This window comes from Paenibacillus sp. J22R56, assembly GCF_056269375.1.
In genome coordinates, this window is sequence record NZ_JBWDNV010000007.1 from 1 (window position 1) to 57,671 (window position 57,671).

A 57,671-nucleotide genomic window follows, 5' to 3' on the forward strand; every position below is an offset into this window, starting at 1 on the left:
ATTCGGCCATGCGACCAATTCGCGTATCCGGTATTAGCATTCGTTTCCGAATGTTATCCCAGTCTTATGGGCAGGTTACCCACGTGTTACTCACCCGTCCGCCGCTAACTTCGCCCGAAGGCAAAGTCCGCTCGACTTGCATGTATTAGGCACGCCGCCAGCGTTCGTCCTGAGCCAGGATCAAACTCTCCATGAAATGGATTTTTCATCGCTCGACCGAAACCGATCGACGAAAACTCCTTGGTGTTTGACTTGCTCAAACTTTTATACCGATTGGAAAACAAGTTTTCCAATCGGCGTTTTGATCAACCTCTAATCGCGGTCGCTCATCGCTGAGTTACTTCGATAAAGATCAATACATCGCTTTTTCCGTTATTTCTAACGGGGCAGTTTTGCTCGTTGTTCAGTTTTCAAAGAACAATTTTTTCAACAACGCGGCTTAATATATCACGTTATCATTTCCAGAGTCAAGCTTTATTTTTCATCGATCATAGTTTCTATTAATCAATTATATTCAGCTTTTTCTGCCCAACCGCTTGTCTCTCTAGGCCGGAAGTAGAATATACCATGATTCATCTAGTAAGTTCAACAGGTAATAATTTACTTTCCTTAGTGTCACGCCTATCCTAAACTATTCTATTACCCTTGCTCGATAACCAAGAACCTTTGCCTCTTCTATAGAAAAGCAACCCCGAGCATAATTGATCGGGGTTGCTTTTTAACTATCCTCAAATCCCCATACGCTGGATGATTTGCGCATCATTTTCATATCTTGCAGAGGAGGTTGGCCAAACAGTCTTCGGTATTCACGATTGAATTGAGAGGGACTTTCATAACCCACTGTCATTGCGGCCATCGTTGCCCCTACTGGACCACTCAACATCAGGCGTCTGGCTTCTTGAAGCCGAAGCTGCTTCTGATATTGTAAAGGTCCCATTGTTGTGATCGCTTTGAATTTATGATGCAGGCCGGAGGTACTCAAGTTACAGGACTTTGCCAGCTCTTCAATGGTAAAAGAACGTGTGTAGTTTTCTTGGATCCATTGAATTGCCTTTCCAACTCCATCTGCCCTTTGATCAAATAAAACCTTTTGCATAAATAAGTGTCCATAATCACCTGACAGCAAATTAAAAATCATTTCCTTTTTGAGCAGCTCGGACATATATCGAACCTGATTGGGCTTATCCATTAGCTTCAATAAACGGTAAAAGATATCGAGCAGATCAGCATCGGATTTACCAATGAAGGCTCCGGCACTCGGATTTTTCTCCTTTGGCTCCGTGAGGATCTCTGCCTCCATTACGACAGAGGCAATTTCCTGCGTTGTAAAATCGATGCGCAGCCCAATATAAGGTGATTGTTCTGCAGCCCCAACGACCTGGCCCGAAGCCGGAATATCAATCAGGGATGCTAAGTAATCACCCGCTCCATAATGAAAAACTTCTTGGCCAAGATAAAGCTTCTTCGCCCCTTGAAGGATTAGACAAAAGGAAGGCGTTAATACACCTGGACTACGCAGGGTATCGTGACAGCGTCTGACTATAGAAAGAAACGGCACGATGGTTGGCGTTCGTCCTTCTTCCGAGGTAAAGCGATTCGTCATGGCAATAAGTTGATTAAGCTTCTCCGACATTCCTTTTATCCCCTTCCGTCTTGTTTCTTGATTATATACATCATTTTGCAGCTTTAGGCAACTTTTAAGCAGGAACGATCTACTTCTTTACGCTGATTCCATCCATAATGTTTCTCAGAACCACTATCTTTCAATATGGAAAGGAACATGTAAATGCATCAGTCCAAATGGATTATTCTAACCATTATTATTGCATGCCAACTAATTGTTGTGCTTGATGCTTCTATTATGGTGACAGCAATTCCTCAAATCGGCCGCTCACTTCATATGTCGACAACCAGCTTGACCTGGGTTCAAAACAGCTACATTTTAGCGTTTGGCGGTTTCTTGCTGCTTGGTGCTCGGGCTGGAGATCTATTAGGGCGGAGAAGAATGCTTGGTATAGGCATTGGGTTATTTTCGCTGACCTCTCTACTGGCTGGGCTTGCTCCAACAGCTGAATTTCTGCTAATCTCCCGCGCCTTCCAAGGCTTTGCGGCTGCATTAGCAACACCTGCTGCACTGGCTTTACTCTCAGCAAGCTTTGTTGAAGCCAAGGAACGTGCCAGAGCAATTGCGATGTATAGTGCCGTTTCAGCTGCCGGCGGCAGTATTGGTCTTATTCTTGGTGGATTTTTCACCGATTTTATATCGTGGCGTCTCGGGATGTTTATTAATGTTCCTATTGGGATCGCTCTGCTGTATTTGGTACAGAAGTTTATCCAGAAAACAACTATTCGAACAGGGCGGTTTGATCTATGGGGTGCGCTCACATCTGTCATTGGCATGACGGGGTTAGTATATGGCTTTGTTCAAGCTGCAGATTACGGTTGGGGGAAGCCTGAAACATGGATTCCACTTACAGCAGGTATTGTTCTATTAACAGCATTCGTTCTTATTGAAGCTCGAGCTGCTGAGCCAATCATCCCGCTCCGGTTGTTTGCAAGCCGCCAGCGGTCGGGAGCTTATCTAGGACGATTTCTGATGGTAGGCGGGAATTTTTCACTCTTTTTCTTTATCCCTCAATATTTGCAAAACTCCGCCCACTTCAGCTCATTTGAAGCAGGTCTCGCCTTCCTGCCATTTACGGTCGCCCAATTCGGGATGATGTACCTGATGCATGGGCTCGTGCACCGTTTTGGAAATATTAGAGTTCTGATGGCTGGTTTAATAATCGCGATCATTGGTACACTATGGCTCAGTCGAATCATTTCCATACAAGGTCATTTCTTCCCTGAAATGTTCATCCTTCTCGCAATTATGGGTATTGGCGCCGGAATGGTATTTCAGCCGCTCACAGCAATGGGACTTACCGATGTCGAGCCTCGAGATACGGGTGCGGCTTCGGGTCTCATTAATGTCGCACATCAAAGTGGTGCATCGTTAGGTTTGGCTGTTCTCATAACTGTATTTAATCAATCAAGTCATACAGATCAACCTTCCAGCTTACAATTTGCCCATGCTATATCAAATTCCTTGTTAGGGTCCGTTGTATTTATTATTGCCGCACTTGCTGCGACTCTTCTCTGCTTACTTCCAGCACGGCAAACTAGTCGAAAACAAGCATTACAAGTGGATAAATAAAACTGAAAATCATCAGTGAGCACGAAAAAAGCCCCAAATTGGGGCTTTCTTCTGTTAGTTATATGTCATCCAAACCGTGTTCCCAACAACCTCGAACTGCTGTTTAAACCAAAAGTTTTGTGATTTATCCAGCGAGTATACATACATCCGTTTATTCGGATATTTAGCTTTCAGCCAATTCATGAAAAACGCTGCATACCCTTTTCCTTCATGCTCCTTCAGCACATCTAATACTTCAATAAATACAAAGTTGGTTTCATTCTTAATCTCAATATAGAAATCCCTCTGCAGATACCTTTCATCCTGGTGAAAATAATCCTTCTCTGCCTTCTGAATTAACTGGTTCCCTTGTGCGTATTCTCGGATGATGCCATATCCAACCATTTCATCATCATTCTCGATGATATAGATTTCTTCGGTCAATTCCGACGGATCTTTCTGGCTCAATTCTCCTGCATGATATCCTGAGCTTAATTCACCTAACAGGTTTTGCATTTCTTTATCAAATGGTTTGGCAATAATTGAAGGCATTGGTATCTCCCTTTGGCTGTTTCGAAAGTCTGTTCCTCTTTGCAGAGTATAGTACTACATGACTGTAGTCAAATCTTTATATTAAAAAAAGCTGCCGTAACCGGCAGCCCTTCATCATGAAACTTATTGCTTCTTCTCAAAAACAGTCTGAGTCTGATCGACGAAAGTCTCGACATCCTTCAGCGCAGCTTGCTTCTTCTGGTCCGCTTGCTCTTGCGTAATGTCGCCATTAGCTTGAACCTCAGTGATTTTGTCGTTCACATCGGTCATCAGTGCGTCAATTAACTGCTGGCGCGTTACATCATGATCCTTAGCAATGTCTGCTAATGTTTTACCCGCTTGGACTTCCTTAGCGAACTCTGCTTTGTCGATACCAATCAGTTCAAAAGCGGCCTGGATATTCATTTCTCCGGTACGATCCTGCTTGTCCTGCTCCTTATTAAGCGGCATTGTGAAGACACGCTCCGCTTCCATCGAAGCCTTCTTCTTCACATTCTCCTGCTCCTCAGAAGTAAACTCTTCAGAACCTCGCTTGAGGGTAATGGCTTCAATTATTTCCTGCGTTAGCTCATCAATCAGCGGTTGAAGCTCAAGTCCTTTCTCTTGTGCAATATCAGCAAGTGATTTGCCATCTTTCATGGCTTGTTCCAAAGCTGTTTGATCCAAACCAAGCTTCGAAGCTGCCATGTCCTGGACATCCAGCTTAATCCCTTTCTCTTGAGCCCGCTTTTCGTCTTGACCGCCAACCGGAGTTGTCTTCTGTACAGCGGAGCTCTCTTTCTTAAGATCGGCTGGCGATTTGCCGTTCATGTTGTCCGCCGCATAGGCGGTTACCGGTACAGCGATCGCAATCAGTAAGGCTGCGCTTGCGATTTTCCAGTTTTTCTTCATCGTTAGATCCCATCCTTAGTCATATTACCGTCCGTATTCCGGAGGCTGCATGTATTAAGATAAGCTAACATTCTGAAAAGAATCTGAAAGGTTTGGCAGCGTGACGCGAAATGTAGTCCCCGACTGCGGCGTACTCCACACTTCGATCTTAGCACGATGAGCATTCACAATTTGTTTGGCAATCGCAAGTCCAAGGCCAGTGCCCTCCGATCGACGAGTACGGGCTTTATCCATTCTATAAAATCGTTCAAAGATTCGAGGCAAGTGCCCCTCCTCAATGCCAATTCCCGTATCGCTCACGGTAAAGGACGTCTTATGAGGATTCACATCCAGCGACACCGTAACTTTGCCTCCATCCCGATTGTATTGAATCGCATTCTCGATCAAGATAAGAAGAAGCTGCCGTATACGTACTTCATCTGCTTGAATCATTGTTTCGTCCATGCCAACAGTGCCTTGTCCACCATTCCATACTAGCTTCACATTCTTCGAGGCTGCAATCGGCTCAACCTGCTCAATCACTTGATTAATTGTGTTCCTCAATGAGAAGCTAGATACAGCCAGTTCAATGCGGCCGCTGTCACTTCGAGCGAGTACAAGCAAATTATCGACCAAGCGGCTCATATGATGAATTTCACGTCCCGACTTCATAAGTACATTACGGTGAAAGTCGGGGAGCTTATTGCTTTCCTCATCCAACACTTCATATGCGGATTTCAAAATGCTAAGAGGTGTCCGAAGCTCATGCGACGCATCAGAAGTGAACTGTTCCTGCCTGCGGAAAGCTTGAACAATCGGACCCATTGCTCGTCCAGCCAGAACATAACCAGCAGCCCCACCGGCTGCAAGCAAGAGAAGGGCGAAACCTGCGAACGCCCATCGCAGCTGAGTCAATAGCGCGGTATCACTTGTCACTTCCTGTGCGACGAGGATCCGATAGTCTTTGATCTTCCCTGTAGCAATGACTGTCCCTCCAATACGAAAGGTCCGGCCATAAGCTCGAACATTATGAAAGTCGTTGTCCGGTTTCGATAGAAGGCTCGGCAATAAGGCTGCCGTAGGAAACTCCTCAACTGATACACCAAGCTTGCTAGTTGAAGGAGATTCGAAAATAATCTGCCCGTTAGGATCGATGAACCACGCCATTTGGTTCAATTGCAAACCGCTTGGAGCAAAAGAAGCGTTGACCTTCCCTTGGCCAACTGAAGAGTCGAACAGGACTTCCCCCTTAGGCGAAGCGAGAAGCTTCTGCAGTTCTGTCTCATATTGACTGCTTAACGCCTTAAGCTGATTATCCTCTGTTCTCGTCAGCATATGCTGCACCATCCACAAGGAGAAGAGCGCAGATATCATCAGAATAATACCAACGGTTAGCGAGAATTCGCGCGTTAGCCGGGTTCGCGTACGTTTGAACATGACTTCTCCCCATCCATCAGCAGCCGATAGCCTGCACCATAGACACTTTGGATACATTTTGACTCGTAAGGCCCGTCCACTTTTTTGCGAAGTAATTTAATCGTCACGTCTACAACGTTCAAAGTCACATCCGATCCGATTCCCCATACATGATCAAGCAATTGCTCCCGTGACAACACTTGGCCTGCATGTCGCATCAAGCAGATAAGTAATTGAAACTCTCGCCGCGTAAGCGCAATGGCTAAACCTCCCCGTGTTACTTCAAACCGGTTTAAATGTGCTGTTATATCCCCCATGCTTAACGTATCCGACTGATAACCCCGCTCCTGCCTCCTGAATAAAGCAATCAAGCGCGCTTCCAGTTCCTCGAATGCAAAAGGTTTTATCATGTAATCATCTGCACCTGTACGCAGCCCTTCCACCCGGTCTTGAACGGCATCTCTTGCCGTCAATAACAGAATCGGGGTATGATCTCCCTTGCTGCGGATCTCCCGCACGAGTTCCAAGCCGGTCATCTCAGGGAGCATCCAATCAAGCACATATACGTCATAACGGCTAGCTGCAATAGCATCCCTCGCCTGTTGACCATCCTTCATCCAATCGACAGTGTGATATTGCCGCTTTAGTTGATGCTCGATTAACTCACCCAGCGTTTCATCGTCCTCCGCCAGCAAGATGCGCATGATTCTTACCTCCTGTAACTTCATAGAACTTTAATATACCAATAAACTATGAAATTAGCATGAAATGATAAGAGTAGAGTTATGGATTGGTTAAAGAATGTTGATGTTCCTCTATCTTAGCCGGAGCGCCACCTCGAGTGAAAACAAGAAGTACGATAATAACGAATAAGATTAAACTTACAATACCTTTGCCATAGCCTGCTCCCCCGTCTGCATGCGAAGCAGATAACCAGTCTGCAAACGATGCACCAACAGGCCGTGTCATAATATAGGCAAACCAGAAAGCAGCTACTTCTTTCATATTAAACAGCCAATAACCTAGGGCAGGTATTACGAGAACAACACTAAACATAATCCCTGATGATAAATATCCTAAATGCATATAGGAAGCGGTCATGTCACCTGCCGCTGTACCAAGCGCAAACGTGGTCGAAACAGTCAGCCAATAAAAAATTTCTCTTCGGCGGGTATTTATATGATGCACGGATAAAGTTCCCTCTTTGATATACCAGGTAATGAGTACTGCAGCGAGCATCACAGCAAAAAAGATCGTAGATGCCACATAAGGTATTCCTAAGCCAACACGAACAACATCTGCTGCCGTTGTACCGAAAATGCTCACCATGATAACAACAAGCCAGTATAGACTAGGCACATATCGTTTTGCTTTGAACTGAAGAATCATTGCAGCAATAAAAATCGCTACACTGAGCGGCAGGGAAATTAGAGGATTTAGACGCTCAAATAAATAATCAGAAGCAACTTCCCCCATACCAGTAGTAAGGAGCTTCGTAATCCAGAAGTACAAGGTGATCTCTGGCACTTTAACTAACAAATTCGCTACTTTAGAATGGTTTTCAGCTTTATAAATATACATAAATGTCTCCTTACTATTAATCGAATTGATTACGGCTTTTCTCGAAACAGTTTAACTAAAGCCCCTGTAATTATGAATAGGCTAACAATAGTTATCGACTTATATTTCAGGAGCTGCGAACGATGGCTGTTACCGCCATGAGGTTGGAAAGCTTCCCGCCCCATCTGACTTATATCTGTTTGGGTAATCGTGAAATCAATTTGAGCCTGTTTGGATTCCTTTAAACGTTGAAACTGAATATTCGCTCTATAATCACCTGACTTCAGCGCAGGAGCATTCTGAATTTCAAGAGTTTGATTCCTTCCTGGTTCGAGAGTAACATCATGTACGGCGATGGCATTTCCTACATGTTTATAACCCCATTCATCTTGACTGGTATTAAAAGCACGGTCCAATTGGACCAAAAGATCACCTGTTAATACTTCCGGACTGTTATTGAGATGAATAACCGGCTCACCCTCAGACGTAAAGCTGTAATCATAATGTTCGATTATCAGATTAGAGACTGATGCATGAATAGCTGCTGGCTGTATCATACCCGAGACCTTTTTTTTCTGAATAGCGAGTATACAAGCAATCCGACCAGAAGAACGGCAATGGCATAACTGATAGGATGCATGTAGCTCTCTAATCGATCAGCACTTTCTCCCCACTTATACCCCGCATACGCTAATGCCATATTCCACGGAATGCAGCCTAGAAAGGTATATATGATAAAAGTAGAGAACTTCATCTTCGCAATACCTGCCGGCAGCGAAATAAAAGTTCGGATAAATGGCAGATTCCTTGTAAAAAACACACTTCCCTTACCATAGCGTTCAAACCAACGCTCAGCCTGATCAAGATGCGAGCTTCTGAACAACACATATTTTCCGTAGCGGTTTAACAGCTTTCTCCCGCCTAGCACTCCGACATAGTAGGCGATTACTGAACCTGCAACATTGCCGAGTACCCCCGCAATGGCAACATCCTGCCATGACATCGAGCCGCTCGCTGCCGCCAATCCACCGCTTAACATAATAACTTCACTTGGAATTGGGATACATGCACTTTCCAACAACATTCCAATAAATATTCCGTAAAGACCAATTGCATCAACTAATTGAACTCCTATACTTGAGATATACTCGATGATATTTTGCATATTATACCCCCGTTACCAGAAGATAAATGAGAAATACAGCAGCGAGTATAAATCTGTAATAGGCAAATGGGGCAAGCTTGAATCGTTCCAGGAGCTTCAAGAATGTAATAACGGCAAGCAATGCAACGACAAACGCAACAATAAATCCTGTGATGAAAAATGCAGCATCAGAAGCTGTTAATGTGTCATAGCTCTTTAACAGCTCATACCCGCTTGCAGCTACCATCATTGGGATTGCGATTAAGAATGAAAAGTTTGTAGCTGCTTTGTATTCAACGCCTGCTAATAATCCTCCCGCAATCGTTGCTCCAGAGCGCGAGAAGCCCGGCCATAACGCCAAGCATTGAAACAATCCGATATATATCGCCTGTCTATAGGTAATCTGATCAACACCACTCGATTGAACGGAAGCTTGGCTGCGCTCGCCAATCAGCATAAATATACCTCCCAGCACCAATCCTGCTAGTACGGTGTATGCAGAAAATAAATAAGATGTAATAACGGAGTGCAGAGCTAGTCCAAGTACCATCGCCGGCAGGCAAGCAAGAATAACATGGATCAAATTTAGTCTGCTTGATGATTCCGTTGCCGTTCCGGCTTCTTGCTCAGGTTGCAGCTTCCCCATTCCAAGCAAATTCAATATCCTGCGCCAGTAAATAACAGCAACTGCCAGTATCGCGCCAAGCTGAATAATCACTTCAAAGGTATCCGCTTTGTCACCAGTAAAGTTTAGTAATTTACCGGTTAAAATCAAATGTCCCGTCGAAGACACGGGAAGAAATTCAGTTAGTCCTTCTACAATTCCCTGTATGACGGCTGTCAATATATTTTGCATAATGCCAAACAACTTCCCTTCTCGCTATCGCTTGTTATCCTCATGTGGACCTCCCCTACTTTATAGCCAAGACCTCAACGAGCCGTAAATATCTCATTAAATTTTTATTAACTATTATGAAGTAAAAATAAAAAAGCCTGATCGATGATCAGACTTCTTCTCTAGCTTCTGCAGCGGTAACCCGCTCCCCATAATGTCTCGATATAGACGGGATTAGCCGAATCTTTTTCAATTTTCTCGCGAATTTTCCGAATATGTACAGTTACGGTTTGGATATCACCAAGGGCATCAATGCCCCAGATCCGTTCAAACAGATGCTCCTTGCTGAAAACTTTATTGGGATGACTGGCGAGGAAATACAGCAAGTCGAATTCTTTTGTCGTAAGAATGGTTTCCTCATCATTAACAAATACTTTGCGTGTATCCGGATCGATACTTAAACCACGAATTGAGATAATATTCCTCGCGTCTTTAATACCTAACAACCGTTCGTATCTTGCCAGATGAGCCTTCACCCTTGCGACCAACTCTGCTGGTTTGAACGGCTTTGTAATGTAATCATCCGCACCAAGACCTAAACCCCGGATTACATCAATATCTTCGTGGCGGGATGTTACGATTAGAATAGGAATGTCCTGCTTCTCCCGGATTTTCTTGCACACTTCGAATCCGTTCATCTTGGGAAGCATCAAATCCAGAATCACCAGGTCATACATACCAGAAAGACTCATAGTAAGACCTGCTTCGCCATCGGCAGCTACCTTCACTTCAAAACCATTAATCTCCAAATAATCTCTTTGAAGCTCTGAAATCGTTGTATCGTCTTCAATGACCAGAATACTTTTCATCGCTCATCCTCATTCCCTGAATTGGACAGGCATGGAAATGGTGATCGTTGTACCCAATGTCAATTGACTGGAAGCTGATATCATCCCGTTATGCCCCTCCATAATTTGTTTCGCAATAGCAAGGCCTAGCCCACTCCCGCCTGTCTTTGCACTTCGCGATTCATCTACGCGATAGAAGCGATCGAAAATATGTTTAACCACGTCTGCCTCCATACCAATTCCATTATCCGTTATCGCAATTACAACTTTATTCCCTTGCAGATAAGCTTTCATTTGTATGGCAGGTAAAGGTTTATCCATATACCTGACGCTGTTTTGAATAATATTATTTAGCACGCGTTTAAATTGATCCCTGTCCATTAAGACAGATGGCCCAGCGCCCATTCGGATATCTGGTTCGAATATTATCGACTTTTTCTCAAGCTCGAATTGAAGTTCTTCAGATAAATCATTGAGAAAAGGCAGCAATTCCACGGATTCAAACTGGAAGAGTTGACGGTTCAGGTCCAACTTAGAGTACAAGAAGAGCTCATTAATCAGATGCTCCAGCTCACCTGCTTTGGCTGCAATCGTCTTCATGTATTTCATGCTCTTCTCAGGAGTATCCGCCACTCCTTCGATAACCCCGTCAATATAACCTCGGATGGCCGTAAGAGGTGTTCTTAAATCATGGGAGATACTTGCAATCAGCTCCTTGCGGTTCTCTTCATATTGCGTCTGAACCTGAATAGACTCCTGCATGCGGGAGCGCATATCTTCGAACGCCATACCTAATTGGCTAATCTCGTCTTTTCCTTGCACATTAAGCTGAAAGTCCAAATTCCCGTTTTTCATCTCTCTTGCTGCTTTACGTAGTGCTTCAATGCGGCGGATAATGCTTTTGGACATATAAGTCGTCAGCAGCAGATGTGTGACAATCAAAATTAATAGTAAACAAACAAATAAGGTAGGGAAATACTTGCGTATGAAATAGGTAAGCGGGTCCTCCTTAGAAATTATAAATAGGCTTACCTGCTTGCTTTGAAAGTCGAAATCAAACTGTTGGAACACATAATTCGTGTTCCCTTCTTTCCTTTCGGTATAGCCGTTAACGACATCTGCATGTTGAAAGAGCGGCAAATCTGTTACAAGTTGATTATTTTGTTGAATGCTGGACGAGCGGTAGTAGATAGAATTCCCGGTTCTTACTATTATGCCTGAATCATTACTTTCCAGATCTTCCGACAATTCATCAAGATAAGAAGAATCAAGTAATAATTCAGGATGACGTAAGGACGAGCGTTTAATCTCTTTTGCAGCATGTTCAACAGCCTCGTGTCCAAACCGGTTTTCTGTCGTTTCATAAACACTTTTCAAATTTTGGATATCACCTTGGTAAAAAACGACCAGCAGAAGTGAAATAAGCAGAATCGATATGAGCGGAATGATAAGCATAGCTGCATAAGATAACAGCAATTTTAATCGTATGGACATGCCCTGTAAATCTCCTTAGGGGAAATAAGTTCTTTTTAATAACATACGGGAGGTACATCATAAATACAAGTTCCAGGTTTTTCGATCTATTTTTCTAAGTTTTGGTTCAGACTTATCCCAATTATGCTCTCATACCCCCATTCAGTTGTTATTGAGGCAGAATATCGTACAAAAATAAATATTTTATTAACTTGATATTAAGATCCTAGTGGTGAACGAAAAAAGCTGCCGAAGTCGGCAGCTCTTTAGTAAGTATTTCTATTTAATCCTCTGTGACATGATAGTCAAACCAGTCAAAATAAGCAGGAGAAATGGAGCGTACTCCGTTACCCGTCGCATACATAGCGATAAACACACCTGTGAATCCGCCTGCTAATTCTGTGGCCAGCATTTTGCATTCCCCTTGTCCAAACCGAATAGGTTCTTCTTCCTCCCTTTCGGCATACTCAAAGACATAGTTAGTTTTGTCCGCACGGACACTTAGTATAACCGAGTCAGCCGACCAAGGCCGTTCGTTTTCTATCTTCCAGAGTGAACCAATTTTTCTGCGGAAGATAAGCTTACGCTCTCCGGTAATCTGCTTAATCGCTATTTCGTAGTGAAACCGTTCATTCATAAATACCGTCATACCTGCTTCTTCACCATCCTGCTGTGGTGCAAACGTAAGGTGAGCAGATGTACGACATAAAAAATGCTGCTGTCTTCGACCAATAAAAGACGGTACGCCAATTTCATTCAAGGTGGCCTCAGAGCCGTATAGCGTCAAGCAGCTTTTCTTCTCGGAAAGCGACCAATTCTGCGAATCTGATGAACGAAGGAAGTTCCAGTATGGAGCTAACTCAGTCTGTTCGAAGTCATCTCTCTCTTGGCTATTTGGCTTAGGCTGCAAAGGAAGATTACCCGCCGGCATCGTCTCACCAACCGTTCCGTTATCCCCAATAATTGGCCAGCCATCTTCTGTCCAAGTCACTGGCGCTAAGAAGGTCTCCCGTCCCAAGTAGTGATGATTAGGATAACCAGCAGGGCGAATACCAAGGAACACCGCCCACCAGCTGCTATCTGATGCTTGAACGAAATCGGCGTGTCCCGTTGCTTGAATCGTATTTAGTGTGCTTCGATGGGTTAGAACAGGGTTGTACGGACAACCCTCGAATGGACCATCTGGTCTCCTGCTCCTCGCTATCGTTACCATGTGCCCGTACTCCGTTCCTCCCTCAGAAATCATGAGGTAATACCATTCGCCAATTCGATAGATATGCGGAGCCTCCGGGTATTGGCCGCCGGTTCCTTTCCATAACAGGATTACATCCGACAGACGTTTGCCTGTCTTAATGTCAATTCTGCTTTGATAAGCGCCTTGCCCCTTAGCATCATGAGAGGTTGTATAATACACGGAGCCGTCCTCATCAAAGAAGAGATCAGGATCAATACCCGGCTGGTCTACATAGACTGGATCAGACCAACCAACTCTAGGATCATCCGTAAATACATAAAAATTGCCCCCACCTGACACGTTTGTCGTAGTCATGTAGAATGTTCCGTTATTAAACCGTATGGTTGGCGCAAAAATCCCGCCGGAGCTCCAGGCTTTTCGCAGATCCAGCTGTTCCGTCCGCGTCAAAACATGGCCAATCTGCTCCCAATTCACAAGATCTTTACTATGAAATAGGGGAACACCTGGAAAATATTCAAACGAACTTGTGACCAAATAATAATCTTCCCCTACTCGGCAGACGCTAGGGTCTGGATGGAAGCCACTGATGACGGGATTACTATAATTCATATCTCTGCTCTCCTAATCTATTGTCTCTATTCATTCCATAGTTTTACGCGATCCTGAACATATTTGGTAAAGCCCTTTTCCATTTTCTCAACACCAGCGTCGAGCAGCTCTTTCTGATAGCTGTCCCACTTCTGATCGAAGTCTTCCGGCTTCGCCATAATGGCCTGCGGGATTAACTTCCAAGTAATGTCCTTCATTTTGTTCCCCAGGATTGTTACATCGTCATCACCTGGTACGGCTATATTCCAAGCAGCACCCCAATCTTTAACGGGGAACGCTTCCTCTTGTGGGAACAGGTCTTTCCAGGTTGTCGCGTTATAGGCTTTAAGTGTTTCCTTATCGGCACTTGTATAGGTGTCAATAATGAGCTCTGGGAAATTCTTCGTATAATAGTTACCCGTAGAATCCTGTACGCCGTCTCCGTAATGTGCACCCAGGTTGGAATAGAAACCAATACCCGATTCCTGACTGAATGCCGTATTATCATTTATAATTCGATCCTGAACATCATCCGGAACGACACGTTTGCCGTCCTGCAGCGTATAATGCTTCCCTTCAATACCCCAATTATTAAGAACCTGGGCTTGCTCGGATGCTAAATAATCCAGAAATTTAATTGCTCTTACCGGATCCTTGCAATCTGTTGTTATGCCTACTCCCCAACCTGCCATAAAGCCTGTTGATTGGAAGCGGTTGTCTTTGTAAGCGTCAGATAACATAACCGAGTAATGCCCGTAGGTTTGGTCTAACTTGTTATCTGCTTTAAGTGACTTCTCTCCATCTGCGTAACCCCAATCTGCATCAATCAAGCCAATGACCCGTCCCGATGCAACCTTAGCCAAGTACTGATCATTCTTCTGAACGAAGCTTTCTGTATCTACCAAACCGCTATTGTACATATGATTCAACCATTTAAAGTACTCTTTCTCACCTTCTGTACGATAATGATAGGTAGCTTCATACGTTTTTGGATCGATAAAATACTCACCGTCACCTGACTTACCGGTTGTTTCTGCTGCCGGGTTCGTAACGGAAATATACGTATGCCAGTCATCTGCGTTAAGGAGCAGTCCAATATTTTTGTTCCCGTTCTCATCTGTTGGATGCTTATCCAGATAGGATTTAATGACATTCTCGTAATCTTGAAGGGTCTTGATCGCCGGGTAACCCGCTTCCTTCACCGCACGGTGCTGGAGCTCGAACCCGCCTCCTGCAACAAAAGATTTGCCGCCCACCGCTGAGTAGGTTGGAACGACATAGATGGACTGGTCGTCGTTACTATAACGTAGACGATTCATTTGGTCACCGAACAGCTTTTTCAAATTTGGAGCATACTTCTCAATCAAATCAGTAAGATCAAGCATGGCTCCAGCATCGACTAATTTGTTCAAATCCCCTTTCGGGCTGATGAGATCCGGATAGTCACCGCTGGTTGCGATGAGTGCTACCTTCTGTGAAGGATCACCAACGGCGAATTCGGCATTAAGGGTTACACCTGTTGCCTTTGTGATTTCTTTCCCTACATCATCCTGCATTTTTCTCCAGTTCGGATTTGGGTCCTCACTAAAGAAAGAGAAGGTGACTGGTGATGTATCATTTTCAAGCCCGTCACTTTTGTTACCGCTTACAACACTGTTATTGCTGTTGTTCCCAGAGCATCCAGCCAGTACACCTACTGCAAGCGTAAAGACGATGCCCAGCTTTGACATTTCTCTTACTTTTTCCATCTGTATCCCCCATTTATGATTATTATTGTGTTCATCTAGCATTATAATGGAACCGATTATCCTTAATCCTTGATTTTAGGGTCCTAAAATAGCATGATTAGGACATCAATCAATTGCGAGCCATAATTAGAGGTGAATCTTAATGAGAAGTGTCCATTTGAATTGGTTTACATCCGACGAGCAATTTTTATTTTATATTGGGTATGGTGGGCATGACGAAGACATGTATCTTCATGATCATGTAGATTTTTCTGAACTTGTCATCGTTTTGAATGGTCATGCTACCCATATCGTAAATACAGAAGCATCTTTCATTAAAAAGGGGGACGTATTTGTTATTGACGGTGCAACCTCACATGCTTATAAAGATCCACATGATTTTCGAATTTGTAACATTATGTATCGCCCTGAAATTCTAGCTTCAGCCGGACCAGACCTTAGAACGTCTATTGGCTACCAAGCCCTTTTTGTGTTGGAACCGTTTTATCGCAATATACAACCTTTTAACAGTAAACTCAGCTTACCGATCTCGAGTCTGGAATACGTTTCTTCCCACGTTGCCTTCATGATTAATGAGTATTCGGACAAGCTTCAGGGCTATCAGACCATGCTTCGCTCACGTTTCATGGAACTCGTCGTCTATCTGTCCAGACAATATCAGAATCAGGATCGACAAGGAATTCAGAGCAACTTCATGCACTTGGCGAATGCCATTTCTTTTATGGAAGATCACTATCTTGAACCACTTACGCGAGAACAGATCGCTGACAAATCGGATATATCAGTGAGACATTTAAATCGGATTTTCCAATCTTATTATCAAACGACCCCCTTCGCTTATCTATTGCGACTACGCTTGGAGCACGCATGCCATTTGCTGAAAACAACAAATAGTCCGATCACAGAGGTTTCTTATAAAAGCGGCTTTAATGACAGCAACTACTTCACCCGTCAGTTCAACAGAGTTTACGGGATGTCTCCCAAGGTGTACCGTCGAGAGCATTAGAATTTCAAAACGAGAAAAGCCCCACCAATAGGCGGGGCTTTCACTACGTTTAAGACTCTTATATTACCCAATTCCCGATCAAAGTGACGAAGCCGGTAATTACATTAAACCAGCCAATAAATCGGGATACTTTCCATTCTTTTTTTTGGTTCGATTTTTGAAAGTCTTTGACATCGATATAAAGAATCAGCAAGCCGCTTACAATAAACAATGCAATTGCATAATAAAGATAGCCGATTGTGTAACCACCGAGCATCTCTATGTCACCTCCAAGCCAGGATATTATTTGCCCTTCATTCCGATGCGGCGGATCATCATCGTTACTTTGACATCGAAGGTACAGTCCTTGTACATGTTGCGCCATCCCTCTGCCGTCTTGATTCGTTTATTCCAATACTGCGGCTTTTTAGCTCTTACATATTCGCCAAATCCGAAATAATCCGATCCTTTCTCTTGCGATTTCTTAATAATATCGGAATAAAATTTAACGGAAACCTCTGTTTGTTTGTCTTCGATCATTTTCAGGACGGCCGGATTATCAATCTGGACCTCTTCGCTAATCTTTCCTTCCACATTAAGCTCGATCGCGATATTTATCGTGAAATGCGGCACATCGTCCTTTATTTGGACACTAATCTTGGACCGGCGATGTGTTGCGTTCGTCATGATGGCTTCTTCTGCTCCGTCCAATTGGATGAACACCCTGTAGCCTGCAGGGTTTATCCCTTTTACAGCTAAATAGCCTGCGATTTCTAACGGCTTGGTCACACCAACCATCCGGTCTTCGACAAAATAGGCAAGACCCTTTATTTCCACATTTTGTTTCTTTTTTATTTCAACGTAAGGTAGAAAGCCTTCCTGCCCTTTTTTAGAGACGTTGCTCCAAAACGTACCGATATAGTCTTTGGGAAACTTCCCCATGCGAATGCCTTCATCCAGCGTAGACATCAAATAAAGCGTAGGCACTCGCTCAAGAGGCGGAGCTGCCGTCATCAGCTTGCGTGCCTGGCCTTTTGATATCATCAACCAGGCCATGCGGCGAACATCAGGATTACGGCGGAAATAATCATTAATGTTTTCCAGCCCTTTTCTAGCTACCGCTTCAGACACGACAATAACGCGCAGATGACCGAAAAAAAGCTTACTGGATACCTGCTGCTGCAAATTCATGAACGCGTCATTTATGCTGTGACCCACAACGTCTATTACCCAGACCGTTTGTCCAACGGAGCCTTTGGCTCCTCCTCCGCTTTCGCCTGGTCCGAGCGGTATTCTGCCGGGGAGAGCAATTTGCACGGCAACGCGTATCATTCCTTTAACGGGTGCAGGAATCGTCCCACGTACATGGGATATTTCATCTTCCTCCTCTTCCGCTTCTTCCGTGTCTACCGTATCTATAGATACCCCTAGCACAACTGCCCTCTCCTCAATCTCAAGACGATCCCAACAGCCAGCAAGAAAAGGCGTGGCAATAACAACCGCGCATAGCATTCTAATTGCTTTGATCCACTTTCTTGTCTGCAACGCGATTACCTCTCTTCTTGCGAAGGATTGAAACGACAAGCAATAATCCAGGATATACAATCGTGATGATTAACCCGATGCGGCCGACATTTTCAATAATTTCATACATTTGTATGATGTTTTGAGGCAGCATGGCCATGACAAATACAAAAGGTAAAATAAAATAAGAGAAGAGTTTGTGCTCTTGTAACCGAAAAAGATGACTTAATGCATAGATGGTAAAGAAGTAACTGGAGAAAAGCGTCGTAAACACGGCTGTCACCCATACAGCCAGAAAAGCAGCATCCAGACGCTCCAATATGTTGGCTGGTAACGTTGTCGCTTTGGCTAATTCTAACGTTGGCCAGAGCAGCTGCTTGATTTCCTCCGAGCCGAACACGCTAATTGTAGCCGCCACGATAACGATGTACAGCCCGCCAGCAATAACCATGCCCCAGAAACTTGCCTTCATCGCCTTATCCGGGTGTTTCATTGCCGGAATGACCGCGGTCAGAATGAATGCTCCTTGAAAAAGAGCGGCTATCGTTAACATGCCTTTCAGCATTCCGCCCTGTTCATTCCCCCAAATCGGCAGCAAGTTAATCGCCTCCGCATTTTTAAGCGATAATGCGACGATAACCAGAACGGGTATTAACAGAAACGGAACGTAAAAAGTATGAATATGTGCAAAAGTAGTTATGCCATTACGGGTAGAAATAGCTGCAAGCAGCAGCATGACAATAACCGTCACCTCAACAGGAGTTGATTTCAAAACCGAGGTGACGACCACTTCACCGAATTCCCGCGCAGTCAGCGAGGTTAACACGGCAAAGAAGAGAATGATGAACATGCTCCCTATCCACGCTAGCCATTTTCCAATAATGACTTCGCTGTAACGAATAATCGTTTGATCGGGAAACCGTATACCAAGCCATGTGATCAGAGCTAATCCAACAAACGCAAGCAACACAGCAAGAAGAGTAACAAGCGGCCCTCCAGAATCCGCCGCGCGTACAGCAAACAGCGGAAGGGCAAGCACACCAACTCCAATAATGGTGCTGACTAAAACGGCGGATGCCTGTATGACGGTAACCTGGCGGGACTCCATATAGCAATCTCCTCCTACTTATTCTTGTCGTTCAAGGGATCTAGTACGTTAGTTGACGTTTTTTCCAGTTCATCGAACATGGTTTCCGAAACTTTTGTTTCATCGACTGTCTTTAGAAAAGCCGGTCTCTTATTCATTATCCATAGCGGCCCTCTAATAAGCAGATCCTTCAAACCCTGAAAGTCTTCGGGGATAAGAGGGCTTAGGTATGGAACGCCAAAAGACTTGAGCGATAAGAGATGGTTGGCGATCAGGATTAATCCGATCATAACCCCATAAAGACCAAAGATTCCCGCCAATATGATAAGCGGAAAACGAAGCAGCCGAAGCGCAAGCGCTGCATTATAAGCCGGTGTGGCAAATGATCCGATTGTCGTTAATGCAATAATGACAACCGTAATTGGACTGGCAAATCCGGCGGCCACGGCTGCTTGTCCAATGACAAGCACTCCGACAATCGAAAGAGCGCCGCCGACTTGCTGCGGCAATCGGATCGTGGCTTCCCTTAAAACTTCCATCGCTATTTCGATAATGATCACTTCAATGACAGCCGGAAAAGGAACTCCTGCGCGGCCTCCTGCTACGGCAACTGCAAATTCAGTTGGAATCAGCTCCGGATTGTAGGAAATAATCGAGACGTATATCGCCGGAAAGACCAGCGAAAAGACTAATGCGATCAACCTGGCGAGCCGGATCGAACTCATTAGCACGAAGCGCTCCGTATAATCTTCTACTGTCTGATAGAACTGGTTAAACACCGTTGGAACAACTAAAGCAAGTGGCGATCCATCTACAAGAATGGACACCCTTCCTTCAGCTAAATTCGCAACGACTTTATCAGGACGTTCCGTATATTGAACCTGCGGAAATGGCGAATAATGATTATCTTCAATAAACTGCTCCAGGTAGCCGGAGTCCATCACCGTATCGATATCAATTTTGGAAAGACGATTATTGACCTCTTTAACTAGCTCCGGGTTGGTAATTCCTTCCATATAGCAAACAGCTACCTTTGATTTGGTTCTGCGGCCAATCTCCATCGTCTCAATTCGAAGATCCGGAGATTGAAGCCGATACCGGATAAGAGAGATATTCGTGCCTAATGGTTCGATAAAACCTTCACGAGGACCCCGAATAACCTGCTCAGTCGCAGGTTGTTCAATCGAACGTTTATCTATGTATCGTGTATTAATAATCAGGGAATGACTCAGGCCTTCAACTGTCACGACTGTCTCCCCTCGCAGAAGACTATCGACTAGAACCGTTAATCCGCCTTCCAATCTGCTCTCGCTATGATAAAGTGCGTCATTCATCAATACATCAGTTAACTGATTAACTTCTATGGTTCTTCCTATAAGATGTGGAGGAACATACATAAGTGCTTTCACAATATCCACATTGACGGTAGACTGATTCACCATATTAGAGTAGTACATGATAACGGCTTGATGCTGCCCAAACACATGAAATCTTCTGATCGTTAAATCTTCATTCATCCCCAGAATACCGCTAATAAAAGCAATCGTACTCTCGAGATGGGTACTAATTTTCTCCCCTTTATGCTTATCCAGAACTTTACTTGGTCCTATTACAATCGGCTTCGTAACCATCCGTTTAATTTTTCTTGTAGGCATTACATCACCAGCCAATCACCTTAGTCTGACTTTTACCAGAAGTATGTTATTTCTTATTTCCATCTTTTACAAATGACGTCGAAGTTAATCATTAATAACCTGTTCCCGCAGGTAAAAAGAAAAAGCCTAGTCAGAGTGAGTCTGACCAGGCTTTGAAAGCAGGCAGGATTCCGTCAATGCTGGTTTCAGCAGATCCGAATCATATTCAAACGAAGTTAGATCAATCTGAAGATTTTGAAGCTCCTTTAGATGCACATCAGATATACGATGCAGGAGCTCGATCCCTTTATCCGTTAATGCAATAAGAACGCTTCTTGCGTCGTCCGGATTGGGCCGTCGTTTAATCAAATCTGATTTTTCGCATCGGGATACCAACCCAACACAAGCATGATGTGTGATATGAAGCTTTTCAGCCACTTCGGAGATGGTAGCATAATCACGTCCTGGATATCCTTGAATAACAAGCATTAATTGGTGTTGTTGTGGGGTTAGTCCTTCCTCTTTGGCGGCGTTTTCACTGAAGTGCATAAATACGCGCAGCTTATACCTAAAACTCGCTAACTGCTCATATACGGATTTCGTTAAGCTTTGATTTGGCATTTATACATGCTCCTCTACATATTTATATCGTATTGCGATACAAATGAAAGAATTTCACAAAATCCAACTTAGATTTGGAGATGAGTATGATGACAGTAGGTGCGATTGTAAAATCCATTTGCTTCGGATTATTATTTGCTATTCTTGCTATTGGCCTCTTACCTTTTTTAGTCGCATTCAGCTTGGCTGACATATCCGATTTAACGGAGTATTACGAATGGGGAGGAACGCCTTCTCTTTTCCTATTACCCAGATTAAAAAAACATGACAAAAAAGAGTGAGCTGAGCATTCATTTTTAATCAATCCAAAAAGCTGGACCTCATTTGAGATCCAGCTTTTCAATTTCCCTATTTCGCAAGCGGAAGCTTCACCGTAAATGTGGTTCTCCCTTGATCGCTTGCTGCGGAAATCGTTCCATGATGCAGCTCAACGATGTTCTTAGCGATCGCGAGGCCAAGTCCCGAGCCGCCCGTATTATGCGATCGGGAATGCTCCGCGCGATAAAACCTTTCGAATAACAACGGGATAACGGCTGAAGGCAAAGGCTCGCCGTAGTTCGTGATCTCAACGATGGCTTGTCCGTTATCGCTCCAAACTGAGATGTCGACCTGCCTGCCATCCCTTCCGTATTGGATCGCATTGACGATCAAGTTTTCGAATACTCGAACAAGCTTATCTCCATCTGCGTCAACGATAATCGGATGATCAGGAAGAGTCAAGCGACTCTCCATCTCCGCCTGTTCGAATTGTAAACCGAACTGCGCCGCCAATTGCCCAAGCATCTGCGTAAGATCGATTGGAGTCAGTCGCAGCCCCATTCCCCCGCTCGTCCTCGTAAATTCGAATAAGTCGTCGATCATCGTTTTCAGACGCATCGATTTCTCATAGGCGATTTGAACATAATGCCTCAGCTCCACTTCATCCCGGTAACGATCCTCTTCAATCAGTCCTAAATATCCGACAATTGACGTTAATGGTGTGCGTAAATCGTGTGAAACGTTCGTAACCAGCTCGGCTTTTGCCTTCTCGGCGCGCCGCTCCTCCTCGATGGACCATTTCAGCTGAGCCGTCATTTTATTAATATTGTCCGCCAATGCCCCAAGCTCGTCACTGCCATATACCGGTAAGCGGGATTCGAAATCCCCCTCGGCGATCCGTTCAATTCCTTGTGATATTCCCATCAAGTAGCGAATAGTCGAACGGCTTAATGCGAAGAAATAGATTATAAATAAGACAAGGCTGGCTGTAACAATTGTAGCCGGGAGGCCGAAATTATCCAGTATCTCCCGCAATAGACCAGAAACAATAAATAAACCGCTGCTGTAAAGAACAGCGGCAGCGAAATATAGGAGGCCAATCGTCAGGAGAGACGCAAGCGCGCTTAACCCAAACAAATATAACATTTTGAAACGCAGGCTCTTCCACGGTTTACGGATCAATTTTATACCCTACTCCCCATACGGTCTGGATCAGCTTGACACCGCCCAGCTCGCTTTCCAATTTATCTCGAAGCTTGCTTATGTGAACCATAACCGTATTGTTGGACTCCAGGAACTTATCCTTCCATACCGCTTCGAAAATAGTCTCTGCACTAAATACCTGCCCGAGATGGCTCGCCAGTAAATATAAAATATCGAACTCTGTTGAAGTCAAATAAACGTTCCGGCCCTCCACTGTAACCGTATGCGCTTTTTTGCTTATATTCAGAGAATCGATCTGAATTTCTTCCGGGTCCTGCACGGGTTGAATCTGTGCGTTCAAATATATGGATCTGCGAAGCAGCGACTTCACCCTGGCGATCAGCTCTAGAGCATTAAACGGCTTAACCATATAATCGTCTGCACCTGTCGTCAGCCCCATGATTTTATCCATATCTTCGGCTTTGGCGCTCAGCATCAGAATTGGAATTCCATGCTCCGCCCGTACCGCCCGGACGACCTCAAGACCGTCCATTTCGGGCATCATAACGTCGAGAATAATCAATTGAATAGATTCCTTGGCGATTACGTCCAATGCTTCACGTCCATTATTGGCTATGAGCACCTGGTATCCTTCATTAGTCAAATAGATTTTGATCAATTGGGCGATTTCAAGGTCGTCGTCCACGATCAGGATTTGAATGGTCTTCATGAGATCTCTCCATCTTTCTTTCGTAAGTTGATTAACGTGGCTCTAGTGTATCAGAAAACTTCTCTACAACCGACCACTTGAATACACAAATAAGGAATTCTTAAGGTTTCCTTTAAGATGTTTTACGATCCTCCCAGGCCTTAACCGTTATCTTTGGAGATAGAACAACGGACAAGAATTCTACCTGGAGGTTATTCATATGAAAACAAAGCTATATGTACTATACGGCGGCAAATCCGTCGAACATGAAATTTCGTTAAAAACGGCGGTTACCGTCCTACTTTCCATTGATGAAGCCCGCTACGAGGTTTATCCCATTTATATTACGCCTGATGGGTTGTGGTGTACGCCAGGACATCTATCTAAGGAGGCTTTGACGATCGAGCGGTTAATTGCCGAGCCTGCGTTTCGCGACCCGGCCCGTTCTATTGGTGAGATACTGTCAGGTGTTATGGCTTTGCCAGGTCCAAAGGTCGTAATGCCGCTATTACACGGCTCGAATGGTGAGGACGGTACGATGCAAGGCTTGCTGGAGCTGCTGAACGTTCCATACGTTGGAAATGGCGTACTGTCGGCTGCTCTTACCTTGGACAAGGCGATGTCGAAACAAATCTTAGCCCAAGCCAACATTAAACAGACGGAATATATGGTGTCCCGCTTCGAGGAATGGAGAATGGATGAGGCAGCGGTTCTGCGAGATGTTGAGCATTGTATTGGATATCCGTGCTATGTGAAGCCAGCCTCACTTGGCTCAAGCATTGGCATAAGCAGATGTATGAACCGAGGGGAGCTCCTGGCCGGTATTCGCGAGGCTTTCTCTTACGATAAGAAGCTTGTAATCGAGCGCGAGGTGGATGGCAGAGAAATTCAAGTAGCCGTTATCGGCAATGAGAGGCCTCTCGCTTCATTCCCCGGCGAATTCATTCATGAACATTCTTTCTTCGATTACGAATCCAAGTACATGGACAAGCGACTTACGATGTCGATTCCGGCTAAGCTGGCGGACGGCTTGACTCCGCGAATCCGTGAGCTGGCAATCAGGGCTTATAAAGCTCATGGCTGCGAAGGTCTCGCCCGTGTCGATTTCTTTCTCGATAGCGAAGGAGAATTGTTCCTGAACGAAATTAACGCTTTACCGGGGTTCACGAATTTCAGCATGTATCCGGTCATGTGGGAACGCACCGATGGAACGTCCTATTCCGAGCTGATTGAAAAACTAATCGGGCACGCTATCGCCCGTCACAAGAACAAACAAACGCTTCAATATACAAGATGAATGAGGTGATCGGTATGTTAAGAGACACTTGGGCTGAAATTAGTGTGAGCTGCATTCGCGAAAATATGCTAAACATCCGCCGCTCACTGCCATCTTCAGTGAAGCTGATGGCCGTCGTGAAGGCAAACGGCTACGGGCATGGCGATATCGAGTCGGCCACAGCGGCAGTGCAGGCTGGTGCAGATTATTTGGCGGTTGCCTACCTGGAGGAGGCGTTGCGACTGCGCGATGCCGGATTGAAATTGCCTATTCTCCTATTGGCACCAATTCGACCGGAACAGGTGCAATTAGCGCTGAAATTCAACTTAATATTAACCGTCACGAGTGCGCATTGGTTCTCCAAAATGAGAGCTTATAAGCCATATGCTTCCCCTGGAAAGCTTCGGGTTCACGTGAAGATGGATACGGGACTCGGACGCATCGGTATCCGAAACAAAGAAGAATGGGATGAGATCGTACCTTGGCTGCGGGCAGAGGATGTCGATGTGGACGGCTTTTACACGCATTTCGCTACGGCAGGGCAAGCCGATACTGACTATTTGGAACAGCAAGCTGCACGCTTCACCCAGATGATGGATTGGGGCTGCTCATCTGGCCTCACGATCCGGCATTATCATTGCGCAGGAAGTATTGCTGCGCTGAGGTTTCCTCATCTGGCAATGGATATGGTTCGGATCGGGGCTGCGATGTATGGATTTTATCCGGAGAATCTTGCTTGTTCGGTAAAGCTTGCGCCAGCCTTAAGTCTCCATAGTCGGCTGATTCAGGTGAAGAAGCTGGCTAAAGGGGAATATCTCGGGTACAACAATTCCTACCAGGCTGAGGAAGACGAGTGGATCGGAACAATCCCCATCGGTTATGCTGACGGCTGGTCGCAGCGAATGCAAGGCACCGACGTGCTAATCGAAGGTCAGCGCGCCCCCATTGTAGGCAAAATCTGCATGGACCAGCTGATGATCAAGCTTCCGGGGCCGTATGCGGAGGGGACTCAAGTAACCTTTATCGGTCAGCATGGCGAGCAGCGCATTACGTTTACAGAACTTGCCGCCCACATCGGAAGTGTCGCGCAGGAAGTATCCACGTCACTAGGAGTCAGAGTGGCAAGAACCTATATCGATATCGAGGAGGTACGTACAAGATGGGACAAACAAACGTGGCCAAACCAAATCAATCAGGCCGTCATTTAACTTTTAATACGATTCAAGCTGCTAATTCCGAAATCCACCAAGGACATCTCGTCTTGATCAATCGCGAGAATCCCATTCGCCAGACGATTTCTAACAGCCGGTTATTACCGCTTAGCTCAATTCCGTCTATCCATACTCTAAGGGATGGTATGCTGCTTGAGCGGACCTGTTTACGACAGTTGGCTAATCTGCTTGAGGCTTGTCATGGAATAGACGATATTATTGCTGTCAGCGGCTATCGGACCAAATTGGAGCAGGAGCAGATTTATGCATCCTCGCTAGTTGATAACGGTGCCGACTATACCGCACGTTACGTTGCATGGCCTGATCGAAGCGAACATCAAACGGGACTCGCTATCGATGTCGGCAAGTTAAACAAGAACGTGGATTTTATCGCACCGGCATTTCCCGACACCGACGTCTATAAGTCTTTTAAGCAGCTTGCCGCAAGCTTTGGCTTCATTCAACGGTACAAAGAAGGAAAACAATCCATCACTCACATCTCTTGCGAGCCGTGGCATTTCCGGTATATCGGCTGTCCACATGCGGAGATCATGGAACGAAATGAATGGTGCCTGGAGGAATATATGGATCAGCTCAAAAACTACCCATTTGAAGATGATCATCTTGTATATGAGGATGAACATTCATTCGTTCAGATCTACTATGTAGCGGCAGATTCGGGGATTGTTACAACGATACCCCTTGTACCATGCGATCGATACCTTTTATCCGGAAATAACAGGGACGGATTTATTGTTACTGCATACCTGGATAAAGGTAAGCAAGCTCATGTCTAAACCGAATTACAGCGGACTGGATTGGATCAAGTTTGGTGCTGCCCTCATGGTTGTTGCCAATCATACCAGCCCGATTCTTTCTTACAGCTCAGCTGCCGATTTTTTAATTAGCAATCTTTTTACCCGTATTGCCGTACCGATTTTCTTCATGACAGCCGGATTTTTATTTTTCCGTAAAATGACTGGGGATCTATTGACGGATCGAAGTGCTTTGCGCGGATACATGCTGAAAACCTTGAGATTATATATAACTGCCATACTTATCTATTTGCCGTTGAATATATATACAGGTTATTTTTCCGAGTCCTTCACGGCTTATTCCTTAATCAAAGACATCGTGTTTGACGGTACCTTTTATCATTTGTGGTATTTGCCAGCGTTAATACTGGGCTTGTTTATAACTGTCTACATGTATCAGAAAATGACAATGAAAGCCATGCTGGTTTCTGCCAGCCTTTTGTATATCCTAGGGCTTCTTGGGGATAGCTACTATGGAATCATGCAAAGCAGCAGTGGGATCGTCCATGTCTATGAGGGCATGTTCACTGTGTTTGATTACACGCGTAATGGACTGTTCTATGCCCCTATTTATTTGGCAATCGGGGCTTGGGCAGCAAAGAGACAGCTTCCAGACCGTAAGCCTTTTGTTCATGCAGCCTTGTTTGCTGTCTCGCTTGGAATGATGTTTGTTGAAGGCACACTCCTCCACTCGGAGGGAATTCCGAGGCATGACAGCATGTATATTTTCGCGCTTCCCACCACCTATTTTTTATTCCAATGGTCATTGCAGTGGAAGGTCCAATCAAATAAAACGTTCCGCGAGTGGCGAGTATGGGTTTATATTCTTCACCCTCTCGCTATCGTACTCGTTCGTGGAGCAGCGAAAGTGACCCATTCCGAACAGCTATTTATCTCGAATAGTCTACTTCATTTTGTAGCTGTTTGCCTGGTGTCGATTGGCATGGCCGCAGCTACGGTATGGCTAATAGCGATCAGCCGTAAAATCCAGCCTTCCCGTTTCAGAAGATTGTTTGTAAATAGCTAGTACACACAAAAAAACCCGATCATTGCTGATCGGGTTTTGATTAACTAATTGATATTACATGCTCGTAGCGTTAGTGATCATCGGAGACTTCTTTTTACCCAGAAGCAAGTAAGAGAGCATCGCTGCAACACTCGTCATTAGAATGATGACCCCAAGCGGAACGGCTGTGTCCTCACCTGCGATACCAACTAGTGGTGAAACAACCGCTCCAAGCAAGAATGGAATGACACCAAGAAGTGCAGCTGCACTTCCCGCCATATGACTTTGGCTCTCCATTGCCAGCGGGAATGCTGCCGTTGATGTAATACCGATTGACGCTACGAAGATAAACAGCGGAATCACCAATGCGAACAACGGTCCATGCAGGAAGGCGACCACCAAGACAACAACGCTTGCCAATAAGGCAAGCAATAAGCCGATTACCAAGAAAGTCTGTTCAGATACACGGTGCGACATTCGACCGACAATTTGGGAACCAATGATCAGACTAATGCCATTGGATCCGAATAACAGAGCAAATCCTGTTGGTGAAACTCCGTATATATCTTGATAAATAAACGGTGTTCCGGAAACATACGCGAAGACACCTGCAATCATAATACCTTGTGCCAGCATATAGCCAACAAACTGGCGGTCCCGCAAGAGTGATCCGTAGTTCTGCAGCTGCTGCACGAAATTAGCGGAACTCCGGCGCTCAGCCGGCAGAGTCTCCTTCATCCCCCATTTTGTCATCACTGTGAGATAAATTCCGAGCAGGGCCAGCGCTATAAATACGCCTTTCCAATTCGAGAAAGCAAGAACGCCGCTACCCGAGACCGGTGCCACTAACGGCCCCAAGTTACCAACAAGCAAGAGCAGCGAGAAAAATTTCGTGAGCTCATGCCCACTGTATAGGTCGCGAGCAATCGCCCGTGAAATGACAATACCTGCCGAAGCAGCAAACCCCTGTATGAATCGGAATGCAATCAATAGACCGATATTGGGCGAGAATGCACATGCTAATGAGGCAATCAGATAAGCTGCCATGGAGATAAGTAAAGGAATACGTCTTCCGTGAGCGTCACTGAGTGATCCCATGACGAGCTGTCCGATGCCAAGTCCAAGTAAGCAAGCAGTCAGGCTGAGCTGCACGAGCGAAGCCGTTGTGTCGTATTGCTTCACAATCTCCGGAAACGCCGGTAAATACATATCAATTGTAAAAGGCCCAAGGGTCGAAAATAAACCAAGCAGCAATGCTAGTCCAAACACTTTCTGAGTTTTCTTTGCGGTCATTATGATGAGAATCTCCTATTCGTCTAATGTAAGCTCTAATTGTACGATGTTATTCTGTGATCGTAAACCATTGACCTAGTACCTAAATATTTTTTCTTTGTTAATCCTGAATGATATAAAATTTATTCCCGTTTATGACTGTGACACCGTTCTCCTGTACAACAGCATTTTGGCTCATCTTACATCCTGTTTCGTCTTGACGTGTTCGAATTCTTTGCTCTTCCGTTGCTGGTTGTGATGAACAACCATTTACCATACACCAGGCACGTCTATTTGTCATATCTATTTGATTCTCCCTTTGATTAATATAGTAGAAGTGGTTCTCTTTATCGGCAGCTACAGATCACCACTAATAGATCTTACAACCTAGAGTGAACTCCAAGTCAAGCAAAAAATAATCCCCCTCTTACGTACAGAGGGGGATTATTTGATGTTTATGTTCATTTGTGAGAATCAGACGATGAACCAACTTGCTCCACCTTGAGCACGTCCAGCATAAACATAAAGATTGGAATGCCAATCAATAGCCCCCAGATGCCCATATAATGCTCGGACAAAATGAGAATGAAGAACGAATAGAACATCGGCAAATTTGTTTTGTTCGCATACAGTCTTGGGTTCAAGAAATACGTTTCCAGAGCATGGATGACAAGCACAAGTACGATTACCCAAATGACAGTTGTGTTACCACCAATCTGGTAGCCGATAATGGCAATCGGGATAAAGGATACCACTACGCCAGCAACTGGAACAAGGCTTAGCATAAATACCATAATGGTTAGCGCAAACAGGTACGGGAAACCCATAATCCATAAGCCGGCAATGGTGAGCACCGTATTAATGACGGCGATCATGAGCTGGACTTCAAGCACCTTGCCGAAGGATGCAATAAACTTTCCGCCAAAATAGCGGAATTCCATATACAGCCATCCTATTGTGCTGTTGCTGAATTTTTCCGTAAACTCAACGATCTTGCGTCTCTCCAGCTGGAAGAAATAGCTAAGTAAAATAACGAGCAAAATAATTTCGAGCCAGCTGCCAATTGTCTTGGCATAAGTAAGTGCACTGTTCAAGAAGGTCTTGTATTCGATCTTGTCGAGTGTATCGGCGACGACCTGGGCGATCTGATCGTTTTGTGAAGAACCTAGAAACTTTTGCACATTGTTGACGATATCCACAATCTCATTGATCAGCTTGGGCACGTAATTGACAAGACCGTATACGAGACCAATAATAAGCGCGACATATAAGACCGTGGTGACGACAACCGGCGAAATTGGAATCACCCGGCGAATTTGCTTAGTAATAAAGCTTTGAAGCCGGATCATTACAAAAGTGACCATAAAAAGAAGAAGAAGCAAATTCAACATGTCTCTGAGACTATAGAGCAAAGCAAAAACCAGTAAAACAAACACAACCCTTTTGACGATCGAATGGGCAAAAAAAGTTTTGAGCGTTTCCACAAATGTCCCCCGCAAAATTAAAGTTATAAATAATAATACCTTGTTTTACCTAGAAACGCACCTTTCATTGCCCAACAGATGAAAGGGCTGCCCCAAATTGACTTTTGGGACAGCCCTATACGAATTGCATAATTTCCTTTTGTACCTCTTTATCCCTATTCCATTCCATCAAGCACGAGGATCCAGTCACCATCTCTGCCGCTTGTTGGCGGTTGGCACTCCACTTCTCCATCATTCGCATATACACCGGCATCTGCCCATGCTCCGTTACGCGGATCATACCAGGAAGCCTTAACGGAAGTGCCGCGAATCTTGCCCATTACGACTCGGAACGGAAGGCCATTCGGGGAAAAGATCATAGCATAGCTCTCACCGCGTGTAGCGGTCATGCGATTAGCCCCGCCGTAATTGTCGGCGATCAAGCTTTGGTCGGGTATTCTTGTCAGAAAAGGCCGCGATTCCATCAAGCTGCGCAAGTGCGACATTTGCTCTGCTCCTGGCCGGAGAATGGCATCCTTCCATGTCATAATGAAATAGGGTTCCGGCTTCGTCGTCATCGACCAAATAGAGTGATGGCCGTAGGTATGGCCAAATGCTCCCGCGAATACGGCGTGATAGGCGGCTTTTCGCACATCAGCGGCATCAAAATAACCATTCTCCACCTTAAAGTTTATCGGATGATCCTCATAACACGGCTCCCCATCTACCACCGGTTTGATTGGTTCGCGATTATAATCGGCAGCAATTTTCTCAAAGTTCGTGCGAACCCACTCATGATGACCGGATTGAATCATATTAAATGCCAGCCACGGTTCGTTATGCATGTGCAGGGAGGAAGATTGACCGCCCGGAGGGTGGAAGGTCATCAGATTAGCTCTGCCGTCTCCTTCACGGAGACCCTCTGCCATGGAGTAAATAATATCGAAGTGCTCGCGGGTATGCTGAGGACGATCACCGCCCAGCACCCAGATTACATTGTCTCTGTCCTTGTACCTTTCCCCTAGCCACTGTCCGTATGGCCTAGCATTATCCGAGTTAAAAATTTCCGGTCCCTTGCCCCACATCAGATTGTATTTGTCTCCCCAAGTCGGTAAGAATGCAATATAAAGGCCTAGTGCTGCTGCTTGATCGACAATATAGTCCACATGGTCCCAGTAGCTGTAATCTCCGTCGAGATCAGGAAGAAGCGGATCATATTGGCCTTGTTCGTTCTTCTTCAGCGGGAACCGTCCGTAAGCGTTGCCCGTTGTCAGACCCTCATGCTCGGCAAGTCCTACAGCCTGGATAACGGAAAATCTGCGCTCTGCACGATTGCGAAGATACAGCTCGGCATCCTCGCGGTTGAGTCTATGAAACAGCTCCCAAGCCGTGTCCGCCAGCCAAAAAAAAGGAGTTTCATCTTCCTGTACAAGAAACCTCTTATTCTCACTAACTTTCAAACGTTGAATGCGATAGGTCACGATTACAGCACACTCCTTCGTATTTGGATTATGTCAGCCGGTAGACCGACTTCGCACTTCTAAATAAAATCCACTCCTGTTCTTCTTCCGTTAAGCCGCATGTCTTGACCTTAGCCAATTCCGTACCTGTGTTATCCGCATGATCGGTTCCAAACATAAACCGGTTCGCTCCAAATTCCTGCGACCAATGCCGCATATTAAATCCGGCGGTCCAGGTGATGTCGGCATAAAGATTGGAGGCAGCCTTCAGCGCAATCGCTGTTTCACCTGCCATAATCATCATGCCGCAGTGGGCCATCACGATCTTTACATCCGGGAACTCAAGTGCAGGTGCGATCAAATTGGTCGGGTTGGCGAATGGGATACCTGCTCCCGTATGCACCATTACTGGTACGTCCAGCTTCCTTGCAAGCGCAAATACTTTCCTTCCGTCACGTCCTCCCGGATGAACAGCATGTGCGAACGTATGGATCTTAATCCCGACAAATCCAAGTTCCTCTACACATCGTCTGACTTCCGCTTCATAAACCGCGTCTTTTAAATGAGGGTTCGGATTGGCCATCCCGTAGAACTGACCAGGAAAAGCCTTTGTCACTTGGGCAATCCGGTCGTGCTGCTCTCGTACCGTCTCGATATCGTGGCAGGAAGCCGGCTGCAAAATGGTCTTGGAAATAGCGTAGGTTTCATGCTTCTCAAGCTGCTCTTCCCATGAAAAATCTTCATCAAATACATAGTCCCATCCTAAATGAGCATGGACGTCAATAATCACGGGCTCTTTCCTCCTATTTTGATTGGCTCGTGTTTGGCAGCGCTCTCATATACCCCAAACACCATGCTCAAGGTGATTAAGTTATCGCTTCCCTCGGTTGCGAATACTTCGCCGCTTTGCAAGCATTCCAAAAAGTGAGCTTGCAGCCGAATATGGCTTTCCTCATGATCGAGTTCTGTCCTATCTGCCAAAATATGCTCACTCGCTCCATCCTTACTGACCACTACAATTCTGCCCGAAGTATACATTTTGAGCGTTGCCTCGGAACCATCAATGACCAGCTGCTCCAAATGTACAGGTCCAACTGCTGTACCAAGCGGGCGGTCTAACTTCTGCCTGGTCGCCCAACTGGCATCGAGATAACCACAGAAATGATCATAGCCCATCACGACAATACCTGAATCTTCGCCTGTTATATGAGGACTGACACGCTGAATTTCTGCATAAAGCCGCTCTGGTGTTCCAAAGAGAAACCGCCAGGTATCAAACCAGTGAGGTCCCATTTCCAAAAACAGAAGCTTGGGCATTTCTCTGAAAAATGGCTGAGGCAGTATCGTACCGGGTTCCATCCTCGGTGTATAGTAATCGGTGTGTATGTATCTCGCAGAATGCAGCGTTCCGAGTGTGCCTGCCTCAATCACCCTTTTTATGAGTTGAAATGGCTGAAGCCATCTCCAGTTTTCTGTTACCATCAGCCTTACGCCGGCTTCTTTGGCGATTCGCACCATCTCTTCGGCTTCCCGCATGGAAGCAGCGAATGGTTTCTGGCATAAAATATGCTTCCCGCTTTCAGCCGCAAGCCGAACAAGCTCTAGATGCGTATCCGGCCCCGTTACGATATCTACAATATCGATGTCCGCATTCTCAAGCATTTCCGATATGCCACGGTACAAATGATTACTGGATACACCAAATTCAGCTGCTCTCGCTTGCAGCCGCTCCTCATTAGTGTCACATAAAGCCTTGACCTCAGCACCAGGAATATGGCTCCATGCCTTTAAATGTTTCTCCGACCACCAGCCTGCCCCGACCAATCCAATTTTCCAGACTGGCATGTCAGGATTCCTTGAACTGGATGGTGTGCAGTTTCTCGGGATGAAGCATGACATCCACTTGCTCATATACACTTTCTGGCCGGAACAACTCTTTCCATCCCTCTTTAATCATAGCCTTGCGGCCATATTCGATGGCGACCAGACAAGCGTCTGAAAACGGATTCACTTTTTCAAACACGATCCCTAGTTGGATATTGATATGTCCCAGCAAAAAGTCTTTGGCAGCTTCATAGGGAACACCCTGCTTTACGGCTTCCTCCATTGCCTCTCCTAATACCGTAACCATCATCGAGCTGATGGTCTCCGCCATCGTAGGCTCAAGGATAGCCATTTGCTCCACCGTAATCCGGTGAGATCTCATAACAGGAGCGAACATTTCCTTTGCCATCTGCTCCCCAAGAGTGTAGTGCTCCTCAGGACCTTGCATTAATGCACACACAATCGCTTGTTTGGCCGCAACCCCGCCAAAGAAATCTCTCTTTGCTTCCACTGTAATCTCATCGTTAAACACTGGCGGATGACAAGGATGAGCAACAAAGTAAGAAACATCATCCCTGGCAGGAAGTTCACCCAGATAAGCCGCTGCCGGATCTAGTAGCATAAGCAGCGCTCCCGTCTTCATAAGAGGAACGACCTCTTTAGAAATCTCTCCGATGGCGACATCAGGAACGGCGAGAATAATCACATCCGCATCCGCTATTGCTTCTTCCTGCTTGACCGCTGCAATTCCACGTTCAGTTAATCGTTCAATTCCTCTACTGCCAATCTCAACGTAAGAAACGTTGTGACTCCCTTTTCTCAAGTTGTCTGTAATTCGACATCCCATTTTACCACCTGCGCCAATGAGTGCGATTTGAACCAAAGCAAGCACCTCCAGAAGACGTTTACTTTCGTATTTTGGAATGAAATGACTTCGTTCTAGGGTCAGACTAACACACAACTCATCAGCACACAATATGTATACAATAAAAATTTAAAAGAATATATTTTGTATACAATGTCGTTTACAACGCCTTCCTAGACGCTTATACTTTTCTATATACACATGAGCTGAGGTGGGATATATGAAGCTTGGAATCAGTACTTATTCTTTGACATGGTCAATAGGAATACCGGGTTATCCTGCTCCCCACCATCCGATAGGCGTCATTGATCTGCTCGACATCGCGCACAGCAATCATATTAAGCTTGTACAAATTGCGGATAACCTTCCGCTCCATCAGATGAGTGAAGCTGAGCTGTTATTCATGAAAGAATACGCGGATTCTCTGGGAATCGAGATCGAAATCGGTACCAGGGGAACTAACCCGGAACATCTCCGTCGCTATTTGCGTATTGCCAATTTACTTGGATCTACTCTTTGCCGAACACTGATTGTAGAGGAGAATCTAACCAATCCTTTACTCGAGCTTCAAGAGGTTTTGCCTTTCTTTGAACAAGCAGGAGTTCGCCTTGCTATCGAAAATCATGGCCTGCATACCACGAAACAGCTTGCCTCCCTATTTGATGCCTGTAATCATCCCTTTATCGGCTGCTGTCTGGATACCGTCAATTCTTTTAGTGCGCTTGACTGCCCTAAAACCGTTATTCAGGATCTCTCTCCTTATGTCATCAATCTCCATTTGAAAGATTTCGACATTACAAGAGTAGATCATCAAATGGGCTTTATGGTTTTGGGTAAACCGGCAGGTTATGGTAAATTGGATATAGACGGACTATTGCAGACCATTCGTAATAGTCAAAGAGACTCAAATGTTATTCTCGAACTCTGGCCCCCTTTTACCGATACGGTTGAAAAGACCATCGCACTGGAGCGCAAATGGCTGGAACAAAGTCTTCATCATTTGCAAACGAACTATTTTTCTGAATAGGAGAATTTTATAATGTCAGGTACAACGATCACATTGAAAGAAAAGGCCTTTATTCATCTTCGCAAACTGATTTTGAATGGTGAGCTTAAACCTGGAGAAGTATTAACGGAACGAATGCTTGTGGAAATGATGGAGATGAGCCGGACTCCCATCAGAGCTGCCCTGGAGCGGCTTGATGCAGAAGGATTAGCAAACTATACGCCTAATAAAGGATTAGTCGTGGCCGAGCTGTCTCTTCGCAAGGCAATCGATTTATATGATTACCGGATTGCGATGGAATGTTTTGTCGTCCGTAAGCTCGCTTCCATGGAGCTCGAAAAAAGTGATCTAAAATGGTTTGAGCAGAATTTGCGGCAGCAGCAAACTCATGTCGAAAAAAGCGATTACGCCCTTTTTACGGAAGCAGACACACAGTATCACCGCAAGCTCGTAGAAATTTACGCAAATTCGGAAATCACTCAAGCGATGGAACGTCTTCAGGATCAGCTGTATCGAATTGCTATGGGCGTTCTTCGAAAGGACCGGACAAGGATCAGCGTATCCTATGACGATCATCTTCGGATTTTCCAGTTTATTCAGGCAGGAGAGGCAGACAAAGCTAGTCAAGCCATGGAAGAGCACCTGGAATTCGGTAAGCGAATTTTGATTATGTAAATCTAAAAAAAGCCCCTTAATTATCCGCTACGGATAATTAAGGGGCTTTCTTCTATTTCACCAGCGAATCCCACAAATTCAGGGGTTCGAAGCATGTTATTGGATGTCCAGTTACGGAACTTTACTTTCACTTTTAGAATGGGCTTTATATATACAAAATGTCTATCTTGACCCGTGATAATAGATGAAGCTGATTTATAGAAAGCATTCTTGGCCTCTTGGGGAATTGCTAATTCTACACATCCAACAGGTCTGCCTTCATGTTCAATAAGCCATCCGAACTCATTCCGTCTATAGCCGCTAATGGCAACTTCAGCATGCTGATAGTTGATTATTTTAAGCCAGTCCACAGAACGTTGGCTAGCATATTGGGAATCCTTTTTCTTGGCTACAATACCCGCTAAGCCATTATCTTCGATCATTTTATATAATGCATTACCCTGCTGCCCTATAAATAATGTTGAATGGTAATAGGCGTTGGGTATAAGTATTTGTGCAAGGATTTCTTTGCGCTCTTCGAGTGGTAAATGAGTTAAACTCTTGCCATTAAGGTATAGGATATCGAACACAAAATATTGTACGGGCTGTATTCTTGAAGCTTCTTTAATTTTCGTAAGCTTACCCATTTGGAATCTCTGTATAAGTCCATCAAAGTCATTTGTACCATCTTCTCTAACTCTTACTACTTCACCGTCAAACACCACATCCATATTATTGCCTACTGGGACATTAAATAACTCCGGGTATTGTCTTGTTACTTCATTATGATGTCGAGTAAACATTTTAACTTGCCCATTTATAAATGAAACAATAAGACGATGGCCTTCAAATTTCGGTTCAAATAAGTATTCATCGGAGTCGAAGGGTTCTTCAACTTTCTCAAGAAGCATAGGTGAGATGAACATAAGCATTCCCCTCTCATCCCAACATTATAACATCGTTTTAAAGTGCTATCCGATGGTAAGTGATGTGTGAGATGGAGGGGAATTGTTATGTGCTTATTATCTTCTTGAATTGGAGAATGTTGCTCCACTTAAGGATTGTTCAGCCATTTGAACAAGACGTTTGGTGATATTACCGCCAATTGTGCCTGCGTCACGAGTTGTAAGATCTCCATTATACCCCTCGGAGAGCTGGATACCGTGTTCTGTAGCCACTTCATATTTCATGCGATTCAAAGCTGCTTGAGCTTGCGGTACTACTAAATTGTTGGATTGGTTAGCCATATTAGTCAACTCCTTCTTGGATGTGAGGTTATTTTGTGGAGTTGTTGGAAATTTATTCGTTGTATAAAAATGAATTTGAATAGTTGCGCTAAGGTTGACGGAACCGGAGACTTTCAGTACCATCATTAGAAAGTGTGGCTACACTAAAGGTCACGCTTACGAAGTAAGAATTGTCATAAACGGCTTACTGAGCCGTCTTGGGTAACAATTCTATGCTTACGAAGTAAGAATTGTCATAAACGGCTTACTGAGCCGTCTTGGGTAACAATTCTTTTTAGGAGGAGCAATGAACTACATCAAAGATCTACTTAACGAAATGGGAGTAAATTCCGATCTATCCGTCTATCTGGCCAACATCATTCTTGTCATCATTATTGGGTTATTAGGAATGGCCGCCAACTTTATAACCAAAAGAGTTGTCCTTCGCGTTGTGACCCACTACATTCGGAACAACCGGTTCCAATGGGATAACTACTTGCTGGATCGCAAGGTTTTCCATAAGCTGTCCCATATCGTACCTGCTGTCATCATTTATTATTTTTCATTCAACTTTCCAGCTTACCAGCATTTGATTGCGAAAGGAATTGCGATCTATCTCATTGTCGTTGCCCTTCTCGTTCTGGATGCGTTCCTTAACGCGATCAATGATATTTACAGAACCTTTGACATTTCCAGAAGCCGTCCCATTAAAGGGTATATTCAGGTGGTCAAGATCTTTCTGTTTATCATCGGCGGCATTCTGGCGATCTCGAACCTTATTGGCCAGAGCCCTGTTATTCTTATAAGCGGTATCGGCGCCTTATCTGCTGTCATGATGTTAATTTTCAAGGATTCGCTGCTTGGTCTGGTTGCAGGCGTGCAGTTAACAGCTAACGACATGGTCCGGGTTGGCGATTGGATCGAAATGCCTAAATACGGTGCAGACGGGGACATTATCGATATTTCCCTAAATACAGTCAGTGTTCAGAACTTTGATAAAACCATTACCAGCATCCCATCCTACGCCCTTATTTCAGATTCCTTCAAAAACTGGCGGGGTATGCAGGAATCCGGTGGCCGGCGCATCAAACGGTCGGTCTACATCGATATGAACAGCATCGGTTTTTGCACACCGGATATGATTGAGAAATTCAAGAAAGTCCATCTCTTGAGCGATTATATCCTCGATAAAGAGAAAGAAATTACCCGCTATAATCAGGACAATGAAATCGACCACACCGTTCAGGTAAACGGCAGAGCGATGACTAATATCGGCGTGTTCCGCGCATATATCACACGGTATATTGAGCAGCATCCGAAAATCCACAGCAGTATGACGCGAATCGTCAGACAGCTCCCCCCGGGAGAGACTGGTCTTCCGATCGAGATCTATTGCTTCACAAATGACATTAATTGGGCAACTTATGAAGGTGTACAATCGGACTTATTCGATCATATTCTAGCTGTTGCCAAGGAATTTAACCTGCATGTCTTCCAGAGTCCTTCCGGTAATGATTTTAAAAACATGCCAAGCACCGGCACTTATTAGCATCATATTGGCCATTATAAACAAAGAGCGTTCGAAGGAAATCCTTCGAACGCTCTTTACTATTAAAGACCAGTTACCTCTTTCCCGTCCACATCTACGTGAAGGTCATCGCCGTTTTCCGGAACCAAGGCCCAGATATTAGGCAGATAACGAGGGATATTATTTTTGGAAGAAGGAATCGTAATATTAACACCGTTAAAATACATCGAAGAGGAAGAGCCGCCATCCATACACATCGCATTAATGGCTCCACGCTCATACAGTAAGTCCTGTACTTCTTTGATACTTGCTCCAACGGAACGGGTTTGACGGCCGTCAATAACAACAAATATAATACTGCCGTCTGCCTTTTGGCCAATTGCTGTACGTGGACCCCATCCCCAGCCGCCATCGCCGTCAACCATCTTTTGACCATTAACGATGAGCTGCGGTTTAAACCCTGCTGCAGATTGGACACCAAGCTTAACTAATTCATTTGCACTGTATTTACCGGTTATCATCACGCCGTCTTTTGTAATACCAGCTACAAACTCTTGTTTATTTTTATTCCCACTTTTAATCACGCCATTCTCAATAACTACACCGGTAGAAGCTCCACCATTGCCATGACCGTTCAAGTCCACAAAGCCACTCGCATTGATTGCGGCAAGAGCTTTCGCACGCTTCGCAATCGTAAAGATTTGCTCACCATGATCACTGAGCTGCGAACTAACCAGCTTCACCCGATTCGGATTTGAGATCGTAATGATTTTCCCTTTGTAATAATGCGTAGGATTTGTGTAACTCTCAATGGACTCAACATGTACGTACAGATCCTTCTCTGACTTTACGTCCACCAAGCTATCTAAGTCATCTTTGCCCGATGCACTATTTATATAATTCGGATTGTTTATATTTTCTAACATAGCATCCAATTCGCTTTGAGGCAAAAAGGTGTACTTCGCCCACTGCCGATGTTGAGACGATAATATACTCTCAGCCGCCATTGCTCGAAGCCGATACCCGTGATCTGTAAAGAACATAAAGATACCCGATATAACAGCCCAAACGATAATAAAGACGCCAACAATGCCTATAAATTTCTTCACTTATTACATCCTTTCTGTGCGGTATTGAGTTTTCATCTAGCGATCTAAGTTGAGCATTGATGAAAATCTCTCTTTCACCCTTAGGATGAAAGCCCATTATAAATGCAGCAGCTACGCAAATGATAGAAGCAAATATTATCAGCTACTTCTTAATAGACGTAACAAAACGAAAAATAAGTGCAGTTTTTAATGTTTTTCTTTTGTTAAATATTTTCCAGCACAAAAAGAAATGAAAAAGCAGCCCCTATAGGGACTGCTTTAGAACTTGGTTTATTGATTCTCAAGATAACGCGTATAGGCTTCTTGCACGTAACCGATAAATTCGTACCAGCCTGCTTTTTCAAGATCCTTCAGATATTTATCCCAATCTTCGTCGATGCCGCCGTCCGTTACCCACTTACGCCGATTGTTGTCCATCAACTGATACACTTGAGCGGACAGCAGTGCCATCTTGTCAGCCACTTCCGGTTCGTAGAAAATGGTGTGCGGAATATAAGGATCGTTTAGATGTTTATCTATGAAACCAATAGCCTTCATATCATCTAGCAGACGCTTCGCATCCTGCGGATATTCTACAACTGTATCGTAGTAGTCTGTCAATACAGCGATCGGCGTTCCTCCGCCAATCGTATTGCGGCTGCGCATCTCGCTGTAGGTCTTCAAACCGTCCTTCAGGTCATCAAATACCATAACACCCTTGTCATTTAACTTGTACTGATAGCCAAGCGGCCCCCAGTTCGTCTGAACGGACCAGCTTGGATCGTATAGGCCGTCAGCCCACTTTAAGATTCTTGCCGGATCCTTCGCTTCCTTCGTGAGCACGAAGGCAACCGGATTATGCATTTCGACCAGGTTCTCACGTGTGCCGAATTCTCCGCCTGGGCCAGTCAAATATGGTACAGCTACATAATCCTTGACGCGTTCCTTGTCGACCATATCGCTTATCGAGAAGGTCAATACGCTTCCGACGATAACGTCCGGATTTCTTAATTTGGATTGCAGCTTTGGACTGTCGGTAATCAGATATTCCTGATCGATCAGGCCATCCTTGTACATGTCGTGCAAATATTTAATACCAGTTTTGTAGGCTTCTGTAGTTGATGTGCTGAATACCTTACCATTCTCGTCCACGCCCATGCTGTCGTTACGGTCTGCCTGTCCCCATAGTCCAAAAAACTGACCAAAGTCGTTGGCATTACGCCAATGCCCAATACCCGAGGTTACATCTTTATTGGCCAGCGCCAATCCGATTTCATCCTTTTCGCCGTTTCCGTTCATATCCGATTCCACGAACTTCTTAAGCGTATCGCGGTATTCGTCGATCGTCTTCGGAATCGGTAAGCCAAGCTGATCCAGCCAAGGTTTATAAATATGCAGAATTCCTTGGTTACTTATTAAGCCGTACATCTCTTCAATATATGGAAGACCGTAGATATGGCCGTCCGGCGCGGTGATCAACGCTTTGTATTCCGGGCGCTTCTCCAATACTTTGGAGAAATTCGGCATATCCTTTATGTAATCATCAATCGGAAGGAAGATGCCTTGATCCACATTCTTCATAATCATACTTGTGTTAAGCGTTTGCATAAATGCTTCCGGTAAATCTCCCGTAGACAACATCAGATTCACTTTCTCTGAAGCCGACTCTGAAGGAATTTCTTGCCAATCGATATCGATGCCGGATTCTTTTGTATAGTTTTTGTACCAGATCATGTCTTTAGCAGGAAGGTTTTGCGGACTCTTCGGCCGGACGATACGGATGGGAGCATTGGAATTGCCCTTTGTATTTGCGGATTCGGATGCATTGTTATTCGTAGAAGGCTCATTATTGCTGTTCGATGAACAACCGGCGAGAATTCCCGGCAGCATTATAGCAGTACATAATATTGCGACCATCTTCTTCATTGTACTCATCTCTCCCCTTGATTTGAATTGAGTAGAATCTGTGATCCGCATTAGCCTTTTATGGAACCGATCATAACCCCTTGAGTAAAATATTTTTGCAGGAATGGATACACCGTTAGCAGCGGAAGACACGAAGCAACAATTACACCATACTTCAGCTGCTCGGCAATACGCTGGCGTTCGGCCATAGACATAGCATCCGACAGCATCTCGTTTCCAACCTCATTCGTAATCAGAAGGTTCCGCAAAATAACCTGAAGGGGAAATTTATCTTCGCTCGAGATATAGATCAGTGGTTCGAAGAACGAATTCCAGTGCCCGATTCCGTAGAATAACGCCATTACTGCCACAATGACCTTGGATAAAGGTAGAACAATAGACAAGAAGAATTTGAAGTCAGAGCATCCATCCATAACGGCCGCTTCCAGCAGCTCATCTGGAATTGTACTTTGGAAAAAGGTACGCGTGATAATAATATTCCACACGGATACAGCAGTGGGCAGGATCAATGCCCACATCGAATCCATAATTCCAAGCTTGTTAATGAGAAGATAGCTCGGAATAAGTCCTCCGCTGAAAAACATTGTAAAGATGAACAGCAGCATAATAGGGTTGCGGCCCGCCAAATCCTTCCTCGAGAGCGCATAAGCACCAGTAAGCGTGAAGACCAAATTAACTAAAGTGCCGCATAACGTATAGATGATAGAATTCAGGTAACCGGTCCATAGCGGCTTATAGTCGAAAATCTTCGCATAGCCTTCTGTATACAAATGTTCCGGTATAAGCAGGATCCCTCCACGATTGACGACGTTAGGATCTGAGAACGAAGCAACGACGATGAAGTAGAGCGGATAAAGAATACATAGCGTGATCGCTGCCATAAGCGTGTAATTGACTACGGTGAAAATTTTGTCGCTCAGGGACAAGGATTTCATTCGTCTTTATTCCTCCAATCGGAATTACCATAAGCTGCTTCCGGACATTTTTCTCGATGCATAGTTCGTAAAAATGAGAAGCGCAAAATTGATAACAGAGTTGAATAGACCAATCGCCGTTGCAAAGCTGTACTGCGCATTAAGCAGTCCGACCTTATAGACATAAGTAGAGATGATCTCTGATACTGGCAGGTTCATGCCTTGCTGCATCAGGAATGCCTTCTCCCAGCCTACGGACATAATACTGCCTATTCCAAGAATGAAGAGGATCATAATCGTCGGACGAATCGACGGCAGATCGACATGCCAGATCCTCCTCAGCTTGGTTGCACCGTCAACCGTCGCCGCTTCATGCAATTCCGGGTTAACGCCGCTTAGCGCCGCCAGATAGATAATGGCGCTGAAGCCCATCGTCTGCCATATTCCCGAGGAGATGTAGACGGTACGAAACCACTCTTCCCTCGCCATGAAATTGACGGCATCACCACCAAACATCGTAATGAAGTTGTTGATGATACCCGTGCTAGGGGCTAAAAAAACGTTCAACATCGACACTAGCACTACCGTTGAGATAAAATACGGCGCGTAAGTAACCGTTTGCATAAATCGCTGAGCAAACCGGTTTCGAATCTGATTCAGCAGCAGAGCGAATAGAATCGGAACCGGAAATCCGATCACAAGCGAGAACACACTTAGCTTGATCGTGTTCGTCACGATTTGCTCGAAGACAAAGGAATCGAAGAAGGCTTTGAAATGCTCCAATCCAACCCAGGGACTGCCAAGTATCCCCATGCTGGACTTGAAATCTTTAAAGGCAATGACGATTCCATACATGGGGACGTAATGGAACAATAAGATGTATAGTACAGACGGAAGCAGTAGCACATAAAGCTGCCATCGCTTCATCGCATTAGCTAACATCCCTTTGCTTTGCACGGTGAATTCCTCCTAGTTACCTATTCGTAACAGATCGAATCGTGATGTTATGGAAGCTTACTGTTCCGAAGTGAGCAAAGAATCTCAGATAAGCATGTTCTCTGTTTATTCGGCTGATGGATGTACGTTTACCGTTTACACAAATGTCAATGAATGCTTCCTTCACGGTCGCTTCGACCTGGACACGTCCTTCTAATCCTTTTACATGATAAATGGAAGACACTTCATCCTCTTGGAAGCCAACGCAGACCGTCTCATGAACACCAAGTTTATGATTGGAAGGTTCGAATCGAATATCGTTTCCTTGCTTGAAATCAGAGTCTCCAGCTACAGAAAATCCATAGAACATTGTTGGATGCTCTGGAACGGCTTCGAAGGTAATCTCATATTCGCCCTCTACCTTTCCAAAAATCTGCTCGGCAAATCCATTCAAATTCGTGATTGAAATGAGTTCTTCTTGCTGTGTCACAACATGGCTTGATAAATCGGCGAATTCGGCTGGTATCTTGAGTCCAAGAGCACCGTCTTCTTCCTGAACAAGTTCGCGGATGACCAGTTCGCCGCCGTATCGGCCCGGTCCGGACAAGAAGCCTGTAACCATTCTTCTTCCTTCCGGAAAGGCAGCCGTCTTCGGCACCCGTAATTGAACGCTGTCAATCGTATCCATTACGGGGCGGAGCCAAGGACCAAACGGCTCATGGGAATAACGGTAACGAGCAAGACCATCATTGCTGAAAATCAGGTAGTACAAGCCGTTCCATTCAAAGTAATCGGAGCATTCTGGTTCACCATGGTAACCCGGAACGATGAACGGCTCTTCCTCTTGCCAGTTCTGCAGATCATTTGATATAAGATGGGCAAGGCAGCCCTCGTACTTGCCGCTGTCTACAAGACTTGTCGTAATCAGCATATGATAGACGCCTTCTGCATCCTTAAATACATGCGGATCCCTTACGGAGGAAAGCAAATATCGGTTTGAAATGTTTATGTATGTCTCAGACTTGGTGAATTGAATTCCATCTTTACTAACCGCATAAGTCAATTGAGCTGGTGAGCCATCCACTGCACGAACAGCGTAGAAAGCATAATATGCATCGTTCTCCTTTATAACGGACCCTGTACAGATCGACCCTTCCCAATCCTCTGTAACGGCGACAGCCATAGGGTGATGAGTCCAGTTTTTAAGATCCTTAGTAGAAATATGTGCCCATTGATGCGCACCTAAGCCCCATTTGCTGGCGTGGCCTCGGCGATCAAACAAATAATAGAAGTGGAACGTTTCCCCGTCGAAATAAGGCATACAATCGCCGACCCCAGTATTAAACCCTTTTGGCTTCCAATACTGAATGGAGCTTGGCTCCGTTCCAAGGTATAGCGTCTCTCGGCTCTCCAGACTTTGCTTATCCCGTATGAGGTTACCCCGCTCTGCCTCATCCAAGGCATAAGGCCAAATTTTCGCTTCCAATGTCCCCTCATAGGCTTGTGCCCTAGCATTCTCCAATTGAACGGAGCCCATCGGCCAATCCTCATCTACTAACACGCCGTCTACGAACATTTCGACGATATGACCGCTATAGCGAAGTAAGAGGTCATGTTCCTGCTGGCCAATCGCTTGCCATGGAACCGATAACGTTAACGGCTTATCTTTGGCATCCGTATAGAGGTCAATGAGCAGAAACCCTTCATTAGAATGGATGCGAACTGCAGGGATTCCATTATCACCTAGAATGAGGAGCAGCTCCTCGCTTTTTTCTACACTCTTCACACGTGCTCCAACGGTCAAAGCTTTGAGAGTTCCGAGGTCCAAGGATTGTTCAGCCTGCGTATTCTTAAGCTCCATAAAGTTGCCGCCACCAGTAGCTTTTATCATTATTTCGACACTCCTGTCTCATTCGTAATGTTATTCAGCATGGGAAAGAGTTCCCGATTATGCTCATAAAGCTTGCTATAAACGGCATATTGCCGGTCATAGATTACATGATTGTCAGGGTCTGGTCGGAAAGGATTTCCGTGCAGCTTGACGACAGTTGCACAAGCCTGCTCGACTGTATCATATAGCCTCAAGCCAACCCCAGCCATAATCGCAGCGCCTACGCATGCCTGCTCCTCTGTGGTGCTTACATAGACTTCCCGGTTCAATACATCAGCAAGGATCTGGCTCCAGAGCGCACTCTTCGCACCACCACCTGATATGATGATTCTCTTCAGATCTACCCCAAGTGAGCGGATGATCTCAAAGCCATCACGAAACGAATAACATACCCCTTCAAGCACTGCTCTTATGAGATGTGCATCATTGTGGTCCAGCTTGAGACCGAAAAACATCCCACTTGCTTGTGGATCCATATGAGGGGTTCGATCACCTGTCAAATAAGGTAGAAACAGTAATCCATTACTTCCTGCGGAAACTTCTTTCGCCTTCAAATCAAGCGACTTGTAATCGTCATTCTTCAATACCTGTGAAGCCAGCCACTTTAATGACAGCCCTGCACTCATCGTTGCCCCCATCAGATACCACCGATCTGGAACCGCATGTACATAAGAGTGCGTTCTTAACTTCTTATCATAGACTGGTTGATCGATGGTGGTAAGCAGCTGTCCTCCGGTACCAATCGTACAGGATATGTCACCTGGTTCAATGATACCGTTTCCAACTGCTTGCATCGCTTGGTCTGCCCCGCCGTATACAACCGGTGTTCCTGCTTTGAAGCAGGTTTCGGATTCTGCTTGCCGCGTAACTGAACCTGCTACTTCCCAAGGACTACCTATTGTCGGAAACTTCTTTCTATCGATTCCGACCGATGTGATTAATTGTTCCGACCAATGAAGGGATGCTATATCATAGGCGGAAGTTCCCGAAGCGTCGGTGGTGTCTGTTCCGATTTCACCAGTCATACGGTATCGGACATAATCCTTCGGCAGCATGACCCGGTCAATTCGGCTATAGATATCAGGTTCATTCTCTTTGATCCACATAAGTGAAAGGATAAGAAACCCGGTTGACACGGAGTTCTGAATCATACTCCCTAGCTGTTCAGTCGTCCATTTAGATTCCAATAATGCCTTCTCAGTAATCGAACGCTGATCACACCATATGATGGATGGGCGAAGCACTTGACCTTGTTCATCGAGTACCACCAATCCGTGCATCTGACCTGAGAAGCCAATCCCCGCTAACGATCCGCCGTCTATATCAGCTCTCAATACCGCCTCAGCACTTGTCTTTTTAACCAACTCCCACCATTCTTCCGGATTCTGTTCGGCGTACCCTGAGACAGGAATATTGATGTCATACTCCATTTGCGCAAATCCCAGCACTTTGCCTGAAGTATCCATTACCATGGATTTCACGCTTGAGGTTCCGATATCAATCCCCATCAGTAACGACATGCTGCGGCCCTCCCATTGATTCGATTGTGATCGTTATTTGTATGATCGTTTATATTGTTACTATAAATCTATTTATTGATTTGATCAAGTAATAAATTTTCGTCACACAAAAAAGACCTCCAATGCTAATGGAGGTCTTCAATATTTACAACCTATGATTCAACATTAATAAAGAAAGTCCAGCCAGAGATGAACTCTAAGGCTGAACTTTCTTTAATCCGGACTACTTTTGACTTGCAGGTTCAAATAACTGGATGGTTGGTCCAATATGCTCTCGATCGCTACGATCGCTGAACCAACCAGCATGGTGTCCTTGTCGTCAGAAGCAAGCTCAATGGTCAATTTACTCGATACATCGGGCAGCACGTGCTCGTTAATGACTGATTTCACGGTATCGTGAAGGAGTGCTCCCGCTTCGGCTAACTCATCGCCAAGAATGATTCGGTCCGGATTAAAGGTGTTTATGATATTTACAAGACCAAATCCAAGAAACCACGCTGCTTGTCTAACAGCCTCTTTCGTTTCATTTGACTTATCCCCTTGTAATTCTTTCCAAACTGACTTGAGCGAGGTATATTCCTTGTTTAAGGTTTTCAGCAGAGCTGATGTAGAGCAATATAATTCAAGACAGCCTCTATTTCCGCATTCGCACTGCGGACCTTTGAAATCGATGCTCATATGTCCGATTTCGCCAGCCATGCCAAGTGATCCTCGGAAAACCTTGCCATCTACGACAATCCCTGCTCCCACGCCTTGGCCAGCGGCTATATAGATCATAACACCTTGTTCCTGATGGGATTCTCCAAACCACCAATGCGCTAGAGCCCCCGCCTTGGCGTCATGCTCGATATAGACAGGAAGGCCAAAATCATTCATCAATTCTTCCTGAATGTTTATTTTCTCCCATCCCGGAAAATAAGTCATTAGACCAATCCGACCTTCATTACGAAGCAGCGGGCCTGGTGTAACCACACCAATGGCTATGACATTACCGACCGAATTGGAACGAATCATATCCCGAATCAGCTCCTTCATCCGATTGAAGGCATTAGCTGAGCCGTCCGTTATATCGATAGGAATCTGTTGCTTCCTATATTCAACTCCCGCCAGATCATATAAGGCAACCGTGATCGATTTCCTTGCAAGGCGGATCCCGATGATCTTGTAGGGCTCGCAATTCAACTTAATGCCGATAGAGCGCCGCCCTTTCTTGCCTTCGATAACCCCTGTCTCCACCACAATGCCCCAACTGATCAACTCATTAATGATATTCGTAATCGTCGATTGATTGAGTCCGGAGTCCTGGGTTAACTCCGCTCTTGAGCATACCTGCCTTCTTCGCATAAGGCGAATGACCAATGAGCGGTTCATTTCCTGTACGTCTTCAAGATTAGTCCCTCGCTTCGTCTTCGTTACAATCACTATATATCCCTCACGATATTCTATTATCGAATTTTGTATCAACTTCTTTAGAATAACATTTAACTAAAGCCTTCTCCAATTTTTTCTTCATGAGCTTCCATGGTATCTGCCGGGGCTACTTTTATTCAAGGGGTGCATACGATGAATGAGGAAACTCTATCATTCCATCTATATGCAGGGGGATAACAATGTCAAATAAATTGGTCTATTACAGTCAAAAAGATAAACGTTGGTCGAATCTTCCATTTACCATAACCGGCAACAAGAAGCAGACAATCGGGACAAGCGCCTGCGGACCTACGGCTTTTGCTATGGCGGCAAGCTATTTTCTAAGGCGGGCTGTTCTGCCGACAGAAGTTGCAAAGTTCGCATTAGACAAGGGATATCGCACACCAAGAAATGGTACAGAGTGGGAGTTCATTGTGGCGGCTTCGAAGTATTATAAATTGGGTTGTATTCAAACCGATACATGGAAAACTGTGCAAAAAGCGCTCTCAGCTGGCGCCCTTGTCATTGCAACGATGGGGCCAGGACACTTGACAAGTGTAGGTCATTTCATACTTATGGTAGGTGTTTCGGGCAAGTGGGTTCATGTTTTTGATCCTAACCATAACAACAAGAAATACGGGAATGATGGTCTGATTAAACAAGTCGTAAAGAATGATGGCAAGATTTCCGTCCATCTCTCCGTGTTTCAAAAAGAAGCTCGGCAATATTGGATCATTACAAAAGGATTGGATAAGAGTAGCCATGTAAATTAAGGACATAATAAAATTGAAATTTATTCCTGCGAGGAGAACAACCGATATGGCAGCTATAGATGAATTAAACACCTACTTCTCTTCCTACCCGGATTTCGTGCATCAGAAGTTGCAAATTGCTTCTGAGACTTTTACCATCGCCGGTCTAAAATCGTTAATTAATTTCCCTCAAACGATGTATATGGTTAGAGATCCACTGCTCTCAGCTGCCATTAACAGGCTGGAGCTTCTTGATATCTTCACTGGACTTGGCCAAGCAATCGCATTGGATACGAATACAATCATCTCTGAAATCAGTGATGGTATGCTTATCGCTGTTCATGATGCTACAGGTAAGGTTATCAGTATTTATCCTGTACCTCAGTCAAGCAGCAGGTCTATCTCTTTGCCCACAATGGAGAATAATGTAGGTGGATCTAATAGTGCGTTTAACGAGGACCTGAATTCCAATCTTGTTCTGCTTCGCAGCCATTTGAATGACAATGACCTCAGAATAAAGACTTATACGTTTGGCAATGACAAGAAAAACACAGTGATGCTGTGTTATTTGGAAAAAGATATTGATCCAACACTACTGGACACATTGACACAGAAGCTTGAGGCTAATCTAAATACGGAAATTTCAAATCTAAAGGAGCTTTCTTCGGTCTTTCAGTTTTCGAAATTTTCTCTGGTTACCCATTATATGACCCACGAGCTTCCACAGAATGCCGTTCGAGCCATCAAAAACGGAAGAGCTGTTCTCTTCATTGAAAGACTGCCGTTTGCCATTATTTTGCCAAGCCTTGTATCCGATATGTTCATTACGGAAGATGATTTGAACCATCCGCCTGTATTTAGCTGGATGCTCAAAATCCTGCGCATAATCGGATCACTAACAACGTTAATTTTTCCCGGCCTATATGTTGCTCTGGTCTCGGTTAACCCCGATGTATTACGTTTTGAGCTGGCTCATTCCATTGCAAGAAGCCGCCTTGATGTGCCGTATCCGGCAATCATTGAAGCCCTACTTCTGCTCGGCATCATGGAGTTAATTATGGAAGCTATTATTCGGCTCCCTACCAGCATCGGGCCTACTGTTACAATGGTTGGCGGTATAGTACTTGGACAAGCCGTGGTCGATGCCAAATTAGTAAGCAATCTTCTCATTATAGTGCTTGCCGCTGCTACTATTGCTAACGCCACCGTTGTAGGGTTTCAAAACTCCTATACACTTCGATTATCTAAGTATTTGCTTTTGATTCTTGCGGCGTTCCTGGGGGTGCTTGGCCTATTGTCAGGACTTGTGATTCTATGTGCTTACTTGGCTGGTGTCCGAACACTTGGTATTCCATATTTGCAATTGATCCGGGCTAAAGGAGATTGAAATGTCAAACCTTCAAGTTTCCACAACCTACATTTTGACCCATCTGGGGTTAATTTTTTTCTTATACCCTAGCGATGTAATCGATAGTACGAACGAAGCACAATGGCTGCCCGTACTTACTGGGTTCGTGTTTCATCTTCTGATTATATTCGTTTATCTTAAGGGGTTACGTTATTTTCAAGGTGAGAATATCGTGAACATTCTTATGAGAAAAAATAAAATAGTAGCCTGGGCTGTTTTATTACCTATGCTGCTTTATTTGTCATGGATTATGATAATAGCTGTTCGTTCATTTTCAGAAGTCATTTCTATCGCCTTTTTATCAAACACTCCAATATGGATTCTAATATTGCTCCTTCTCCTCGTCCCAGGCTTTATGACTTTGCACGGGAAGATCGGAGGCTTGCTCAGATTGTCGGTCATGTTTAGCTGCTTGTTCGTTATACCCATTGTTTTTGTACTTGCAACTTCATTCCAGAATGTCGATTGGCATTACTTGTTTCCGTTATGGCCAGGCCCTAGAGCGCTTCATTTCCTGACGCATCCTTCCTTTTACAAAAGCTTGTTTGCTTATTCTGGCGGATTTTTACTGCTTGGATTTCTTCCGTCCTATACGGCTTACAAGCCAAAAGCCGTTTTCTGGGGAAGCTTAGTGATTCTCCCTTCCTATTTGATTGCTGTATATGTACCAGTTCTGACTCTTGGCGAAGAAAGCGCGCGCCAGCTTCAATTCCCTTATCTCTTTATTGTAGACACAATCTCAATCAACTGGCTCATGTTTGACCGGATCAATGTATTCTTATTACTCAGTCTGGTTGCTTTCTGCATGTTTTTCATTGCTGCAACCATGTTTCAGATTCTTGAAATCATTCGGCTTGGTATAAAGGACATTAGCCCTAACTTTCTGGTACCAATCCTTATTATTTACTCTTTAATCATATGCCTGTTTATTCCGGATTGGAAAACCGTGGATCTTCTCTTCCAATGGAATACACCCTTACGACTATATGTAGCCTGCGTAACTCCTGTCGTTGTACTAGTAATAGGATGGTTGCACGCAAGGAAACAAAAACGCGAGTTGAACAACACATGATACTGCGAATCTTAATAGGACTTACATTTATGTCTATACTTAGCGGCTGCTGGGACAACAAAGATATTAACCACCGCGCCTTGCCAATTGCTATGGGAATTTCTTATCACGATGGTAAGTATAAGATTTATCTGGATATTCCAAAGGTAAGCGAAAGGAATGCAGGGATTCAGGTCATTACAGCCTCAGGAGATTCCGTTAGTTCAGCCGTCGACCATATCAGTATGAATATGGAGAGTCAGGTGGATTTGCTACATTTGAAGGTTATTGTCGTAGATAAAACTTTTGCACACCGAGGATTAAATGAAATAGCAGACAGCATAATCCGTTCCCGTCACGTTTCACCAAAAACAATGTTTGTTATTTGCGATGAACCACTTGACCAATTTTTCAAACGAATTAACAATCCATCTAACGGAGATGGTAATGAAATCTACGATTTTTTCCAAAAAAACTCCGGGTGGAATCCTGAAATTGCCTACACGCCAGTTTGGAAAGTTTTCAGAAGCATCCATTCTTATACCCATGATGTTGTCCTCCCAGTCATTCAATCTGGCGAGACAACAGCCATCCAAAGTAATGGGTCCGGAATTCTCAAGAACGGCAGGATGGTGGGTCGTTTAACTAATGAACAAACCTTATTGTATAACGTATTTAACGGAATTAGTTTGGATGGAAAAATCGAGGTTACAGGTAAAGCTACCCTTCAACTTGTTAACAGCCATATTCGACATCAAACTAAGTTAGATAATAAAAAGCCTGAGATGAATTGTATGCTTCATCTAAATGTCATTATTCTGGATGCAACAGGACACCCATCTACAGAAGAGATCAAATTGGAGCTTCAGACTCTTCTGCAGCGCAGGTTAGAGCAGCTTTTGCAAAAAGTCCAGCGTACCCAAGCAGATATCTTTGGCATTGGCCAGCATTTCCGTAATGACCTTACGAGGACAGAACTGGCAAATTGGCGTACGGAATATTACCCTCAAGTCAAAATTAAACTTAAAGTAAAAACCACGATTCGTAATACGGGCAATCTCAAGCTGCCTTGATCACTTGAATTTCATTAAAAAAGTCGATTCCTTTACGCACTAGGAATCGACTTTTTAAAACATCCTCCTTCTCCATAGTACCAACCCGATCCAAGCAACAAAAATAAATGCGATGATCAGTGTTAGAATCCAAGAATAGGGGTCTTTATCCGCAATAGGCAAGGCCACATTCATACCAAAGAAACTAAATACAAGTGTAGGCAAAGTTAGAAAAACGGTAAATAACGTAAGAGTTTTCATTGTTTTATTTAATTCATTGGATATGAGTGAAGAATACGAACCTGTTATGCTGTTCAAAATTCTTGTATATAATTCTGTCGTTTCAATTCCCTGATTATTTTCAATTTTTAGATCTTCTAGAAGATCTTTGTCATCGTCATATAATTTCATGGAACTTGTACGAAAAAGCTTGGTTATCACATCCGCATTAGCCTTTAAAGAGGTGAGGAAATAAACTAAACTTTTTTCAATCTCCATGAGGTCATAGAGCTGCTTGTTCGTTAAGGAATCACGCAAATGACTCTCTATTTTAAGACGCTGCTTGTTGAGCAGTTTTAATTTCTCTATATACTGAGTTGAAAATAATAATAACATCTCTAATGCAACACGATTCTTCATTGAAGTGTTCACATTTTTCTTGATTAAATGATCTAAAGAGTTAGTCGATTGGTTGCATACCGTAACTATGTAATCCGTTCCTAAGATGATTCCAATAGGAATCGTAATATAAGAATCAAATTGAAGATTACTGCCATCAATAATTGGGAAATCATTAATAATTAATGTACAATTCGTCTCTTCATCATATTCAATCCGTGCACTTTCTTCTAAATCTAACGGATCTTCTAAAAATTCCATGGGGATATTACAAAGCTGAGATACCTCTTTAAGTTCTTCCTTTGACGGTGCAGTAATATGTATCCAGCTATTCTTTTCGAAGTTTGCTATTGTTTCTAGAATGCCATCAGGAGAAGACTTATAAGTAATCAACATAATTTACACTCCCTCACATTTAGAAAATGATTGCTGAAACCCATAAGTTACCTTAAACACAGTATCTCCAACTTTAAGTGAAAACGTTACATATTTGATGTCGAATTTCGCTTAATGAGGAAAGAACAGGACGCACCTGTTTCTTCCCTTTTCATTTGCTCAAATAGATGAATTGTGAAGCTAACTCATTCTATGAAGGCTTGTACGGCTTGGTTCTTCCAATTGCCTGGGTGGAAGCCCATTTCATAGATTAACGAGAATCATAGGATAGGCAGGACTTCCCTTTCTTCTTCTCTCCTTTTCATTTAAAATAATTACACTTAGACAAGTTTCGAAATGTTGAAACCATGTTCTCGACCTATTTTTTATTTTATCTCTCATTTCGCATAACAAGAAAGGATGGCTTGTCTTGAATGTAAAAAGTTCGTCCGTGCTTCATAACCGCTCATTCTTGCGCTTATGGATCGCACGGATTTTCTCAGCTAGTGCTTTTCAAATCTTGTCCGTCACTATTGGTTGGCAGATGTACGATCTGACGGGCAGCGCCTTTAAGCTCGGCCTCGTAGGCCTGGCTCAGTTCTTGCCCATGCTGCTGCTGACTCTGCCAGCGGGACAGACAGCGGATCGCTACGATCGCCGTACTATCGTTTTTCTTTGTCAACTAATGGAGAGCGCCGTCGTCGTCTTGCTCGTCATCGGAAGCATGCAGGGCTGGCTTGATCCTCTTCATTTATTGATTGCCGCTGCCATTCTCGGCGCTTGCCGTACCTTTGAAGGCCCGGCTTCGGCCGCGCTAGTGCCGGATATCGTGGAACGCGAGCAGTTGCCTAAGGCAGCAGCCTGGTCCGCCTCGGCGATGCAAACGGCAATGATCGTCGGTCCGTCGCTCGGAGGTGTACTCGTCATCTGGGGCGTTTCATTTGCTTACATGACAACGCTGGTCGCGCTCCTGATTTCCGCTTTGCTGATCTTCTTCGTCAAGACCGTCCATTTCGTGAAGAAGCTGGAAACCATCAGCATGGACACCTTCTTCAGCGGTCTACGGTTCGTATTCGCTCGCAAAATCATTCTGGGCACCATCTCGCTCGACCTGTTCGCCGTTCTGCTTGGCGGCGCGACTGCTTTGCTGCCAATCTTTGCCGAGGATATCCTGAAGACCGGTTCGCTTGGTCTAGGCCTGCTTCGCTCCGCTCCGGCAGTCGGCGCAATCGTGGTTTCACTGATCCTAACGCGGTATTCGGTTGAGAAGGCCATCGGCAAGACGCTATTTGCCTCGCTTGTGATTTTCGCGTTAGCAACAATCCTGTTTGGCGTCTCCCGTAACCTCTGGCTATCGCTCTTCGCGTTGTTCCTCACTGGCGCTTCCGACGTCGTCAGCGTTGTCATCCGTTCGACGCTCGTACAGGTTAATACGCCACAAGAGATGCAGGGCCGCGTCAATGCCGTCAATTCACTGTTCATTGGCACATCGAACCAGCTCGGCGAATTCGAGTCCGGCACGATGGCTGGATTAGTTGGTGCCGTGCCTGCGACCGTCATCGGCGGCGTTGGCACCCTAGCCGTCGCCATCATCTGGATGTATGGGCTATTCCCTGTTCTTCGGACCCAGAAGACGTACTCGGTCGAAGAAGGGAAAGAATAACGATTTTTTAACCGCATTTGCCGTTTATGGCAGTGCGGTTTTCTTTTGTCGTATCAGTCAAAAGTAACTAAGCAATCATTGTAACCGATTGATCGCATGGATAGAATTAGAGCAACTGCTGAAATGCAGTGCAGCTTGGAAGGAGCAGCCCATGAATCGATTTAGGAAGATGATTAGAAGTAAACCATTTATCATTATTGCATTACTCGTTGTATTAATATTTTTGAATAATACCTCCTTGTTTAGCCAACCGTCAGGCGGCAGCCCGGTTTTACTTGCCCATCGCGGACTGGCGCAAACTTTTACAATGGTAGACATACAGAACGATACCTGCACAGCTGAGCGAATCTATAAGCCAGAGTACCCCTACTTGGAAAATACGATTGCCTCAATGGAGGCGGCTTTTGCTGCAGGCGCAGATATCGTTGAATTTGATGTTCATATTACAAAAGATGATCAATTTGCTGTTTTTCACGACTGGACGTTGGACTGCCGGACAAACGCTAAAGGCGTCACTCGGGATTATACGATGGATGAATTGAAGCAGTTTGATATTGGCTATGGATACACGGCTAACGGAGGCAAAAACTATCCTTTCCGAGGTAAAGGAATTGGTCTAATGCCTTCGTTAACAGAGGTATTAACTCATTTTCCGGATAAATCCCTGCTTATTGATGTAAAAAGCAATGATCCTGAAGAAGGCAGGCTCCTGGCTCAATATTTGACTGAGCTGCCGGAAGATCAAAGAAGCAAGCTTGCCGTTTATGGAGGAAATGAACCAATTGCAGCCTTAAAAGAGGAGCTTCCCGATATGCGGGTGATGTCAAAGGCTACAATGAAGAAATGCTTGATTACTTATCTAGCCGTTGGATCAACGAGTTATATACCTGCCGCATGTAAACATACGGAATTACATATTCCCGAGAAGATTGCTCCATTCCAATGGGGATGGCCGGATAAGTTTCTAGATCGGATGAAAAAAGCAGATACCTGGGTTGTAATTGTAGGTGGGGATAGCAGTGATTTTTCCAGCGGATTTGATACATTGGAAGATCTGGGGCGCTTGCCTGACGGCTATTCAGGCGTCATCTGGACCAATCGGATCGACCGGATTGCTCCGGCGTTTGATCGTTAGTTACCAATTTATCAACTAATCACTTCACAAAAAAGCAGCCAATCATTTAATCGGCTACTTGATGTTTTTTAAGCTATATTAATTCAAGATATCCTGTCTCGTAAAGACGGAGAAAGAAACGACCAGGGATATAATCCCCCAGCAGGCCAAAATGACTAGCGAGAAACCGAGCGACATGCCCGTGATCGGCGGCGGCGATCCTGCCAAATAATCAGTCAGCTGCAGATTGACGGAGAAGATGAACTTCGCACTGTGCCAAGAAGAGGCCATGCTCGATAAGATCGTTCCGGAAATGACAGCCGCCATCATCGTCACGATGCTCGCGGCCGTGCTGCGCACGAGCACGGACACCATCAGCGCGAGCAAGGCCACCGTCATGGCCGATACCCAGATCAGCCCGGCTTCCATCAGCAGATAGTGCCATTGCGGAATCGCGTGTACGAGACCGCTTTCGACCAAAGAACCCTTGATGAAAAAACCTGTAAATACGGGCATTTCCCACCCATTGTAACCCAATACCGCGCCTGATATAAAATAACAGAGAACGGCGCTGACCACTACAGTCAATGACACGTAGAGGCTTAGCGCCACGAGTTTGCTGAACAGGATCTTCCATCGACGCACGGGCCGCGTCAGCAGCATCTTAATCGTGCCAGACGTGCGTTCGCCCGATACAAGGTCGGAAGCGAGGGCAAGAACGAGTAGCGGAAAGAACAGCGTGACCGCGTTCGATAGGAAGATTCGAGTGAAAGTGACGCCGTCCGGAGAGTTCGGATTGACATCGTGATCCAGGTAATACTGAAGCTGCTGCACAGCGATCCGGCGCGAACGCTTCCATTCGTCCGGGATCCTGTCGCTCGAGAGCGTGTTTTGGTATTCGCTGATTTGCTGCACGAGCTGATTGCGCCAATCCTTGAAATTCTTCTTGTTCGTCTCGGTGATGCGAAGCTGCGCGTACGTA

53 protein-coding genes and 1 rRNA gene (1 of these 54 running past the window's edge) are annotated in these 57,671 nt (G+C 44.8%); 16 read left to right on the forward strand and 38 right to left on the reverse strand.

Translation table 11 applies throughout. The annotated features are described in order from the left end of the window. Nucleotides 1-196, reverse strand: a 16S ribosomal RNA gene (locus AC0YNT_RS17130); the annotation flags it as partial. Between the two features lie 522 nt (nucleotides 197-718). Next, entirely contained in the window at nucleotides 719-1,633 is a 915-nt protein-coding gene (locus tag AC0YNT_RS17135; RefSeq protein ID WP_475805732.1) for an AraC family transcriptional regulator, read from the reverse strand. Between the two features lie 153 nt (nucleotides 1,634-1,786). Between AC0YNT_RS17135 and AC0YNT_RS17140 the strand changes: the two genes are divergently transcribed. Beyond that, nucleotides 1,787-3,196 (forward strand): MFS transporter, encoded by a 1,410-nt coding sequence (locus AC0YNT_RS17140; protein WP_475805733.1) that lies wholly within the window; start codon nucleotides 1,787-1,789, stop codon nucleotides 3,194-3,196. A 54-nt stretch (nucleotides 3,197-3,250) separates the two neighbouring features. Here the strand turns inward: AC0YNT_RS17140 and AC0YNT_RS17145 are convergent, their stop codons facing one another. The 12 genes from AC0YNT_RS17145 to AC0YNT_RS17200 all read right to left on the reverse strand — a co-directional run bounded on the left by AC0YNT_RS17145 (nucleotide 3,251) and on the right by AC0YNT_RS17200 (nucleotide 15,404). Beyond that, nucleotides 3,251-3,727, reverse strand: a complete 477-nt coding sequence (locus tag AC0YNT_RS17145; RefSeq protein ID WP_475805734.1) for a GNAT family N-acetyltransferase — start codon at nucleotides 3,725-3,727, stop codon at nucleotides 3,251-3,253. A 123-nt stretch (nucleotides 3,728-3,850) separates the two neighbouring features. Then, a complete protein-coding gene (locus tag AC0YNT_RS17150; RefSeq protein WP_475805735.1) occupies nucleotides 3,851-4,618 on the reverse strand; it encodes a hypothetical protein in 768 nt (255 codons plus the stop codon). Between the two features lie 54 nt (nucleotides 4,619-4,672). Continuing rightward, the gene (locus AC0YNT_RS17155) at nucleotides 4,673-6,034 is read right to left on the reverse strand and encodes a sensor histidine kinase (protein WP_475805736.1); all 1,362 of its coding nucleotides are present in this window, start codon (nucleotides 6,032-6,034) and stop codon (nucleotides 4,673-4,675) included. Continuing rightward, the gene (locus AC0YNT_RS17160; RefSeq protein WP_475805737.1) at nucleotides 6,007-6,717 is read right to left on the reverse strand and encodes a response regulator transcription factor; all 711 of its coding nucleotides are present in this window, start codon (nucleotides 6,715-6,717) and stop codon (nucleotides 6,007-6,009) included. Before AC0YNT_RS17160 ends, AC0YNT_RS17155 begins: the two co-directional genes overlap by 28 nt. Before the next feature lie 79 nt (nucleotides 6,718-6,796). Beyond that, the gene (locus AC0YNT_RS17165) at nucleotides 6,797-7,594 is read right to left on the reverse strand and encodes a COG4705 family protein (RefSeq protein ID WP_475805738.1); all 798 of its coding nucleotides are present in this window, start codon (nucleotides 7,592-7,594) and stop codon (nucleotides 6,797-6,799) included. Between the two features lie 29 nt (nucleotides 7,595-7,623). Beyond that, the gene (locus tag AC0YNT_RS17170; protein ID WP_475805739.1) at nucleotides 7,624-8,130 is read right to left on the reverse strand and encodes a hypothetical protein; all 507 of its coding nucleotides are present in this window, start codon (nucleotides 8,128-8,130) and stop codon (nucleotides 7,624-7,626) included. Then, nucleotides 8,127-8,738: a DedA family protein gene (locus tag AC0YNT_RS17175; protein ID WP_475805740.1), complete on the reverse strand. Its 612-nt coding sequence runs from the start codon at nucleotides 8,736-8,738 to the stop codon at nucleotides 8,127-8,129. The genes AC0YNT_RS17170 and AC0YNT_RS17175 overlap by 4 nt, the downstream gene beginning before the upstream one ends. Nucleotide 8,739: 1 nt before the next feature. Further along, complete coding sequence (bacA, locus tag AC0YNT_RS17180; RefSeq protein ID WP_475805741.1) at nucleotides 8,740-9,573, reverse strand: undecaprenyl-diphosphate phosphatase; 834 nt, start codon at nucleotides 9,571-9,573, stop codon at nucleotides 8,740-8,742. 161 nt (nucleotides 9,574-9,734) lie between these two features. Continuing rightward, the gene (locus AC0YNT_RS17185) at nucleotides 9,735-10,421 is read right to left on the reverse strand and encodes a response regulator transcription factor (RefSeq protein WP_475805742.1); all 687 of its coding nucleotides are present in this window, start codon (nucleotides 10,419-10,421) and stop codon (nucleotides 9,735-9,737) included. A 9-nt stretch (nucleotides 10,422-10,430) separates the two neighbouring features. Next, nucleotides 10,431-11,894: a sensor histidine kinase gene (locus AC0YNT_RS17190; protein WP_475805743.1), complete on the reverse strand. Its 1,464-nt coding sequence runs from the start codon at nucleotides 11,892-11,894 to the stop codon at nucleotides 10,431-10,433. 262 nt (nucleotides 11,895-12,156) lie between these two features. Further along, complete coding sequence (locus AC0YNT_RS17195; RefSeq protein WP_475805744.1) at nucleotides 12,157-13,677, reverse strand: glycoside hydrolase family 43 protein; 1,521 nt, start codon at nucleotides 13,675-13,677, stop codon at nucleotides 12,157-12,159. A gap of 26 nt (nucleotides 13,678-13,703) precedes the next feature. After that, nucleotides 13,704-15,404 (reverse strand): ABC transporter substrate-binding protein, encoded by a 1,701-nt coding sequence (locus tag AC0YNT_RS17200; RefSeq protein ID WP_475805745.1) that lies wholly within the window; start codon nucleotides 15,402-15,404, stop codon nucleotides 13,704-13,706. A gap of 142 nt (nucleotides 15,405-15,546) precedes the next feature. Here AC0YNT_RS17200 and AC0YNT_RS17205 point away from each other — a divergent pair, with 142 nt between their 5' ends. Continuing rightward, nucleotides 15,547-16,410: an AraC family transcriptional regulator gene (locus AC0YNT_RS17205; protein WP_167278134.1), complete on the forward strand. Its 864-nt coding sequence runs from the start codon at nucleotides 15,547-15,549 to the stop codon at nucleotides 16,408-16,410. 58 nt (nucleotides 16,411-16,468) lie between these two features. Here the strand turns inward: AC0YNT_RS17205 and AC0YNT_RS17210 are convergent, their stop codons facing one another. From AC0YNT_RS17210 to AC0YNT_RS17230, 5 genes are all read right to left on the reverse strand, one after another. Next, nucleotides 16,469-16,666 (reverse strand): CLC_0170 family protein, encoded by a 198-nt coding sequence (locus AC0YNT_RS17210; RefSeq protein WP_475805746.1) that lies wholly within the window; start codon nucleotides 16,664-16,666, stop codon nucleotides 16,469-16,471. A gap of 26 nt (nucleotides 16,667-16,692) precedes the next feature. After that, nucleotides 16,693-17,934: a Ger(x)C family spore germination protein gene (locus AC0YNT_RS17215; RefSeq protein ID WP_475805747.1), complete on the reverse strand. Its 1,242-nt coding sequence runs from the start codon at nucleotides 17,932-17,934 to the stop codon at nucleotides 16,693-16,695. Beyond that, complete coding sequence (locus tag AC0YNT_RS17220; protein WP_475805748.1) at nucleotides 17,903-19,021, reverse strand: GerAB/ArcD/ProY family transporter; 1,119 nt, start codon at nucleotides 19,019-19,021, stop codon at nucleotides 17,903-17,905. Before AC0YNT_RS17220 ends, AC0YNT_RS17215 begins: the two co-directional genes overlap by 32 nt. A 14-nt stretch (nucleotides 19,022-19,035) precedes the next feature. Further along, nucleotides 19,036-20,655: a spore germination protein gene (locus AC0YNT_RS17225; protein WP_475805749.1), complete on the reverse strand. Its 1,620-nt coding sequence runs from the start codon at nucleotides 20,653-20,655 to the stop codon at nucleotides 19,036-19,038. A 126-nt stretch (nucleotides 20,656-20,781) separates the two neighbouring features. Further along, on the reverse strand, nucleotides 20,782-21,255 hold the full coding sequence (locus AC0YNT_RS17230) for a MarR family winged helix-turn-helix transcriptional regulator (protein ID WP_475805750.1): 474 nt from the start codon (nucleotides 21,253-21,255) through the stop codon (nucleotides 20,782-20,784). 86 nt (nucleotides 21,256-21,341) lie between these two features. Here AC0YNT_RS17230 and AC0YNT_RS17235 point away from each other — a divergent pair, with 86 nt between their 5' ends. Then, complete coding sequence (locus AC0YNT_RS17235; protein WP_475805751.1) at nucleotides 21,342-21,536, forward strand: hypothetical protein; 195 nt, start codon at nucleotides 21,342-21,344, stop codon at nucleotides 21,534-21,536. 67 nt (nucleotides 21,537-21,603) lie between these two features. Here the strand turns inward: AC0YNT_RS17235 and AC0YNT_RS17240 are convergent, their stop codons facing one another. Together AC0YNT_RS17240 and AC0YNT_RS17245 are read right to left on the reverse strand one after the other, a co-directional pair. Further along, nucleotides 21,604-22,695, reverse strand: coding sequence for a sensor histidine kinase (locus AC0YNT_RS17240; RefSeq protein WP_475805752.1), 1,092 nt, complete (start codon nucleotides 22,693-22,695; stop codon nucleotides 21,604-21,606). After that, nucleotides 22,685-23,386: a response regulator transcription factor gene (locus AC0YNT_RS17245; protein ID WP_475805753.1), complete on the reverse strand. Its 702-nt coding sequence runs from the start codon at nucleotides 23,384-23,386 to the stop codon at nucleotides 22,685-22,687. Before AC0YNT_RS17245 ends, AC0YNT_RS17240 begins: the two co-directional genes overlap by 11 nt. Nucleotides 23,387-23,585: 199 nt before the next feature. Between AC0YNT_RS17245 and AC0YNT_RS17250 the strand changes: the two genes are divergently transcribed. Genes AC0YNT_RS17250 through AC0YNT_RS17265 form a run of 4 tightly spaced genes read left to right on the forward strand, consistent with a single transcriptional unit; the run spans nucleotide 23,586 to nucleotide 27,694 of the window. Further along, the gene (locus tag AC0YNT_RS17250) at nucleotides 23,586-24,662 is read left to right on the forward strand and encodes a D-alanine--D-alanine ligase family protein (protein ID WP_475805754.1); all 1,077 of its coding nucleotides are present in this window, start codon (nucleotides 23,586-23,588) and stop codon (nucleotides 24,660-24,662) included. A gap of 14 nt (nucleotides 24,663-24,676) precedes the next feature. After that, nucleotides 24,677-25,849 (forward strand): alanine racemase, encoded by a 1,173-nt coding sequence (gene alr, locus AC0YNT_RS17255; protein WP_475805755.1) that lies wholly within the window; start codon nucleotides 24,677-24,679, stop codon nucleotides 25,847-25,849. Beyond that, a complete protein-coding gene (locus tag AC0YNT_RS17260; RefSeq protein ID WP_475805756.1) occupies nucleotides 25,801-26,649 on the forward strand; it encodes a D-alanyl-D-alanine carboxypeptidase family protein in 849 nt (282 codons plus the stop codon). Before alr ends, AC0YNT_RS17260 begins: the two co-directional genes overlap by 49 nt. After that, entirely contained in the window at nucleotides 26,642-27,694 is a 1,053-nt protein-coding gene (locus AC0YNT_RS17265; protein WP_475805757.1) for an acyltransferase family protein, read from the forward strand. The genes AC0YNT_RS17260 and AC0YNT_RS17265 overlap by 8 nt, the downstream gene beginning before the upstream one ends. Nucleotides 27,695-27,748: 54 nt before the next feature. Here AC0YNT_RS17265 and AC0YNT_RS17270 read toward each other — a convergent pair whose 3' ends face one another. From AC0YNT_RS17270 to AC0YNT_RS17295, 6 genes are all read right to left on the reverse strand, one after another. Then, a complete protein-coding gene (locus AC0YNT_RS17270) occupies nucleotides 27,749-28,966 on the reverse strand; it encodes a multidrug effflux MFS transporter (protein WP_475805758.1) in 1,218 nt (405 codons plus the stop codon). Nucleotides 28,967-29,406: 440 nt separating this feature from the next. Then, the gene (locus tag AC0YNT_RS17275; protein ID WP_475805759.1) at nucleotides 29,407-30,429 is read right to left on the reverse strand and encodes an AI-2E family transporter; all 1,023 of its coding nucleotides are present in this window, start codon (nucleotides 30,427-30,429) and stop codon (nucleotides 29,407-29,409) included. A gap of 155 nt (nucleotides 30,430-30,584) precedes the next feature. Beyond that, nucleotides 30,585-31,889, reverse strand: a complete 1,305-nt coding sequence (locus AC0YNT_RS17280; RefSeq protein WP_475805760.1) for a glycoside hydrolase family 140 protein — start codon at nucleotides 31,887-31,889, stop codon at nucleotides 30,585-30,587. Between the two features lie 28 nt (nucleotides 31,890-31,917). Next, nucleotides 31,918-32,658: an amidohydrolase family protein gene (locus AC0YNT_RS17285; RefSeq protein ID WP_475805761.1), complete on the reverse strand. Its 741-nt coding sequence runs from the start codon at nucleotides 32,656-32,658 to the stop codon at nucleotides 31,918-31,920. Continuing rightward, nucleotides 32,655-33,713 (reverse strand): Gfo/Idh/MocA family protein, encoded by a 1,059-nt coding sequence (locus tag AC0YNT_RS17290; protein ID WP_475805762.1) that lies wholly within the window; start codon nucleotides 33,711-33,713, stop codon nucleotides 32,655-32,657. The genes AC0YNT_RS17285 and AC0YNT_RS17290 overlap by 4 nt, the downstream gene beginning before the upstream one ends. Before the next feature lies 1 nt (nucleotide 33,714). Continuing rightward, nucleotides 33,715-34,575: a phosphogluconate dehydrogenase C-terminal domain-containing protein gene (locus AC0YNT_RS17295; protein WP_475805763.1), complete on the reverse strand. Its 861-nt coding sequence runs from the start codon at nucleotides 34,573-34,575 to the stop codon at nucleotides 33,715-33,717. Nucleotides 34,576-34,777: 202 nt separating this feature from the next. Between AC0YNT_RS17295 and AC0YNT_RS17300 the strand changes: the two genes are divergently transcribed. Continuing rightward, nucleotides 34,778-35,584 (forward strand): sugar phosphate isomerase/epimerase family protein, encoded by an 807-nt coding sequence (locus AC0YNT_RS17300; protein ID WP_475805764.1) that lies wholly within the window; start codon nucleotides 34,778-34,780, stop codon nucleotides 35,582-35,584. Between the two features lie 12 nt (nucleotides 35,585-35,596). Further along, complete coding sequence (locus AC0YNT_RS17305; protein WP_475805765.1) at nucleotides 35,597-36,238, forward strand: GntR family transcriptional regulator; 642 nt, start codon at nucleotides 35,597-35,599, stop codon at nucleotides 36,236-36,238. A gap of 20 nt (nucleotides 36,239-36,258) precedes the next feature. Here the strand turns inward: AC0YNT_RS17305 and AC0YNT_RS17310 are convergent, their stop codons facing one another. Beyond that, nucleotides 36,259-37,149, reverse strand: a complete 891-nt coding sequence (locus tag AC0YNT_RS17310; protein ID WP_475805766.1) for an ATP-dependent DNA ligase — start codon at nucleotides 37,147-37,149, stop codon at nucleotides 36,259-36,261. A gap of 90 nt (nucleotides 37,150-37,239) precedes the next feature. Beyond that, nucleotides 37,240-37,464, reverse strand: coding sequence for an alpha/beta-type small acid-soluble spore protein (locus AC0YNT_RS17315; RefSeq protein ID WP_167278111.1), 225 nt, complete (start codon nucleotides 37,462-37,464; stop codon nucleotides 37,240-37,242). A 286-nt stretch (nucleotides 37,465-37,750) separates the two neighbouring features. Here AC0YNT_RS17315 and AC0YNT_RS17320 point away from each other — a divergent pair, with 286 nt between their 5' ends. Continuing rightward, a complete protein-coding gene (locus AC0YNT_RS17320) occupies nucleotides 37,751-38,992 on the forward strand; it encodes a mechanosensitive ion channel family protein (protein ID WP_475805767.1) in 1,242 nt (413 codons plus the stop codon). A gap of 62 nt (nucleotides 38,993-39,054) precedes the next feature. On the opposite strand, the gene AC0YNT_RS17325 is transcribed toward AC0YNT_RS17320, so the two are convergent. The 7 genes from AC0YNT_RS17325 to AC0YNT_RS17355 all read right to left on the reverse strand — a co-directional run bounded on the left by AC0YNT_RS17325 (nucleotide 39,055) and on the right by AC0YNT_RS17355 (nucleotide 48,668). Next, nucleotides 39,055-40,080 (reverse strand): phosphodiester glycosidase family protein, encoded by a 1,026-nt coding sequence (locus tag AC0YNT_RS17325; protein WP_475805768.1) that lies wholly within the window; start codon nucleotides 40,078-40,080, stop codon nucleotides 39,055-39,057. A 270-nt stretch (nucleotides 40,081-40,350) separates the two neighbouring features. Next, nucleotides 40,351-41,985 (reverse strand): extracellular solute-binding protein, encoded by a 1,635-nt coding sequence (locus AC0YNT_RS17330; RefSeq protein ID WP_475805769.1) that lies wholly within the window; start codon nucleotides 41,983-41,985, stop codon nucleotides 40,351-40,353. A 50-nt stretch (nucleotides 41,986-42,035) separates the two neighbouring features. Further along, nucleotides 42,036-42,920, reverse strand: a complete 885-nt coding sequence (locus AC0YNT_RS17335) for a carbohydrate ABC transporter permease (RefSeq protein WP_475805770.1) — start codon at nucleotides 42,918-42,920, stop codon at nucleotides 42,036-42,038. A 24-nt stretch (nucleotides 42,921-42,944) separates the two neighbouring features. Next, nucleotides 42,945-43,856, reverse strand: coding sequence for an ABC transporter permease (locus tag AC0YNT_RS17340; protein WP_475805771.1), 912 nt, complete (start codon nucleotides 43,854-43,856; stop codon nucleotides 42,945-42,947). Nucleotides 43,857-43,872: 16 nt separating this feature from the next. After that, nucleotides 43,873-45,726, reverse strand: coding sequence for a glycosyl hydrolase (locus tag AC0YNT_RS17345; protein WP_475805772.1), 1,854 nt, complete (start codon nucleotides 45,724-45,726; stop codon nucleotides 43,873-43,875). Beyond that, a complete protein-coding gene (xylB, locus tag AC0YNT_RS17350; protein ID WP_475805773.1) occupies nucleotides 45,726-47,246 on the reverse strand; it encodes a xylulokinase in 1,521 nt (506 codons plus the stop codon). Before xylB ends, AC0YNT_RS17345 begins: the two co-directional genes overlap by 1 nt. 213 nt (nucleotides 47,247-47,459) lie before the next feature. Next, nucleotides 47,460-48,668 carry an ROK family protein gene (locus AC0YNT_RS17355; protein ID WP_475805774.1) on the reverse strand — a complete coding sequence of 403 codons (1,209 nt, stop codon included), beginning with the start codon at nucleotides 48,666-48,668 and terminating at the stop codon, nucleotides 47,460-47,462. 188 nt (nucleotides 48,669-48,856) lie between these two features. Here AC0YNT_RS17355 and AC0YNT_RS17360 point away from each other — a divergent pair, with 188 nt between their 5' ends. From AC0YNT_RS17360 to AC0YNT_RS17375, 4 genes are read left to right on the forward strand one after another with little or no spacing between them, the layout of a single operon-like run. Then, entirely contained in the window at nucleotides 48,857-49,429 is a 573-nt protein-coding gene (locus AC0YNT_RS17360) for a C39 family peptidase (RefSeq protein WP_475805775.1), read from the forward strand. A gap of 46 nt (nucleotides 49,430-49,475) precedes the next feature. Continuing rightward, the gene (locus tag AC0YNT_RS17365; RefSeq protein WP_475805776.1) at nucleotides 49,476-50,795 is read left to right on the forward strand and encodes a spore germination protein; all 1,320 of its coding nucleotides are present in this window, start codon (nucleotides 49,476-49,478) and stop codon (nucleotides 50,793-50,795) included. Between the two features lies 1 nt (nucleotide 50,796). Continuing rightward, nucleotides 50,797-51,888 carry a GerAB/ArcD/ProY family transporter gene (locus AC0YNT_RS17370; RefSeq protein ID WP_475805777.1) on the forward strand — a complete coding sequence of 364 codons (1,092 nt, stop codon included), beginning with the start codon at nucleotides 50,797-50,799 and terminating at the stop codon, nucleotides 51,886-51,888. A gap of 29 nt (nucleotides 51,889-51,917) precedes the next feature. Continuing rightward, a complete protein-coding gene (locus AC0YNT_RS17375) occupies nucleotides 51,918-52,940 on the forward strand; it encodes a Ger(x)C family spore germination protein (protein WP_475805778.1) in 1,023 nt (340 codons plus the stop codon). Nucleotides 52,941-52,994: 54 nt separating this feature from the next. Here the strand turns inward: AC0YNT_RS17375 and AC0YNT_RS17380 are convergent, their stop codons facing one another. After that, the gene (locus AC0YNT_RS17380; protein ID WP_475805779.1) at nucleotides 52,995-53,933 is read right to left on the reverse strand and encodes a magnesium transporter CorA family protein; all 939 of its coding nucleotides are present in this window, start codon (nucleotides 53,931-53,933) and stop codon (nucleotides 52,995-52,997) included. Between the two features lie 409 nt (nucleotides 53,934-54,342). On the opposite strand from AC0YNT_RS17380, the gene AC0YNT_RS17385 reads away from it, so the two are divergent. Both AC0YNT_RS17385 and AC0YNT_RS17390 read left to right on the forward strand, forming a co-directional pair. Continuing rightward, nucleotides 54,343-55,575 (forward strand): MFS transporter, encoded by a 1,233-nt coding sequence (locus AC0YNT_RS17385; protein WP_475805780.1) that lies wholly within the window; start codon nucleotides 54,343-54,345, stop codon nucleotides 55,573-55,575. Between the two features lie 151 nt (nucleotides 55,576-55,726). Then, entirely contained in the window at nucleotides 55,727-56,710 is a 984-nt protein-coding gene (locus AC0YNT_RS17390) for a glycerophosphodiester phosphodiesterase family protein (protein WP_475805781.1), read from the forward strand. A gap of 78 nt (nucleotides 56,711-56,788) precedes the next feature. On the opposite strand, the gene AC0YNT_RS17395 is transcribed toward AC0YNT_RS17390, so the two are convergent. Then, a protein-coding gene (locus AC0YNT_RS17395; protein ID WP_475806059.1) for an ABC transporter permease crosses the window boundary here: on the reverse strand, nucleotides 56,789-57,671 show its 3' portion. 104 nt of this gene lie beyond the right edge of the window; only the last 883 of its 987 coding nucleotides appear in the window; its start codon lies off the right edge, out of view; its stop codon occupies nucleotides 56,789-56,791.

Coding starts and splice junctions, on each gene's coding strand:
- AC0YNT_RS17135 (WP_475805732.1), bottom strand. CDS start 1,633: ATGTCGGAGAAGCTTAATCAACTTATTGCCATGACGAATCGCTTTACC.
- AC0YNT_RS17140 (WP_475805733.1), top strand. CDS start 1,787: ATGCATCAGTCCAAATGGATTATTCTAACCATTATTATTGCATGCCAA.
- AC0YNT_RS17145 (WP_475805734.1), bottom strand. CDS start 3,727: ATGCCTTCAATTATTGCCAAACCATTTGATAAAGAAATGCAAAACCTG.
- AC0YNT_RS17150 (WP_475805735.1), bottom strand. CDS start 4,618: ATGAAGAAAAACTGGAAAATCGCAAGCGCAGCCTTACTGATTGCGATC.
- AC0YNT_RS17155 (WP_475805736.1), bottom strand. CDS start 6,034: ATGTTCAAACGTACGCGAACCCGGCTAACGCGCGAATTCTCGCTAACC.
- AC0YNT_RS17160 (WP_475805737.1), bottom strand. CDS start 6,717: ATGCGCATCTTGCTGGCGGAGGACGATGAAACGCTGGGTGAGTTAATC.
- AC0YNT_RS17165 (WP_475805738.1), bottom strand. CDS start 7,594: ATGTATATTTATAAAGCTGAAAACCATTCTAAAGTAGCGAATTTGTTA.
- AC0YNT_RS17170 (WP_475805739.1), bottom strand. CDS start 8,130: ATGATACAGCCAGCAGCTATTCATGCATCAGTCTCTAATCTGATAATC.
- AC0YNT_RS17175 (WP_475805740.1), bottom strand. CDS start 8,738: ATGCAAAATATCATCGAGTATATCTCAAGTATAGGAGTTCAATTAGTT.
- bacA (WP_475805741.1), bottom strand. CDS start 9,573: ATGCAAAATATATTGACAGCCGTCATACAGGGAATTGTAGAAGGACTA.
- AC0YNT_RS17185 (WP_475805742.1), bottom strand. CDS start 10,421: ATGAAAAGTATTCTGGTCATTGAAGACGATACAACGATTTCAGAGCTT.
- AC0YNT_RS17190 (WP_475805743.1), bottom strand. CDS start 11,894: ATGTCCATACGATTAAAATTGCTGTTATCTTATGCAGCTATGCTTATC.
- AC0YNT_RS17195 (WP_475805744.1), bottom strand. CDS start 13,677: ATGAATTATAGTAATCCCGTCATCAGTGGCTTCCATCCAGACCCTAGC.
- AC0YNT_RS17200 (WP_475805745.1), bottom strand. CDS start 15,404: ATGGAAAAAGTAAGAGAAATGTCAAAGCTGGGCATCGTCTTTACGCTT.
- AC0YNT_RS17205 (WP_167278134.1), top strand. CDS start 15,547: ATGAGAAGTGTCCATTTGAATTGGTTTACATCCGACGAGCAATTTTTA.
- AC0YNT_RS17210 (WP_475805746.1), bottom strand. CDS start 16,666: ATGCTCGGTGGTTACACAATCGGCTATCTTTATTATGCAATTGCATTG.
- AC0YNT_RS17220 (WP_475805748.1), bottom strand. CDS start 19,021: ATGGAGTCCCGCCAGGTTACCGTCATACAGGCATCCGCCGTTTTAGTC.
- AC0YNT_RS17225 (WP_475805749.1), bottom strand. CDS start 20,655: ATGCCTACAAGAAAAATTAAACGGATGGTTACGAAGCCGATTGTAATA.
- AC0YNT_RS17230 (WP_475805750.1), bottom strand. CDS start 21,255: ATGCCAAATCAAAGCTTAACGAAATCCGTATATGAGCAGTTAGCGAGT.
- AC0YNT_RS17235 (WP_475805751.1), top strand. CDS start 21,342: ATGATGACAGTAGGTGCGATTGTAAAATCCATTTGCTTCGGATTATTA.
- AC0YNT_RS17245 (WP_475805753.1), bottom strand. CDS start 23,386: ATGAAGACCATTCAAATCCTGATCGTGGACGACGACCTTGAAATCGCC.
- AC0YNT_RS17250 (WP_475805754.1), top strand. CDS start 23,586: ATGAAAACAAAGCTATATGTACTATACGGCGGCAAATCCGTCGAACAT.
- alr (WP_475805755.1), top strand. CDS start 24,677: ATGTTAAGAGACACTTGGGCTGAAATTAGTGTGAGCTGCATTCGCGAA.
- AC0YNT_RS17260 (WP_475805756.1), top strand. CDS start 25,801: ATGGGACAAACAAACGTGGCCAAACCAAATCAATCAGGCCGTCATTTA.
- AC0YNT_RS17265 (WP_475805757.1), top strand. CDS start 26,642: ATGTCTAAACCGAATTACAGCGGACTGGATTGGATCAAGTTTGGTGCT.
- AC0YNT_RS17270 (WP_475805758.1), bottom strand. CDS start 28,966: ATGACCGCAAAGAAAACTCAGAAAGTGTTTGGACTAGCATTGCTGCTT.
- AC0YNT_RS17290 (WP_475805762.1), bottom strand. CDS start 33,713: ATGCCAGTCTGGAAAATTGGATTGGTCGGGGCAGGCTGGTGGTCGGAG.
- AC0YNT_RS17300 (WP_475805764.1), top strand. CDS start 34,778: ATGAAGCTTGGAATCAGTACTTATTCTTTGACATGGTCAATAGGAATA.
- AC0YNT_RS17305 (WP_475805765.1), top strand. CDS start 35,597: ATGTCAGGTACAACGATCACATTGAAAGAAAAGGCCTTTATTCATCTT.
- AC0YNT_RS17310 (WP_475805766.1), bottom strand. CDS start 37,149: ATGCTTATGTTCATCTCACCTATGCTTCTTGAGAAAGTTGAAGAACCC.
- AC0YNT_RS17315 (WP_167278111.1), bottom strand. CDS start 37,464: ATGGCTAACCAATCCAACAATTTAGTAGTACCGCAAGCTCAAGCAGCT.
- AC0YNT_RS17320 (WP_475805767.1), top strand. CDS start 37,751: ATGAACTACATCAAAGATCTACTTAACGAAATGGGAGTAAATTCCGAT.
- AC0YNT_RS17330 (WP_475805769.1), bottom strand. CDS start 41,985: ATGAAGAAGATGGTCGCAATATTATGTACTGCTATAATGCTGCCGGGA.
- AC0YNT_RS17335 (WP_475805770.1), bottom strand. CDS start 42,920: ATGAAATCCTTGTCCCTGAGCGACAAAATTTTCACCGTAGTCAATTAC.
- AC0YNT_RS17345 (WP_475805772.1), bottom strand. CDS start 45,726: ATGATAAAAGCTACTGGTGGCGGCAACTTTATGGAGCTTAAGAATACG.
- xylB (WP_475805773.1), bottom strand. CDS start 47,246: ATGTCGTTACTGATGGGGATTGATATCGGAACCTCAAGCGTGAAATCC.
- AC0YNT_RS17360 (WP_475805775.1), top strand. CDS start 48,857: ATGTCAAATAAATTGGTCTATTACAGTCAAAAAGATAAACGTTGGTCG.
- AC0YNT_RS17365 (WP_475805776.1), top strand. CDS start 49,476: ATGGCAGCTATAGATGAATTAAACACCTACTTCTCTTCCTACCCGGAT.
- AC0YNT_RS17370 (WP_475805777.1), top strand. CDS start 50,797: ATGTCAAACCTTCAAGTTTCCACAACCTACATTTTGACCCATCTGGGG.
- AC0YNT_RS17375 (WP_475805778.1), top strand. CDS start 51,918: ATGTCTATACTTAGCGGCTGCTGGGACAACAAAGATATTAACCACCGC.
- AC0YNT_RS17380 (WP_475805779.1), bottom strand. CDS start 53,933: ATGTTGATTACTTATAAGTCTTCTCCTGATGGCATTCTAGAAACAATA.
- AC0YNT_RS17390 (WP_475805781.1), top strand. CDS start 55,727: ATGAATCGATTTAGGAAGATGATTAGAAGTAAACCATTTATCATTATT.